This window comes from Actinophytocola sp. NPDC049390 (assembly GCF_044466355.1).
GTDB lineage: Bacteria > Actinomycetota > Actinomycetes > Mycobacteriales > Pseudonocardiaceae > Actinophytocola.
Genome location: NZ_JBITMQ010000012.1, coordinates 1 through 57,671, shown reverse-complemented (window position 1 = coordinate 57,671; position 57,671 = coordinate 1). Strand labels below are relative to the sequence as shown.

The 57,671-nt window shown below is 71.3% G+C and carries 44 protein-coding genes (1 of these 44 running past the window's edge); 22 read left to right on the top strand and 22 right to left on the bottom strand.

What is annotated here, in order from left to right; genetic code table 11:
- The 3 genes in view from ACIBVP_RS30005 to ACIBVP_RS29995 are tightly spaced (at most 6 nt apart) and all read right to left on the bottom strand, a layout consistent with a single transcriptional unit that may run on beyond the window.
- On the bottom strand, positions 1 to 1,095 hold the 5' portion of the coding sequence (locus tag ACIBVP_RS30005; protein WP_396109726.1) for a DUF58 domain-containing protein. 48 nt of this gene lie to the left of the window's left edge; only the first 1,095 of its 1,143 coding nucleotides appear in the window; its start codon is at positions 1,093 to 1,095; its stop codon lies off the left edge, out of view.
- 6 nt (positions 1,096 to 1,101) lie between these two features.
- On the bottom strand, positions 1,102 to 2,055 hold the full coding sequence (locus ACIBVP_RS30000) for an AAA family ATPase (RefSeq protein ID WP_396109725.1): 954 nt from the start codon (positions 2,053 to 2,055) through the stop codon (positions 1,102 to 1,104).
- Positions 2,052 to 4,253 carry a fibronectin type III domain-containing protein gene (locus tag ACIBVP_RS29995; protein ID WP_396109724.1) on the bottom strand — a complete coding sequence of 734 codons (2,202 nt, stop codon included), beginning with the start codon at positions 4,251 to 4,253 and terminating at the stop codon, positions 2,052 to 2,054. The genes ACIBVP_RS30000 and ACIBVP_RS29995 overlap by 4 nt, the downstream gene beginning before the upstream one ends.
- Before the next feature lie 283 nt (positions 4,254 to 4,536).
- On the opposite strand from ACIBVP_RS29995, the gene ACIBVP_RS29990 reads away from it, so the two are divergent.
- Positions 4,537 to 5,823, top strand: a complete 1,287-nt coding sequence (locus ACIBVP_RS29990) for a hypothetical protein (protein WP_396109723.1) — start codon at positions 4,537 to 4,539, stop codon at positions 5,821 to 5,823.
- A 493-nt stretch (positions 5,824 to 6,316) separates the two neighbouring features.
- Here ACIBVP_RS29990 and ACIBVP_RS29985 read toward each other — a convergent pair whose 3' ends face one another.
- Genes ACIBVP_RS29985 through ACIBVP_RS29975 form a run of 3 tightly spaced genes read right to left on the bottom strand, consistent with a single transcriptional unit; the run spans position 6,317 to position 10,035 of the window.
- Positions 6,317 to 6,982: a response regulator gene (locus tag ACIBVP_RS29985; RefSeq protein ID WP_396109722.1), complete on the bottom strand. Its 666-nt coding sequence runs from the start codon at positions 6,980 to 6,982 to the stop codon at positions 6,317 to 6,319.
- A 21-nt stretch (positions 6,983 to 7,003) separates the two neighbouring features.
- Positions 7,004 to 8,638: a right-handed parallel beta-helix repeat-containing protein gene (locus tag ACIBVP_RS29980; protein ID WP_396109721.1), complete on the bottom strand. Its 1,635-nt coding sequence runs from the start codon at positions 8,636 to 8,638 to the stop codon at positions 7,004 to 7,006.
- Positions 8,638 to 10,035, bottom strand: coding sequence for a BTAD domain-containing putative transcriptional regulator (locus ACIBVP_RS29975; RefSeq protein WP_396109720.1), 1,398 nt, complete (start codon positions 10,033 to 10,035; stop codon positions 8,638 to 8,640). The genes ACIBVP_RS29980 and ACIBVP_RS29975 overlap by 1 nt, the downstream gene beginning before the upstream one ends.
- Before the next feature lie 33 nt (positions 10,036 to 10,068).
- Between ACIBVP_RS29975 and ACIBVP_RS29970 the strand changes: the two genes are divergently transcribed.
- Complete coding sequence (locus ACIBVP_RS29970; protein WP_396109719.1) at positions 10,069 to 10,731, top strand: response regulator transcription factor; 663 nt, start codon at positions 10,069 to 10,071, stop codon at positions 10,729 to 10,731.
- The gene (locus ACIBVP_RS29965; RefSeq protein WP_396109718.1) at positions 10,728 to 11,978 is read left to right on the top strand and encodes a sensor histidine kinase; all 1,251 of its coding nucleotides are present in this window, start codon (positions 10,728 to 10,730) and stop codon (positions 11,976 to 11,978) included. The genes ACIBVP_RS29970 and ACIBVP_RS29965 overlap by 4 nt, the downstream gene beginning before the upstream one ends.
- Here the strand turns inward: ACIBVP_RS29965 and ACIBVP_RS29960 are convergent.
- From ACIBVP_RS29960 to ACIBVP_RS29945, 4 genes are read right to left on the bottom strand one after another with little or no spacing between them, the layout of a single operon-like run.
- Positions 11,965 to 12,381, bottom strand: a complete 417-nt coding sequence (locus ACIBVP_RS29960; protein ID WP_396109717.1) for a hypothetical protein — start codon at positions 12,379 to 12,381, stop codon at positions 11,965 to 11,967. The genes ACIBVP_RS29965 and ACIBVP_RS29960 overlap by 14 nt on opposite strands.
- Complete coding sequence (locus ACIBVP_RS29955) at positions 12,308 to 20,896, bottom strand: toxin glutamine deamidase domain-containing protein (protein ID WP_396109716.1); 8,589 nt, start codon at positions 20,894 to 20,896, stop codon at positions 12,308 to 12,310. The genes ACIBVP_RS29960 and ACIBVP_RS29955 overlap by 74 nt, the downstream gene beginning before the upstream one ends.
- A 4-nt stretch (positions 20,897 to 20,900) precedes the next feature.
- Positions 20,901 to 21,251, bottom strand: a complete 351-nt coding sequence (locus ACIBVP_RS29950) for a hypothetical protein (RefSeq protein WP_396109715.1) — start codon at positions 21,249 to 21,251, stop codon at positions 20,901 to 20,903.
- A 2-nt stretch (positions 21,252 to 21,253) separates the two neighbouring features.
- A complete protein-coding gene (locus tag ACIBVP_RS29945) occupies positions 21,254 to 21,604 on the bottom strand; it encodes a YbaB/EbfC family nucleoid-associated protein (protein ID WP_396109714.1) in 351 nt (116 codons plus the stop codon).
- A 95-nt stretch (positions 21,605 to 21,699) separates the two neighbouring features.
- Here ACIBVP_RS29945 and mycP point away from each other — a divergent pair, with 95 nt between their 5' ends.
- The gene (gene mycP, locus ACIBVP_RS29940) at positions 21,700 to 22,971 is read left to right on the top strand and encodes a type VII secretion-associated serine protease mycosin (protein ID WP_396109713.1); all 1,272 of its coding nucleotides are present in this window, start codon (positions 21,700 to 21,702) and stop codon (positions 22,969 to 22,971) included.
- 55 nt (positions 22,972 to 23,026) lie between these two features.
- On the opposite strand, the gene ACIBVP_RS29935 is transcribed toward mycP, so the two are convergent.
- Both ACIBVP_RS29935 and ACIBVP_RS29930 read right to left on the bottom strand, forming a co-directional pair.
- Positions 23,027 to 23,320 carry a hypothetical protein gene (locus ACIBVP_RS29935; RefSeq protein WP_396109712.1) on the bottom strand — a complete coding sequence of 98 codons (294 nt, stop codon included), beginning with the start codon at positions 23,318 to 23,320 and terminating at the stop codon, positions 23,027 to 23,029.
- An 11-nt stretch (positions 23,321 to 23,331) separates the two neighbouring features.
- Positions 23,332 to 23,646: a hypothetical protein gene (locus tag ACIBVP_RS29930; protein ID WP_396109711.1), complete on the bottom strand. Its 315-nt coding sequence runs from the start codon at positions 23,644 to 23,646 to the stop codon at positions 23,332 to 23,334.
- A gap of 136 nt (positions 23,647 to 23,782) precedes the next feature.
- Between ACIBVP_RS29930 and eccCa the strand changes: the two genes are divergently transcribed.
- The 6 genes from eccCa to ACIBVP_RS29900 all read left to right on the top strand — a co-directional run bounded on the left by eccCa (position 23,783) and on the right by ACIBVP_RS29900 (position 31,847).
- Positions 23,783 to 27,748 carry a type VII secretion protein EccCa gene (gene eccCa, locus ACIBVP_RS29925; protein WP_396109710.1) on the top strand — a complete coding sequence of 1,322 codons (3,966 nt, stop codon included), beginning with the start codon at positions 23,783 to 23,785 and terminating at the stop codon, positions 27,746 to 27,748.
- Between the two features lie 60 nt (positions 27,749 to 27,808).
- Entirely contained in the window at positions 27,809 to 28,150 is a 342-nt protein-coding gene (locus ACIBVP_RS29920; protein ID WP_396109709.1) for a hypothetical protein, read from the top strand.
- A 3-nt stretch (positions 28,151 to 28,153) separates the two neighbouring features.
- On the top strand, positions 28,154 to 29,533 hold the full coding sequence (locus ACIBVP_RS29915) for a hypothetical protein (RefSeq protein WP_396109708.1): 1,380 nt from the start codon (positions 28,154 to 28,156) through the stop codon (positions 29,531 to 29,533).
- Between the two features lie 10 nt (positions 29,534 to 29,543).
- Complete coding sequence (locus ACIBVP_RS29910; protein ID WP_396109707.1) at positions 29,544 to 29,795, top strand: hypothetical protein; 252 nt, start codon at positions 29,544 to 29,546, stop codon at positions 29,793 to 29,795.
- A gap of 4 nt (positions 29,796 to 29,799) precedes the next feature.
- Positions 29,800 to 30,861: a hypothetical protein gene (locus ACIBVP_RS29905; protein WP_396109706.1), complete on the top strand. Its 1,062-nt coding sequence runs from the start codon at positions 29,800 to 29,802 to the stop codon at positions 30,859 to 30,861.
- Positions 30,862 to 30,944: 83 nt separating this feature from the next.
- On the top strand, positions 30,945 to 31,847 hold the full coding sequence (locus ACIBVP_RS29900) for a tetratricopeptide repeat protein (RefSeq protein ID WP_396109705.1): 903 nt from the start codon (positions 30,945 to 30,947) through the stop codon (positions 31,845 to 31,847).
- A gap of 3 nt (positions 31,848 to 31,850) precedes the next feature.
- On the opposite strand, the gene ACIBVP_RS29895 is transcribed toward ACIBVP_RS29900, so the two are convergent.
- Positions 31,851 to 32,468: a TetR/AcrR family transcriptional regulator gene (locus ACIBVP_RS29895; protein WP_396109704.1), complete on the bottom strand. Its 618-nt coding sequence runs from the start codon at positions 32,466 to 32,468 to the stop codon at positions 31,851 to 31,853.
- A 44-nt stretch (positions 32,469 to 32,512) separates the two neighbouring features.
- Between ACIBVP_RS29895 and ACIBVP_RS29890 the strand changes: the two genes are divergently transcribed.
- The 6 genes from ACIBVP_RS29890 (at position 32,513) to ACIBVP_RS29865 (ending at position 36,893) form a co-directional block, all read left to right on the top strand.
- Positions 32,513 to 32,932, top strand: coding sequence for a nuclear transport factor 2 family protein (locus ACIBVP_RS29890; RefSeq protein ID WP_396109703.1), 420 nt, complete (start codon positions 32,513 to 32,515; stop codon positions 32,930 to 32,932).
- A gap of 8 nt (positions 32,933 to 32,940) precedes the next feature.
- Positions 32,941 to 33,750, top strand: a complete 810-nt coding sequence (locus tag ACIBVP_RS29885; RefSeq protein ID WP_396109702.1) for an alpha/beta fold hydrolase — start codon at positions 32,941 to 32,943, stop codon at positions 33,748 to 33,750.
- Between the two features lie 109 nt (positions 33,751 to 33,859).
- Entirely contained in the window at positions 33,860 to 34,735 is an 876-nt protein-coding gene (locus ACIBVP_RS29880) for a helix-turn-helix domain-containing protein (protein WP_396109701.1), read from the top strand.
- Positions 34,732 to 35,889, top strand: a complete 1,158-nt coding sequence (locus ACIBVP_RS29875; RefSeq protein WP_396109700.1) for an FAD-binding oxidoreductase — start codon at positions 34,732 to 34,734, stop codon at positions 35,887 to 35,889. Before ACIBVP_RS29880 ends, ACIBVP_RS29875 begins: the two co-directional genes overlap by 4 nt.
- Before the next feature lie 9 nt (positions 35,890 to 35,898).
- Positions 35,899 to 36,513 carry a dihydrofolate reductase family protein gene (locus ACIBVP_RS29870; protein WP_396109699.1) on the top strand — a complete coding sequence of 205 codons (615 nt, stop codon included), beginning with the start codon at positions 35,899 to 35,901 and terminating at the stop codon, positions 36,511 to 36,513.
- Positions 36,510 to 36,893, top strand: coding sequence for a PPOX class F420-dependent oxidoreductase (locus ACIBVP_RS29865; protein ID WP_396109698.1), 384 nt, complete (start codon positions 36,510 to 36,512; stop codon positions 36,891 to 36,893). Before ACIBVP_RS29870 ends, ACIBVP_RS29865 begins: the two co-directional genes overlap by 4 nt.
- Before the next feature lie 11 nt (positions 36,894 to 36,904).
- On the opposite strand, the gene ACIBVP_RS29860 is transcribed toward ACIBVP_RS29865, so the two are convergent.
- Positions 36,905 to 38,128 carry a cytochrome P450 gene (locus ACIBVP_RS29860; RefSeq protein ID WP_396109697.1) on the bottom strand — a complete coding sequence of 408 codons (1,224 nt, stop codon included), beginning with the start codon at positions 38,126 to 38,128 and terminating at the stop codon, positions 36,905 to 36,907.
- A gap of 92 nt (positions 38,129 to 38,220) precedes the next feature.
- Between ACIBVP_RS29860 and ACIBVP_RS29855 the strand changes: the two genes are divergently transcribed.
- Positions 38,221 to 41,340, top strand: a complete 3,120-nt coding sequence (locus tag ACIBVP_RS29855; protein ID WP_396109696.1) for a BTAD domain-containing putative transcriptional regulator — start codon at positions 38,221 to 38,223, stop codon at positions 41,338 to 41,340.
- Here the strand turns inward: ACIBVP_RS29855 and ACIBVP_RS29850 are convergent.
- Together ACIBVP_RS29850 and ACIBVP_RS29845 are read right to left on the bottom strand one after the other, a co-directional pair.
- Positions 41,324 to 42,079 carry an ABC transporter permease gene (locus tag ACIBVP_RS29850; protein ID WP_396109695.1) on the bottom strand — a complete coding sequence of 252 codons (756 nt, stop codon included), beginning with the start codon at positions 42,077 to 42,079 and terminating at the stop codon, positions 41,324 to 41,326. The genes ACIBVP_RS29855 and ACIBVP_RS29850 overlap by 17 nt on opposite strands.
- A complete protein-coding gene (locus ACIBVP_RS29845) occupies positions 42,076 to 43,020 on the bottom strand; it encodes an ATP-binding cassette domain-containing protein (RefSeq protein WP_396109694.1) in 945 nt (314 codons plus the stop codon). Before ACIBVP_RS29845 ends, ACIBVP_RS29850 begins: the two co-directional genes overlap by 4 nt.
- Positions 43,021 to 43,142: 122 nt before the next feature.
- Here ACIBVP_RS29845 and ACIBVP_RS29840 point away from each other — a divergent pair, with 122 nt between their 5' ends.
- Complete coding sequence (locus ACIBVP_RS29840; RefSeq protein ID WP_396109693.1) at positions 43,143 to 44,801, top strand: family 43 glycosylhydrolase; 1,659 nt, start codon at positions 43,143 to 43,145, stop codon at positions 44,799 to 44,801.
- A 73-nt stretch (positions 44,802 to 44,874) separates the two neighbouring features.
- Here the strand turns inward: ACIBVP_RS29840 and ACIBVP_RS29835 are convergent, their stop codons facing one another.
- The gene (locus ACIBVP_RS29835) at positions 44,875 to 45,000 is read right to left on the bottom strand and encodes a hypothetical protein (RefSeq protein ID WP_396109692.1); all 126 of its coding nucleotides are present in this window, start codon (positions 44,998 to 45,000) and stop codon (positions 44,875 to 44,877) included.
- A 310-nt stretch (positions 45,001 to 45,310) separates the two neighbouring features.
- Here ACIBVP_RS29835 and ACIBVP_RS29830 point away from each other — a divergent pair, with 310 nt between their 5' ends.
- The gene (locus ACIBVP_RS29830; protein ID WP_396109691.1) at positions 45,311 to 46,594 is read left to right on the top strand and encodes a class I SAM-dependent methyltransferase; all 1,284 of its coding nucleotides are present in this window, start codon (positions 45,311 to 45,313) and stop codon (positions 46,592 to 46,594) included.
- Positions 46,595 to 46,805: 211 nt separating this feature from the next.
- Here ACIBVP_RS29830 and ACIBVP_RS29825 read toward each other — a convergent pair whose 3' ends face one another.
- Positions 46,806 to 48,236: a PKD domain-containing protein gene (locus ACIBVP_RS29825; RefSeq protein ID WP_396109690.1), complete on the bottom strand. Its 1,431-nt coding sequence runs from the start codon at positions 48,234 to 48,236 to the stop codon at positions 46,806 to 46,808.
- Positions 48,237 to 48,502: 266 nt separating this feature from the next.
- Here ACIBVP_RS29825 and ACIBVP_RS29820 point away from each other — a divergent pair, with 266 nt between their 5' ends.
- A complete protein-coding gene (locus ACIBVP_RS29820) occupies positions 48,503 to 49,519 on the top strand; it encodes a 2-hydroxyacid dehydrogenase (RefSeq protein WP_396109689.1) in 1,017 nt (338 codons plus the stop codon).
- On the opposite strand, the gene ACIBVP_RS29815 is transcribed toward ACIBVP_RS29820, so the two are convergent.
- Positions 49,491 to 50,642 (bottom strand): metallophosphoesterase, encoded by a 1,152-nt coding sequence (locus tag ACIBVP_RS29815; RefSeq protein ID WP_396109688.1) that lies wholly within the window; start codon positions 50,640 to 50,642, stop codon positions 49,491 to 49,493. The genes ACIBVP_RS29820 and ACIBVP_RS29815 overlap by 29 nt on opposite strands.
- A gap of 124 nt (positions 50,643 to 50,766) precedes the next feature.
- On the opposite strand from ACIBVP_RS29815, the gene ACIBVP_RS29810 reads away from it, so the two are divergent.
- A complete protein-coding gene (locus ACIBVP_RS29810; RefSeq protein ID WP_396109687.1) occupies positions 50,767 to 51,528 on the top strand; it encodes a pentapeptide repeat-containing protein in 762 nt (253 codons plus the stop codon).
- A 159-nt stretch (positions 51,529 to 51,687) separates the two neighbouring features.
- A complete protein-coding gene (locus ACIBVP_RS29805; protein ID WP_396109686.1) occupies positions 51,688 to 52,476 on the top strand; it encodes a methyltransferase domain-containing protein in 789 nt (262 codons plus the stop codon).
- 177 nt (positions 52,477 to 52,653) lie between these two features.
- Here the strand turns inward: ACIBVP_RS29805 and ACIBVP_RS29800 are convergent, their stop codons facing one another.
- From ACIBVP_RS29800 to ACIBVP_RS29790, 3 genes are all read right to left on the bottom strand, one after another.
- Positions 52,654 to 53,088, bottom strand: a complete 435-nt coding sequence (locus tag ACIBVP_RS29800) for a barstar family protein (protein WP_396109685.1) — start codon at positions 53,086 to 53,088, stop codon at positions 52,654 to 52,656.
- Positions 53,089 to 53,438: 350 nt separating this feature from the next.
- Entirely contained in the window at positions 53,439 to 54,218 is a 780-nt protein-coding gene (locus ACIBVP_RS29795; RefSeq protein WP_396109684.1) for a transposase family protein, read from the bottom strand.
- A 724-nt stretch (positions 54,219 to 54,942) separates the two neighbouring features.
- Positions 54,943 to 57,671, bottom strand: a 2,729-nt coding sequence (locus ACIBVP_RS29790; protein ID WP_396109683.1) for an RHS repeat-associated core domain-containing protein, incomplete at its 5' end; no start/stop codon positions are given.

Below are 57,671 nucleotides of genomic sequence, written 5' to 3'. Positions count from 1 at the left end.
GTTCGGCGCGGTGACCACGCCGCCGCCTGATCGGCCCGCGGCGCCGAGCCGGAACACCGTGTCCGGCCGCCACACCGCGGCCCGGCCGAGGTCGGCGCCCGGCCCGGTGACCACGACCAGCGAACCGGCGGGCCGGCGAGCCGCCAGCTCGGCGGGCACCAGCGGCCCGCCCGAGATCCCGGCGTCCTGGGTGACCAGGCACAGCTCGTCCAGCAGCGCCTGTGCCCCCGCGAGACCGTTGTCGGTCGCGACGTTCGTGCCGGAGGACGTGATCAGCCTGCACCGCTGTCCCGCCTGCGCACCCGCGTACAGGAGCGACGTGGCGACCTCGACGGCGTCCTCGAACGCGGCGGCGGCGAGCACGTCGGCGCGGGTGTCCAGCACGATCGTCACACCGGCCATCGCCGGGTCGGTGTACTCGCGCACCATGAGCACCCCGGTCTTGGCGGTGGACCGCCAGTGCAGCAGGCGGACCTCGTCGCCGCGGACGTACTCGCGCACCGCGACGAGGTCGTTCGAGCCGCGCAGCGGCGGTTCGGTGGTCGCCCCGTCGTAGTGGTGGCGCGGGAACGCGATCTCCGCGGGGCGGACCGCGTGCCTGCGTGGGTGGATCAGCACGGTGGTGGTGGCACCGACGGTCCTGGTGGTACGCACCAGGCCGAACGGGTCGGACCGGTCGAGCACCAGCGGGCCAACCCGCAGGCGGCCGCGCCGCCCGGTCGGCAGCTCGTAGTGGTAGGTGGCCTCCGCGCCCGGTGCGAGCGGCCGGACCCGCAGCCGGTGCTCGGTGTCCCCGGCCCGGTCGACGGCAGAGAACCCGCCGTGCCCGCGCCCGGTTCCGTTGCGCACCACCAGGGTCGCGAGCGCGGGCGTGCCGCGCTCGACGCGGTCCGGGTGGACGGTCCTCGTGACGTCGGCGCGCGGCCGGGACATCGCCACGACCACGGCCGCGACCACGGCGCCGAACGCGAACCCGGCCAGCGCGCGGAACAGGGCGTAGTCGGCCAGCTCGCCGAGCACGTAGCAGCCGGCGGCGCCGAGCAGCACGACGACGCCGCGGCGGGTCAGCCCGCGCCCGCCACGGAACCCAGGCATGTCCCGCTACCTCCCCGCGACAGCCGTCGGCGCGGGCACCTCGCGGAGCAGTTCCGCCACGACCTGGCTGACCTGCCGACGGGCGAGTTCCGCCTCCGGGGTGAGCACGAGCCGGTGGCCGAGCACCGGCTGCGCCACGTCCTTGACGTCGTCGGGGATCACGTAGTTCCGGCCGTGGGTGGCCGCGAGTCCTTGTGCCGCACGGACGAGCGCGATGCTGCCGCGGGGGCTCGCGCCGTACCGGACGGCCTGGTGCGCGCGGGTCGCCGCGGCCAGCCGCACCGCGTAGGAGCCGATCTCCGACGCCACGCGGAACTGGCGCACCTCCTTGATCACCTGCTGGAGGTCCACGACGGACAGCACGGCGGGCAGGTCGTCCGGGCTGACCTCGGCGCAGTCGGACATCACGACCATCAGCTCCGCGTCGTGGTCGGGGTAGCCGACCCGCAGCCGCATCAGGAACCGGTCCAGCTGCGCCTCCGGCAGGCGGTAGGTGCCCTCCAGCTCGATCGGGTTCTGGGTCGCCACCACCAGGAACGGCCGCGGGACCGGGTGGGAGGTGGCGTCGACGGTCACCCGCCGCTCGGCCATCACCTCCAGCAGCGCCGCCTGCGTCTTCGGGGTGCCGCGGTTGATCTCGTCCGCCAGCACCACGTTCGCGAAGATCCCGCCGGGGTGGAACCGGAACTCGCCGGTGTTCTGGTGGTACACCATCACGCCGGTGACGTCGCCGGGCAGCAGGTCCGGGGTGAACTGGATCCGGTTCCACTTGCCGCCGATGCTCGCCGCGACGCACCTCGCGAGCGTGGTCTTGCCGACGCCGGGCACGTCCTCGATCAGCAGGTGCCCCTCGGCGAACAGCGCGGCCACCGCGAGCCGCACGAGCTCCGGCTTGCCCCGCATCACCGTCTGCACGTTGTCCGCGATCCGCTGGTACGCGGCACCGGGTGTCGGGGTCATCGCGTGCGCTCCTCTCGTCGGCGCCGGTTGGTCCACCAGTGGCTCGCGGCCAGGACACCCGGCCCGAGCCACAGGACGACGCCACCGCCACCCCCTGCGGGTTCTGGCGTGCCGAGCCACGACACGGGCACGCTCGCGAAGCCGGACGTGGTCGACGCGGTGACCGACACCTGGACCGCGCCGGTCGCCGGGTTCGCCGTCACCCCGGGCACGGTCAACGTGGTGGTGCCCGAGCACGGTCCGCTGGCGTTCCCGCCGCCGACGACGCTCACCTCGCACGTCGGGGTCGACTCGGCGGTCACGTCGACGGTGACGGCCAGCCGGTCGCCCCCGGCCACCACCCACGCCACCCGCGTGATCTTCACGCTGGGGAAGTCGACCGGGTTCGGGACGGTGGCCGACCCGGGCTCGCCGGTGACCGTCCGCGAACCGAACCTGGTCACCGCGCGCACCGTGACGGTGGCCCCGGAGTTGGCGAAGCTGGTCAGCGTGAGGCTGGGTTCCGCCGTGGTCTGGTCGGCCTGACCGGTCACGCTGACCACGTAGTGCACGAGCGTGCCGCCGTACAGCTCCGGCCGGTTCCATGTCACGGGCTGGAGGCCGAACTGGGCGGGGATGTTCACCGCAGGTGCCGCGGCCGCGCGCAACGGGATCACCGCCGCCGCGCTGACCGCCGGTCCCCGGCCCGCCGAGTTCTCCGCCGCCACGGCGATCGCGTACGCGGTGCCGTTGGCCAGCCCGGTCACGGTCGCCTGCCCGGCCGAACCGGCCACCCGCGTCGACCCGCCCGGCCACGACAGGTGGTACGCGGTGACCGGGGCGCCGTTGTCGGCGGCCGCGCGCCACCGCACGGTGGCCGACCGGTGTCCCGCCACGGCCGACACCGCACCCGGCGCACCGGGTGGGGTGGCCGAGGCGACCACCGGCGGTGGCGTGTCGGCGGGCGGCTCGTCGGCCGGGGTGCGTTCGCGGCGCGGCTCCTCCCGCTGCTTTCGCGGTTCGTCGGCGGGCCGTTCCGTGCTGGGCGGGCCCTGCGGCAGCGCCTGGGAGTCCGGCTCCTCCTCGCTCGCCCCGGGCTCCTCGCCGGACTCGGGATCGTCGACGACCACCGGCACGTCCAGCACCGAGCCGTCGGAGCCGTCCACCACGAGCACGTGCGACCCGTCGGGGCTGTCCACGTAGATCCGGTCGTCCTCACCGGACACCAGGCGCGGCTCACCCTCCTTGTCCGGCAGCCGCGTGGTCTCCCGGTGCTCGCCGGTGCTGTCGTAGGTCAGCAGCTCGTTGCCGGCCGTGTTCACCACCGCGACCACGTCGGCCGCCGCGACCGGGCCGACGAACTCGCCGTCGGCGGGCAGCTCCACCTCGACCGGCGCGGACTCCGGGCGGCCGTCGAGACCGGCCGTGTCCACCAGGTGCATGGTGCCGTGCTCGGTGTCCAGCAGCGCCAGCCGACCCCCTGCGTCGGATGCCGCGACCCGCGCCGAAGCCGGCGCGTCGAACCCGAGCGGCCGGGTGGTGCCCAGACCGTCGTCGTGGACGAGGCTCACGGTGTCTGCGGTCGTGTCGACCAGTGCCGCCCGGTCGCCGACGACGGTGAGCCTGCCCTGGTGCCGCTGTTCCACCCGTGCCGGGCAGGACAGCCGGGTGGCGCCGCGCGGCAGCGTGCACAGCGCGCCGGTGTCGATGCGGTGCAGCCACACGGTCCCGTCGCGGGTGGCGACCGGGTCGGTCACCGGCCCGCCCGCGGCGACCGTGGCCATCGGGTCACCGAGACGCACGACCTGGCCCGCGTTGCGGTACACCAGGTACGGGCCGCCCGCGACCTCCAGCACCACGGGCCGTTCGGCGGCCGGCGCGTCGACGGCGTCCTCGACGTGCAGCGTCGAGGAGTCGAAGATCGTGATGCGCTTCCGCTCCACCACGAAACCCGACCCGTCGCCCTGCGCCACCTGGCTGTCCTGCTCCGCCCCCGGGACGCTCACCCGCGCGTCGACCTGACCGGTCGAACCGTCCACGTGGTACGCCGACTCGTCGGCCACGTGGTACACCCAGTGGCCGACCGGGATGAACTCGACCGCCTGTGACGCGGGCGCCTCCCGGAACACGGCGACGCCGAGCAGTCCGAGACAGCCCACGATCACGGCCGTGATCGTCAACCGGCGGTGCCGCGCACCACCGCGCCGCTCCTCACCCATGACACCATCCCTGGCTCACCCTCGTGCACGCCCCGAGCCCCCTGTGCGACTCCACGCCACCAACCCACACCGGCACGAGGACACGGACAAGGTCACGGGGAGCGGCCATTTATGGCCGCCGGTCGTGACCTGGGGAAACGGGTACGGGCACACGGGGCCTGCCTGATGGGGACCACGCTAGCCACGGCGGGTACATCGCGGATACACGAGCCGCGCGCGGCGCCGCCGGGACGTGCGAACCTCGCACCGACCGGCCAGCAGCACGCGCTCGAGGAGGTGCCCGGTGACAGGACAGGCAGCCGTGCCACCACCGCGGCGGCAGGCATCGCGGGAACAGGCCGAGCCCGGGCCGGTGGCACCGCCACGCACCGCGATCGCGCCGCCCGCCGCCGCACCCTCGGTGCTGCGAGCCGTGTCAGTGGTACCGGTCGCGGCGGCGGTGGCCGGCCCGCCCCCGCCCGCCGCCGCGACCGCCCCGCCGTCCCCCGCCCCGCCGCCGCTCCGCGTCCCGGCCGCCGTGCGGCCGTCCGCGCCACCCCGGCCCGCGGCGCGGCGGCCGAGACGGGTGGTGCTCCCGATCGTCGTCGGCGAACTGGTGCTCGTGCTGGTGCTGCTCACGCTCGACCGGTCATGGCCCGCGATCGCGGGCGTGGCCTGCGCCGGTGGCGTGCTCGGCGCGTTCGCGGCGGTCCGGGTGCGGGGGCGGTTGCTGTGCCAGTGGGTGGTGGTGGCGGGCCGGTTCCTGTTCCGGGAACGGGTCGCCGACCTGCCCGGCGAACACGTGGGCGCGGCGCTGCTGCGGTTGCTGCGGCCCGGTGCGCGGTGCGCGCACACCATGATCGGGGACGCGCGGGCGTTCGTCGTCAGCGACGCGGCCGGGGTCGCGACCGTGCTGCGGCCCGAGTCGGGTCCGCCCGTGCCGGCCCCGCGTGACCTGCTGCCGGACGCCGACAAGGCGCTCGCCTACGCGGTGCAGGTGGTGCACCACGCGAGTGTCGACCGGTCACAGCCGCCGAGGGTGTGGCTCACGTTGCAGGCGCTGCGCACGGCCGAGGTGTGGACCGACGACGACGTGCGGGCGGCGCTCGCCAACGTGGTGCGGCGGGTGCGGCGGCGGGCCGGGTTGCCGTTGCGGATGTTGACCGAGGAGGAGACGCTTCGCTCGTACGCGGCGCTCGCGCACGTCAACCTTGGTCGTGGGCGGGTGCGGGAGGAGTGGTGGTCGTGGCACAGCGGTCCCATTCGGCAGGCGACGTTCGCTGTCGACGGCTGGGGGGATCTGGATCCGTCGGCTGCCGCTCGGCTCGTGCGGTGGTTGCTGGCCGCGGCGCCGGACACGGCGGTGACGTTGAGTTGTTCCGCGCATCATGATCCGGTTTCGCCGGTGGGGGTGCCGGTGGTGGCTGCCGTGTTGCGGGTCGCCACCAGTAAGCCGGAGGCGTTGGAGGCGGCTGTCGTCGACATGGCTCGGCTTGCCGACGAGGTCGGGGTGGTGCTTCGGCGGCTGGACGGGGTGCACGTTCGTGGGGTCGCCGCGACGCTTCCCGGTGGGGTGACTTCGTTGGCTTGACTCGTTGGGGGGTCGGCTCGTACGGGGGCTTTTGCCTCCGGCGGCGCTTGTCCGGGGCTCTTACCTCCGGCGGCGGCGCTTGTCCGGGGCTCTTGCCTCCGGCGGCGCTTGTCCGGGGCTTTTACCTCCGGCGGCGGCGCTTGTCCGGGGCTCTTGCCTCCGGCGGCTCCTCGCCGGAGGGGCAGGTCTCCAGGATGGCCTGGGGGTTTCGAGGTTTTCTTGCGTTGGGTGCGGGTCTGCCTGCCATCCCGTCGACCTCACTTCGTGCTATCACGCCGCGCCGAGGGACCCCAGCTTGGCAACGTGGTGCCTTTGGCTTTTTGGGGTCCCTCGGCGCGGCGTGATCGGGCGTTGCCAGGTCGACGGGATGGCAGGGAGCCCCTTGTGGTCGGCTTTCGCCTTGGTGGGGCTTGTCTTTTGGGCATGATCGACGTTTTGGGAGTGTTGTGCTCGTATGTGAGCGTGGATCTCCCATTGTGGTGATCTTGGGGCGTTAGCGGGGTGGTGTAATCGCGTAGCCGATGCCTCTTACTGTGTGGATCAGGGGTGGGTCGCGTAGTTTGCGGCGTAGGCCTCTTACTGTTTGGGCCAGTACGTTCAGTTCCGGGTCCGCCATCTCGTCCCAGCCGTACGCGAACAGTTCGCGGTGGCTCACCGGTCTGCCCACGGTTGTCATCAGGCGTTCCAGGACCAGGAGTTCCTTGCGGGTCAACGTGAGCACCACGCCCGCGCGGGTGACGTGGTGGCGGGCCGCGTCCAGTTCCAGGTCCGCGCAGCGCAACACCGATGGGCGGTCCTGTCGCACGCGGCGGCACAGGCTTCGTACCCGTGCTACGAGTTCTGCCGCGGCGAACGGTTTCACCAGGTAGTCGTCGCCGCCCTGGCGCAGGCCTGCCAGCCTGTCCGCTTCGCTGTCCCGGGCGGTCAGGAACAGGACCGGCACCTGCCAGCCCTGGGCGCGGCGGTGTCCCACGTAGCGCAGTGAGTCGCCGGACGGGAGCATGCGGTCGAAGACCACGCAGTCGTAGCTGTTGACCCACAGCGCCTCGTCCGCGGCGGGCAGGTCGGGGGCGGTGTCCACCGCGAACCCGGCGGCCCGCAGCACGGCGACCACCCCGTCCCGCACCCCAGCGTCGTCCTCGACCACCATCACCCGCACACGGACAACGTTAAGCGATCATCACCGGCCGATCACCGCCAGCACGTCGGCCAGCTCCAGTGCGCGCATCTCGTCCACCGTCGGCATGCGGCCGATGCCGCGCAACCGCCCCGACTGGGCCGTGCGCATCCCCTCGAACAGCCTGCGCGCGTCCCGGGCGTTGCCGAAGTGCGGGTCGGTCGCGATGCGTGCGAAGTGGGTGCTCAGCACCTCGTGTGACGACGTGCGGTCCAGGTCGTAGCCGCCGCCCTTCGCCATCAGCGCGAGGATGTCGACCATCTGGTCCGGGTCGTAGTTCTCGAACTCGACGGTCTTGCCGAACCGGGACGCGAGGCCGGGGTTGGCCGTCATGAACTCGGCGATCTCGTCGGTGTACCCGGCGACGATCACCGCCACCGCGTCGCGGTGGTCCTCCATCAGCTTCACGAGCATGTCGACGGCCTCCTGGCCGAAGTCGCCGCCCGCGGCGCCCTGCCTGGTCAGCGTGTACGCCTCGTCGATGAACAGCACCCCGCCCATGGCCTGCTCGAACACCTGCGCCGTCTTCTCCGCGGTGTGCCCGATGTACTGGCCGACCAGGTCCCGGCGGGACACCTCGCGGAACTCACCGTTCGGCAGCACACCGAGCGCCTTGAGGAGCCTGCCGTACACGCGGGCCACGGTCGTCTTGCCGGTGCCCGGCGCGCCCGTGAACACCAGGTGGTGGCTGGCGCCGCCGACCGGCAGCCCCGCCTTGCGCCGCCAGTCGTTGACGGCCAGCTCGTCCACCAGCGCACGCACCTCCGCCTTCACGGTCGGCAGGCCGATCATGGCGTCCAGGTCGGACAGCAGGTCGTCCAGTCCCTGCCCGAGCTGGGTGGCCGCCTTGTGGTCCTCGACGACCTCGGTGGTCGCGCCGTCCGCGATCGCGAGGGCCGGTTCGGCGGTGTTCTCGAGCCGGTGCCCCGACACCGTGCCGCCGCAGCCGGGGCCGAACGCGATCCCGGCGCCCCGCACGTCGTGCACCGAGCAGCGCCGCACCTCCGGGGAGCTGTGGTGGGCCACCGCGATCCCCTCCGCGCCGGTGTTCGACACCTCGCAGCCCTCGATCACCGGCCGGGAGTACTGGTAGACGTAGACGCCCCGCAGCCCGCACGCGTCCACCACGCAGTCACGGATCTCGGGCGTCGCGCCGACACCGACCAGCACGCCGTCGCCGGTCACCTCGCTGATCGTGGTGTCGGCCAGCAACCCCGGCGCGCTCTCGATGATCACGCCCTGCTCCGCGTCGGTGATGGTGCAGCCGGTCACCGCGAACCCGGCCGTGCCGCGCACGCTGATCGCCGGGCCGCGCCCGCCGGTGACGACGCAGCGGTCGATGGTCAGCTCGACGTCCGTCGCGTCGACCGCGCCGGCGGCCGCGACCAGTTCGATGCCGCGCAGGGTGAGCGCGCCGTGTCGGGCCACCACCAGCGGACCCGCGGCGCCGCTGCCGTCGAGCACCACCTCCGCGCCCTCGGCGGCGACCAGCGACACCCGCCTGCCGGTCAGCTCGATCGTCTCCGGGTAGACGCCCGCGGCGATGGCGATCACCGCGTCGTCGCCCGCGTCCGCGAGCGCGTGCGCGATGGTCGGGTACGCGCCGGGCCGCGCCGCGACCGGCAGGGTGCGGCTCATCAGCTCGCCACCAGCAGCCAGCCGCGGTCGACCGCCTTGGCACCGGCCTGGAAGCGGCTGCGCGCGCCGAGCCGGTTCATGATGTCGGCGACCGTGCGGCGCACCGTCCGCACCGAGATGCCCAGCTTCGCGCCCGCCGAGCCGTCGGTGTACCCGGCCCACAGCAGGGCGAGCAGGTCGCGTTCCCGTGTGGTCAGGCCGCCGTACTCGGGTTCCTCGTCGAGGTCGACCGGGTTGAGCACCACCGCGGCCGACCACATCCGCTCGAACAGCTCGACCGTCGCGCCGACCGCGCTGGGCAGCCGCAGCACGGCCACCCCGTCACCGTCCACACCGGACGCGTCGACCGGCAGCAGCGCGACCGACCCGTCGATCACCACGACCTCCATGGGCACGGTGTTGTCGGTACGCACCAGCGCACCGGCCAGCGCGAGCCCCGTCACCTTGCCGGACAGCCGCTCGGCGTCCGGGAACACCGCGCGGTAGCGCACGCCGCGTTCGGCGTTGTCCTGGTGCAGCCTGCGGAACGCGCCGACCGGGCCGGTGTTCGCGCCGGAGCTGATGATCAGCACCTCGCGTTCCGCCGACGCGATCACCTGCTCGATGCTCTGCCTGCCCTCGGTGCCGCCGCGGTTCGCCCGCGGCGCGGGAGCCGGTCCGGCGTCGCGGCCCGCCGGGCCGAGCACCTCGCGCTGCGCGGCGACGAGCGCGGGCCCCGGTTCGACCCCGAGCTCGGCCACGATGATCCGCCTGGCCTGCTGGAACGCGGCCAGCGCCTGCGCGGGACGGCCCGCGGCGTGCAGCACGCGGACCAGCGTCGCCCACGTCCGCTCGCAGAACGGGTCGTCGTCGAGCAGCTCCCGCAGCACGGCGGTCGCGTCCGCGTACCGGTCCAGCGCCCGCCAGCAACCCGCGAGCAACGTGCGCAGCTCCCGCCGCTGCTCCGCGCGCAGGTCGGCCTCGGCCGCCGCCGCTGGCACCGTGAGCCGGTCGAACGGCACACCCCGCCAGTGCGTGAGCGCCTCGCTCAGGTACGCGGCGGCGTCGGTGTGGGCACCGGCGTCGAGCGCGTGCCGCGCGGCGGCGGCCAGTTCGTCGACGCGGTCGGTGTCCAGCTCGCCAGGCGCGACCACGACGCGGTACGCGCCTGCCCGGCTCTCGACCCGGTCGCCGAGCAGCTGCCGCAACCGCCACACGTAGCTGCGCAGGTTGCGCAGCGCCGACGCGGGCGCGGCCTTTCCATGCCAGATCGCGTCGATGAGATCGTCGATGTTGACCCAGCTGTTAGCGTGCAGCAGCAGCACCGCCAGCAGCGTGGTGGGCTTGCCGGCGTTCAGCTCGACCGGCTCGCCCTTCGCCGTGGTGACCTCGAGGGGTCCGAGTACGTGGAACCGCATGCCGCCACTCTGGACTGACGACATGAGGTATTTATGACACGCGTGATGGTGGTCGACGACGACGAGAACCTGCTGGTCGGGGTGGCCGCGACCCTGCACGCGGCAGGCATGGCGGTGGACACCGCGGCGAGCATCGCCGACGCGCACGAGGCACTGCGCGCAGGCGGGCACGACTGCGTGGTGTTCGACCGGATGCTGCCGGACGGGGACGCGATCGCCTACGTCCACATGCGACGCAGAGAGGGATGGGGGGTGCCGGTGCTGTTCCTCACCGCCCGGGACGCGCCAGCCGACCGGGTGGCCGGGTTCGAGCACGGCGGCGACGACTACCTCGTCAAGCCGTTCTCGTCGGCGGAGCTGACCGCGCGGGTGCAGAACCTGTGCCGCCGGGCGGGCGGGCGACCGTCGGTGCTGCGGCTCGCCGACCTCGAGATGGACTGCGCCCGCCGCGAGGTGCGCCGTGCCGGGATCCTGTTGTCGTTGACCGGCAAGGAGTTCGCGGTGCTCGAGTACCTGCTGACGCTGGTGGAGCAGGTGGTGTCCCGCAGCGACCTGCTCGACCACTGCTGGGAGAGCGACACCGAGCTGACGCCCAACGCGGTCGACGCGGTGGTGAAACGCCTGCGCCGCAAGCTGGGCACGCCCGAGCTGATCCACACGGTCCACGGCCGCGGCTTCCTGCTGGGCGCCCGGTGACGGGGTCGGCCGCCGCCCGGTTGCGGCGACTGCGGTGGATGCTGACGGCGGTCGTCACCGCGGCGAACATGCTGGGGCTCATCGGGTTCGCGTGGTACCTGATCAGCGACGACGCCGACCAGGGCGTGGCCGCGGTCGACGCGGAGCTGCACCGGGTGACCACCGGCGTGAGCAGGCTCGTCTCGTTCGACGGCACCATCGACTTCAGCTACGTCAACGGCGACGAGCTGGACAAGGGCTGTCCCCAGTTCGCGATCATGCCGGGCGGCGCGCCCGCGTTCCGGTCGCACCTGTCGCAGCGGGCGTGCGTGGCCGTGGAGACCCGTGTGCTCAGCGGTCTCGCGACCACCGCGGTCCGCTCGGGCGCCACGACCACCGGCTACCAGCGCGGCGCGAACGGTGAGCTGGTCCGGGTTCGGGTGGAGCCGCTGTACGCACCGGACCGCACCGCGATCGGCGCGATCGTGGCGGTCGCCGACATGGGCCCGCAGCAGGAGGAACACGACCGTCTCGTGTGGTGGGTCGTCGGCGCGCTGGTGGTGCTCGTCGGGGTGCTGGGCGCGGGCGCGCACGTGCTGTCCGGCCGGGTGATCCGGCCGTCCGCCGACGCGTTGCAGCAGCAGGAGGTGCTGCTCGCCGAGACCGCGCACGACCTGCGCACGCCGGTGGCGGCGTTGCGGTCGCTGGCGGAGGGCGCGCAGGCGAACCCGGCACGCGCCCCCGAGCTGGTGCCGCGTGTGGTCGGGCTGTCCGCGCGGATGGGCGGGATCATCGACGGCCTGCTGGTGCGGGCGCGGCTCGCCGCCGGGGTGGAACGGCTCGCGATCCAGCCGGTGTGGCTGGACCAGCTGGTGACCACCGTCGTCGAGGAGACCCCGGACCACGGCGCGCACGTCACGGTCGTCGCCGCGCCGACGATGGTGCACGCCGACCCCGGGCTGTTGCAGCGCGCGATCAGCAACCTGCTCGACAACGCGATCAAGTACGGCCACCAGCCGGGCGTGTCGGCGGTCGTGCACATCACGGTCGCGGGCGGCACGGTCACGGTCGCCGACCACGGCCCCGGCATCGACGCGGCGGCCGCGGCGGAGACCTTCGACCGGTTCACCAGCACGGGCGGCTCGTCGGGTCTCGGCCTGTCGATCGTGCGCTGGGTGGCCCAGGCACACGGCGGCAGGCTGTCGGTCTACAACGCCGACGAGGGCGGCGCGATCTTCGAGCTGACCCTGCCGGTCAGCGGATCGTGACGCGCTGCCAGGGCGGCAGGTCCACCCACGCACCACCGGTGGAGTAGGCGAGGCTGTAGGTGTAGGTCCCGGGCTCGGCGAGGTCCCGCCGGAACGTGATCTCCGTCGGCGTGGTCCCGAGCGCGACGTCCTCCCGTCGCGGGAAGTCGTGGTCGCGGCCCGCCTCGTCCCGCACCCGGACGACCAGCGCGGGCAGCACGACCGCCCGGTCCGCGCTGATCGTCGCGTGCGCGGTCACCATGTCCGGCACGGGACCGGCCTGGTCCATGGTCAGCTCGCCGACGATGGTGACCTCCCCGGTGGCCCAGCCGACCGGCACCAGGTCCGGCTCACCGACCTCGACGACCACCACCACCGCCGTCAGCACCAGCACCGCGGCCAGGGCCATCCACAGTGGACGCAACGTTCTCCCTCCCCTGTTCGTCCGCCTGGCCGACGGTAGCGCGGGGCTTCTCGTCCGGCGACGGGATCGACACACCGTTGTCGCGCGGTACCACACCATCGGCGAGCATCACGACCACCGCCAACGCCGCCATGGCGTCGCGCACCTCGGTGGGCGGGGCGTCCGGCCGGCCGAGCAGGTCGGCCAGTCTCCGGAACTCGGGCGTGCCGGTGACGTCGTGCCCGGCGGACTCCCGCAGCAGGACCACGGCCAACTCGGCCATGTCCCTCGCGATCGCGAGGTCGGTGTGGTCCGGCTCCGGCAGCTCCTCCTCGTCCCACTGGTCGGAGAAGGCACGGATGGCAGGCAACGGGTCGGGGGCCGCCGCGTTGGCCGGTGGGGGAAGGTGCCTGCCGGGGTTGATCACGGCCGCGATCCTGCCGAGCCCTTCGGGCACGCTGTGCGGGTTCGCGGGCGCCGTCAGCCCGGGTGCGGCCCGGTCGGTCAGCAGGCTGCCCGCGACGCCGTCGCGGGCGACCGCGCCCACCCGCTGCCCGACCGCACGGGCGGCCGCGCTCGCCCTGCCCCTGGTGTGGCTCACCGCGCCCATGGGCAGCCGTTCCGCGCCGTGCTCGCCGTTGTCCTCGGTGATCAGCACCGCCAGGCTGTCGAACAGCGCGCGGCCGGGCGTCCGCGCCCCCGGCCCGGTCGTCGAGACGTCACCGCCGAGCGCCGCGAGGTCGGCGGGTGCGCCGGTCCGCGCGTCGAGGAAGTGCACCGTGCCACCGACGTTGACCGCGTTGATCAGGTGCCCGGGCACGGCGACACCGTTGTCGTCCTTCTGCCGCACGTGCACGATCGCCCGGCTGCCCGCGCCGAGTCCGGTCAGCCGCTCGACGACGTCGTTGACCGTGCCGACCGTCTGGAACCGTTGGCCCGGCACCCCGGCCGCCGCGGCGACCCGGTCGTCCCAGGCCGTGTTGCCCGCGTGCGTCGTGAGGTCCGCTGGGGCCTGGTAGGGCACGCCCGGGTGCCGGAAGTGCCGGTCCAGGGTCACGGCGGCGGCCTGCCCGTTCGTGCCCGCGGGCAGCACGGGCAGGCCGGTGAACGGAACCCCGTCGGTGCCGCCGCCTTCGAACAGCGCCGCCGTCGGGATCGGGGCCGTGATCCCGTCGATCTCGTTGTACTTCCGGATCGCGGCGATCAGTTCGTCGCGGACGACCCGCTCCGCCCGTTCCTGGCCGCGGTGCGCGACACCGCTGACCCGGATCCACTTCTCCACCTTGCCGTCGATGCCGTGCAACGCGACCACACGGTCCTCGAGGGTCCTGGCCAGCTCGACCGGTGGCGTGTGCCTGGTGGCCGGGTCGTCCGCCAGCGCACGCACCTGGTCGACGAGCGCCCAGTAGGCCCGGTCCCGTGCGGCGCGGATCTCGCCGGCCGCCGGGTCGTCGTACCTCGGGTCGCCGACGACACCGCGGTCCCACCGCGTGTCGCTCCGCACGTCCTGCCAGAACGCGGCGAACGCTTCCTGTCTCGTCGTGCGCATGCCGACCGCCGCGGCCCTGGCGAGGTCGGTCTTGGTGCCGCCGGCGGCCAGTTCCTTCCCGGTGGTGATCCGGTCGGCGACGGCGTCGAGGGCCGGGCCGAGCGCTCCCGCGGCGTAGAACCAGGGGAGGTTGTGGAGCCCGAACGCGCCGTCCATGACGATGGCGACGCTCAGCGACAGCAGGCCGACAGCCGCGAGCAGCGTCGGCCACCTCGCGGACGGCAGCCCCGACGGATGGCTGGGGTCGGTCTGGAGTGGCGTGCTCTCGGGCATGGGAGGCGCCGGTTCCCCGCGGATGTTGGCGAGGATGGCGTCCAGGTTCGCCTTGTCGAGTTCCGCCTCCGTCGCGAGCTCGTTGGCCTTGCGCCTGGCCCGCTCGTCCTGACCCGCGCCGAACACGGCGTGCGCGACGGTCGGGTTCCACACGAGGAGTGCGGCGACCAGCGCCGAGCGAAATCCGCCGTTCTCCCACTGCCTGCTCAGCTCGTCGGCGATGACGTTGCGGTCCACGTCGTGTTCCGGCGCTCGCGGCTGGAGGATCCTGCCGAGCTGCGCGGCGGCGCTGTCGGAGTACAGCCACCCGAGCCAGGTCGGCGCGCCGACCGTGGCGGCGGCCTTCTCCAGGTCCCTCCTGACCGCGGCGACGTAGTCCGTCTCCTCGTCGACGCTCGCGGGCGCACGACCGGACCGGATGTCGTTCAGCCTCGCCAGCTGAGCGTTCTGCCTCGCCCCCTTCCACGCGATGATGACCTGCCGCTTGTAGGCGTCGAGGAACGGCCCGAGCAGGTTCTGGACCGTCAGGCTCAGGAGCATCCCGGCGACCGCGTAGAACAGGTTCGGCAGGTCGACGACCTGACTGGCGATCAGCACCAGTCCGATCGCCGACGTCGCGGCGAGCGTGCCGACCCCCCGGCGCAGCCCGTAGACGCGGCGGAGCTGGTGCCCGCCGAGGTCCACGGGCGTGGTGCCGTCGCGGGCGACGACGTGCTCGTCGAACGCGTTGGCCGGGTTCCGCGCCAGCACGAACTCCCGCAGGATCCTGAGCGAGTCGTTCGTGGTGGCGTCGGCCGTGAGCTGCTCATGACGCTCGCCGAAGTAGTCGTCGGTCGCCAGGTCCTCACGCATGGCCACCCACCGGTCGAACAACGCGTGCGCCAGGGCGCGCGCCACCGACGCCGACACCACGGTCAGCGCCACCGCGCCGGGCACCAACGCCGTGGTGAACGCGAGTCCGATCATGAGCGCGGCGACGGGCACTTCGGACAGGAGGGCCTTGAACAGGTAGCTCCTGACGCGCAGCTGCCCGTCGATCGCGACGGTGTGCCGTTCCACCACCGTCCGCACCCGCGTGGGCAACACGTCCACGTCGGCGGACTTGCCCTTCTGGTCCGGGTCGAGCCCCATCTCCGTGACGAGGGCCCTGAGCTGTGCCCGGACCGGGCGCAGCAACGGGTCCTGCCGCAGCAGGTGGTCGCAGGCCAGCAGCTGGGCGGCGTTCATCCTGTCGCGCACGCTCAACAGCGGATCGCCGCTCGTCTTGCCCCGGACGAGGACGTCGTCGGTCGCGAGGCCGTCGCCGGCCCGGTCCGCCTCGGCTTCCGCGAGCGCCGCGGCGACCAGCAGCGGCACCGCGGTGGGCCTGGCCCGGCTGGACACGACGATCCGGACGTCACCCCGGAAGTCCGTGGTGTGCCGCGCCGCCACCGTGTCGCCGAGGTCGGCGACCTCGACGGTCGCAACGAAGTTGTCGTGCTGCCCCTCGCCGTAGTGGATCCGGTATGCCCCGCTGTCGCCGGGCAGCGGGGTGACGGCCCGCATCCCGGCGATCCGGTCGGCGCCCCGCAACACGGCCTGCCCGATCCCGCGGAGCCGCGCCGAGTGCCGCTCGGGGAGGAAGACCCTGGACAGCAGCGGCATCGCCTCGGGCGCGGCGATCTCACCGGCGGGACGGTCGTCCGCGTTCCCATCCGCGTTCCCATCCGCGGGATCGGGTCCGGCATCACCCGGAGGCGGGCCCTCCTCGGGCGGACCGGTCGGCGGTGGCGGGTCATTCGGCGGGTCGCCGTCGTCGTTCTTGTTCGGTGCGGGCGGGATCTCCCCGGACAGCGCGCTGAACGTGTCGAAGCCGTCGTAGCGCAGCACCATGTCCGCGCCGTCGGCGACGAGTGCGTCCGCGACCACGTGGCGGTCGCCGGGGCGGGGGAACACGGTCTGGCGGCGCACCCGTTCCCGCTCCGCGACCGTCATCTCGTCGTTCGTCAGCAGGACGATGAGCACGCCGTCGGCCGGCATGGCCGCGCGGTGGTCGCCGAACTGGCCGGAGATGCCCTGGTACTGGTCGTCCCCCACCGAGAACGCGTGGTAGTCCTTGACCTCGATCCGGACCTCGCGGCCGTCCGGGAGGGTCGCCGCGATGTCGGCGTCCGGGTCCTTGCCCACGCGCACACCGGTGACGTCGAGATCCGTGAGGCCCAGCTCGTCGCGCAGGTGCTGCGGCATCTCGATGAGCGCGAGCGCCGCGTCGGCCTCGGAGAACAGGCCCAGCAACGTCTTCGCGCTTCTGCTCAGGGCGTGCTCCGACATCACGCCGTCGTTCCCCCACAGGTGGAGGTCGACGTTGCTCATGACCCCGTCGAGCGTCTTCCTGGCCTCGGAGACGTCGACGTCGTGCCCGGCAAGCTGTTCCAGCTTGCGGTGCACGACGCCGGCCTCCTGGACGAGGGTCCGGCCTGCGGGGGTCGCGCCCGCCCGCGCCGGAGTGATCGGGTCGGCCGGGTTGCCCTTGGCCGCGGTCGTCAATGTGGGTCGGGCGGCGACCCTGGCGACCTGGACGCAGAACGTGTCCAGCTGCGTCGTGGTCATCGCCGCGAGCCGCTCGGCGAGGTCCGCCGCGGCGATCTCGGTACCGGTCACCGACGCGGCGATGTTCGCCAGGTATCCCGCGATCAGGTCGCGGCTCAGCTTCCGGGGCAGTGTCCCGATCGTGCCGGCGGTGTCGGCCCGCCCCCGGGCGACGAGCACCGCGGCGACGTCGTCCACCGGCGGCAGCCCGACGACGGTCTCGGCAGGCGACAACCCGTGCTCGTCGAGGTACTCCCGCAGTTCCTTGGCGGGCCCGGGAAGGAGCGCCTTGATCTGTCCGATGTGGCCGTGGGAGTCGGCCGGGTCGGTCCGCGCGACCTCGATGGCGGTTTCGCTCGCGACGGAACCGGGGGCGTCCTCGGCGATCTCGCGGACGGTGTTCATGACGTCGGCGGGCAGGTCACGTGCCCGCGCGAGGATGTCCGCCTTCACGTCGGCGGTCAGGTCCCTCGACTTGACGACCTGGTAGATCGCCCCGCGGACCTGCCCGGTCGGTGTTCCGGCGAACACGTCGCTGACCGCGTCACGGGCGTCCTGCGACAGCGCGGACCAGTTCGCCGCGGAGATCCCCCTGGGTGGCGTGCCCGCCGGTTCGGGCCGCGCGGTGGCGCGGAACGACCGCACCCCGACCTCGGCGAGGCGGGCGTCGAGCGCCGCGGGGTCGTCCGCCGCCAGTGCGGCGAACTCGACCACCAGACCGGTCGTGTTCACGTGCCTGGCGAGTTCGAGCGCCACCCTGAACGCCGTGCTGCCCGGCACTCGCACGGCGAGTTCGGCCAGCACGCGGAGGGCGTCGGGCCCCAGGCGCGTCCGCACGTCGCCGATCTCGGCGCGGACCGGGCCGGGCAGGCCGTACCAGATGTCCGAGCCGATCCCGATGGGCCGCACCTCCGCCGGGAACGTGTGGACCAGGTGCCACGCGCCGTCGGGTGACCGGTGTTCCAGCACGACACCGGTGCCGGACGCGCGCAGCCGGTGGTCCGTCGCGAGGTCCCCGAGCAGCGTGTCGTGCGCACGGTTGAGAGCCCCGTGGAACAGCGCGTTCACCACCCGGTCCGCCGCGTTGTCCCGGATGGTGCGGTAGTCGTCCCACGCGGCCCGCTCGGCGGTCCGCAGCTTCTCGACGATGGCGTCGATGGCACCGTCCCGCTGCGCCTCCCGGCGGGCCCGGCTCGCCTGGCGCGCGGCCACGAGCGCCGTGTAGACGGGTTTCGCCGCCTCGTCGGCGACAGGGCCGTCCTGGAACGGCCTGACGTGGAAGGTGTGTGCCGCCTGGTCCGCCGCGCTCGCGAGCCCGTTCGCGATGCCGTCGAGCGTGGTCCGGTCCGGCGCCGGGACGTCGGCGCGTGCGGAAGGCGTGGTCGCGCCGCCCGCGTCCTGCTCCGCCGTCGTTTCCGGGCCGCCGGCCCCTGCCGACGCCTCCGTCTCGTCGGGAGCGGACCCGTCCGGTCCCGAGCCGGAAGCGGTGGTTTCGGTCTCCTCGCGGGCGTCGTCCGGCGTCTCGTCGCCTTCCGGGGGTGCCGGCGACGGCCGCCCGAGTTTCGCGAGAAGGCTGTTCAGCGCCGTGGCTCCTGGCCGGTCGAACGCCTCCCAGATCCGGCGGGCCAGCGAGTTGGCGCGCCTGGGGTGCCTTCTGGCGAGTTCGATGGCGGTCGCGTAGGCGAGTGAGCCGTGCCCCTTCTCGGCCAGGTTGATCAGCGACCGCAGTCCGTCGGCGGGCTGGAACCGGTCCGCGTACCGCACCACCTCCAGCTTGACCTCGTTCGGCACGTTCAGCCCCGCGAGCCTGGCCACCTGCTCCTTCAACACCCCCATCTGCTCGTGGGTCAGAGCGGGTGGGTTGGCGAGGAGCGTGTGGATCGCGTCCCGCACGTCCTGCGACAGGCTCCGCCACACGTCCGGCGCGATGCCGTCGGGAGCGGCGCCGAACCCCGGGGTGCCCGGCCGCCCAGCGGTGGCGACTGGCGCGGCCTCGGTCGGCGCCGACGACTCCTCGTCGGCCTGGGTCGCCGGTGCGGTCCCGTTCCCGCGCAGGACGGCGTTCCGGAGCCGCCGGATGCCGTCGTTGGCGGAGGCGCGGTTCCTCCTGGCCATCTCCATGGCCCCGTCGACGGCGCCGGGGGCCCGCTCGGCGATGTCGGTCAGCGCGTTCAGCACGGCGTCCGGACGGCTGTTCGCCATCGCCATGATCTCCAGCTTGGTGGTGTCCGCCACCGGCGTGCCCACCAGCCGGGCCACGGTGTTCCGCACCACCTGCGAGGTCTCCTGGCGCGCGAACAGTTCCGTGACCGCGTCCCGGACCTGTGGTGGCATCCCCTGCCACGCCGACGCCGTGATCTCGACGGGCCCGCCGTCTCGCGGACGTGTCCCGGGTTCCGGCGTGACGTCCTCGGCAGCCTCGGTCGTCGCCGGGGGTTCCCCGGCGGCCGAGGTGTCCGTCCCACCCTTCCGCCCGCGGGCATGGTGCGTCGCATGACCTGTCTGGGTCGTCGCGGGCGGAGGTGACGCCACACCGGCGGCGGCATCGGTCTGACCGCCGGTGTCGGACGACTGTGCGGGGCCCGTCGACTCGGCGTCGGCTGCGAGAGTCGTGTGCCGCTGGCCCTGTTGCTCGCCCTGTCGCTGTTGTTCGGAGTCCTGGTGCTGGGTGGTCTGCTGGCCGGTGGTGTCCCCGGTGTGCTCGGCAGACCGCTCACCGGTCCCCGGTTGACCGTTCGTGCCGTCCGCCTGTTCACCGGCACTGTCGTTCCCGGCGGTTCCGGCCGGGTCGGTGGTCTCCGTGTCCACTTCGGAGGCCGGTGCGTCCAGTGTGGACGAACTCCTGGCCGGACCGGCGTCGTGGCCCCCACCGGGCGCCGTGGCCCTGCCGGGGGCACTCGCACGCGCCGACCCGTCGCCGCCCGAGGTGGTCCCGGTCGTCCCGGGGTTTCCCGCACCGACCGCACCCAGGCTGCCCGATGTGCCCTGCAGTCCCGACGTCCCGCTCGCACCGTCGCCGGTCAGACCGCTGTCGGCCGCTCCCGAGGAACCGGCCGACACGGTCGCGTCCGGCGCCGCCGCGGACGGCGGGTTGGGCGGCGGGTTCGGCGGCGGGCCGTCCGGGCCGAACCGGTCCAGCAGCCCCATCTGCACGTCGGCGTTCGCGGGCATGTGCGGGAGGCTGCCCACCTGCCCGGCCAGCACGTTCCCGTTGGCCCGCAACACACCGCTCCGGAAGGCGTCGTCGCCGTTCTCCAGGATCGACCTGCCGTACACGCCCAGGTCGGTGCTGATGCCGTTGCCTTCGACGATGTCGTGGGCCATGACGCCCGCCACCGGTGACGTGCCCGCGTTCAGCACGCCACCCCCGACCGCCGCACGGACGTGCTTGCTGACGTCGCCCGTCAACGTCGGCGCGACCCTGTTGACCACCTTTCCCGGCACGTGCGCGAGCCCGCCGCCGATGACCCCGGCGAGCACGTCGGTCTTCAGTTGCGTGGAGTCGACCTCACCGGTCGCCAGCTTCTGGGAACCGTAGGAGATGACGCCCTCTTCGACGCCCTCCTCCACGACGTCCTTGCCGAAGTTCACGACCGGCTTGGCGACGGCGGCGCCCTTCAGCGCGACGGTCTTCACGGCGGACCGGGTCCCCGCGCTGATCCCGAGGGAGGCCGCTCTCTTCGCCAGCATCCCCATCACCTGCGCGCCGACCTTGCGGGCGAACGCCCCCGCCAGCGCACCGGCCATCGAACCGGCGCCGGTGAAGATGAGCGCGTACGACGCCGCGTTGATGATCATCTCCAGGCGGACGGCCCATCGCTGCTGTTCGATCTGCTCGGCGTAGCGGTAACAGAAGTCCTTCAGTTCCCGGCAGTTGCCTGCCAGGCCACCGATGCCGTTGCCGAAGGCGAGCAGGCTCACGTGGAACTGGTAGCCCACACTGTCCGACCACGCCAGGAAGATGTCCTTCGCCGACTGGACGATGCCGTCGGCCACGGTCTGCAGCGCGTCCCCGGCCCTGCCCCACGCGTCACCACAGGCGCGGGCGTCCGCCGGTTCGTCCGGTGGCCACATGTCGTCGCTGCTGAAGAAGTCACAGACGTCGTCGAACAGCCGTCCGGCCCAGCCACCGACGTCGAAGCCCATCGGCTCAGGACCGGAACCCGGCGGCGGACTCCTGTTCGGCGGCCCGGTAGGCGGCCACCTGCAGGTCGCCGTTGCCCGCCGCCTCGTCGATCATGCCCTTGAGGTCCGCGATGGCGACGTCCAGCCCGGGCTGTCCCGCCGCGCCCGCGCGCCACGGTCGGTAGGAGGCCATGAAGGTGTCGCTCAGATCGCCGCCCTTGCCCAGCTTGGCGGAGCAGTCGTCGATGTCCTTGACCGCGTTGAGGCGCGCCGCCTCGAAGGTGTCGCCGTGCGCGCGCAGCCCGCCGAGCGCCTGCGCCGTCGCGTCGATGTGCATGTCGACGACACCGTCGCCGTTGCTGTCGAAGCCTCCCACGACTACCTCCGGTCGAGTTGGTGCAGGAACGGGTCGAGCGTCAGGTCGGCGGTCTCCGCGGTCGCGTTCTCCGGCAGGAACTTCCTCGCGGCGGCGAACACCCGCTCGTCCGCCTGCCGGACCGCCGCGCGCACGGTGTCGGCGATCGTGGTCGCGAGGGACACCGAGTCCGGTGTCCGGTAGACCCGCGGATCCAGCCACAGCTCGACGAGCCGGCCGTGTCCGTCGACGGTCGCGGCCACCAGCCCGTCCGCGGAGTCGGCCGTCTCCCTGGTCTCGGCGATCACGCGTTGCAGTACCCGGACGTCCTCGGCGAGCTGTTCGTACCCGGCGATGATGCCCCGCTCGTCCATGTCGCCAGTATTGGTGGTACAGAAGGGCCGCCGAGGCCCTGGCCGCATGCGGCCACGACGCCACCGCGCGGATGTGCCGCCGCAGGATCTCCTGTGTGAAGCGATACGCGGCTCTGCTGACCACACTGGCGTCGCTCACGCTCGGCGCCGCACCGGCACACGCGGCACCACCGGCGGACGCCTGCCAGGACCCCGATCCCGCCCGGCCCGCGGTGACCGCACAGCCGTGGGCGCAGCAACTGCTTGCGCCACGCGAGGTGTGGCCGCACAGCCGCGGCGCGGGTGTGACGGTCGCGGTCGTCGACTCCGGTGTGGACGCCGACCACCCGCAGCTGCGGCGACGGGGAAAGGTGCTGGCGGGCAGGAACTTCGTCGACGCGAAGGCCATGCGGGGCAACTTCGACTGCGTGTCGCACGGCACCGGGGCGGCGGGCATCATCGCCGCGGACCCGGTGGCGGGCATCGGTTTCCACGGCATCGCGCCGGACGTGACGATCCTGCCGGTGCGGATCACCGCGCAGGACGTCGCCGAGAACGGCCAGTCGCTGCGCATCGACCTCGTCGCGCTGGCCGACGGGATCCGGTACGCGGTGGACGCAGGCGCCCGGGTGATCAACCTGTCGGTCGCGGGTTACGCGGACTTCCCCGGGATCCGCGCCGCGGTCGGGTACGCGGTGGCCAGGGACGTGGTCGTGGTGGCGGCGGTCGGCAACGGCCAGCAGCAGGACGCGGGCGAGCTGCCGTCGTTCCCGGCCGCGTACGACGGCGTGCTCGGTGTCGGCGGGATCGACATCGACGGGGCGCGCACGTCCACCTCGCAGATCGGCCCGTACGTCGACCTGGTCGCGCCGGGCGCCGGCGTGCTGACGGCCACGAGGGTCGCGGGCCACGCCTATCTCAACGGCACCAGCTACGCCGCGCCGTTCGTGTCCGCCACGGCCGCGCTCGTGCGGTCCGCCTGGCCGGACCTGACCGCGCCAGAGGTGATACGGCGGCTGGTCGCGACGGCGAGCCCGGCTCGGGGGGACGGCCGCGCCTACGGCGCGGGGGTCGTCAACCCGTACCGCGCGGTGACCGACGGGCTCGACCTGTCGGCACCGGCCGCGTTGCCCGCGTACGTCCCGGTGCCGCCGGACGAGGAGGCACTGGCCGACGCCGCCTGGCACGACCGTGCGGGCACCGTCGCGACGTGGGCGGCGGTCGCGATCCTGGGCGGGATCGCGCTGGCCGTGCTCACGGGAGCGACCGTCCCACGTGGCCGGCGGCGGCGCTGGCGGCCCGCGGTGGCCGCACCGCTGCCGGACCGGCCCGCCGTCGTCGAACCACCGGAGCAGATGTTCCTGGTGGACGAGAACCGGGCGCGGTAGGAACAAAAGCGGGCGCCGGCACTGTTCCCAGTGCCGGCGCCCGCGGTCGGACCCGTCAGAACAGACGCTTGCAGTAGGACACGACATCGACCGCGATGTGCCCGGCGTCGTTGTGGGCGAGCTTGTGCATGTCATGGCCGTCAGCCTGGCTGTTGCCCAGCTTCTTGTTGTGCTCGGCACCCATCAGTGCCTCGTCGTAACCGTCGCCGAAGTACTCGCGCATGTACATCACGTCCTGGAACCCGGCATCGGTGGCGTCCCGGAGTTGGTTCGCGTACTCCCCCTGCCTCCTGCCCTGTTCGAAGGCCTCGTTCACCCTGACCGAGTAGCGGCTGTCTCCGCCGATCATCAGCTACCTCCTCAGGAGCCCTGGTTGAAGTTCTGGAAGAACCTGCTGACCGACTCGTCCTGCGCCCCGGCCATCCGGTGCGACACGGTCTGCATGTCGTCGTCCCACCTCGTCTGCGCCGGAGCGAGGTGCGACACGTGGGTCGTGTTCAGCCCGTCGCGGGCGTCCTGGCTCGCGTACTTCACGCCACCGGCGTAGGCGCTCTCCGCCGCCGCGACGTCCTGCGCGAACTGGGATGCCCGCAGGGCGGACATGTCCTCGTGCCCGCTCCGAACGCGGCTCATGAGGTTGCCCATGTTGTCGAAGTCGAAATTGGCGAACGTCATAGTGGTGACTCCCTCCTGTTTCTGACTGCCGGAGTTGTCCACCTCGCACGCTAGGTCGGCACGACCCGGTGCTACCGGGACGGCACCTTGCTGCCACCGCGGAAGTACGGCCCGTCCGTCCCGCACGATCGGTGACGTGGCGACACTCGTGGTGAAACGACCGGTCCGGCGACCCGCGCCGGACATGCCCGGTGGGGAGCTGATCCTGCAGGCCCCGCCGGAGATCCCGGCACCGCCCGCACGGCAGTGGGCGCAGCTGCTCACGGTGCTGCCGATGGTGGCCATGATGGCGGCGATGCTGGTCATGTACTCCGGCTCCATGACCGGGTCCATCCGCTTCGTCATCTACGGGCTGATGGGTGTCGGCATGCTGGGCATGGTCGCGATGGGGCTGTTGCAGGGCGGTGGCCCGAGCAAACGGGAGATGGGCCACGCCCGCCGCAAGTACCTGCGCGACCTCGCGCAGCACCGGTTGCGCGTGCGGCGTGCCGTACGCCGCCAGCGCACCGTGATGGCCTACCTGCACCCGGCTCCGGCGCAGCTGTGGTGGCTCGCGGCCAGTTACCGGCTGTGGGAACGGCGGCGCGACGACCCGGACTTCGGCGTCGCACGGATCGGCACCGGCGCGCTCGCCCCGGCGATGACGCTCATCGCACCGGACACCAAGCCGCTGGAGGACCTCGAACCGTTGTCGGCGCTCGCGCTGCGCCGGTTCCTCGTCACCCACGCCACCGTCGACCGGCTCCCGATCGCCGTGGCGGTCACCGGGTTCAACCGGATGTACCTGCGCGGCGACCGGGTCGCCGCGCTCGGCCTCGCCCGCGCCCTGCTCGGTCAGCTCGCCACGCTGCACGCGCCGGACGACCTGCGGATCGCCGTGTGCGTGGGCGCCGACCAGCGCGCCGACTGGGAGTGGGTCAAGTGGCTGCCGCACGCGTTGCACCCGGAACGCGCCGACGCGCTCGGCCCGCTGCGCCTCGTCACGCCGACGATCCCGGCGCTGGAGTCGGTGGTGGAGGAGGAACTGGCCAAGCGGCCGCGGTTCGACCCCGAGACCGACGTCCGGGTCGCCGGACCGCACCTGGTGGTCGTGGTCGACGGCGGCTCGGTCGCCGGGTCCGGCCTGCTGATGTCCGGCGGCGGTGTCGAGGGCGTGACGGTGGTCGACATGACCACGGCACCCCCGAAGACGCTGGACCGGACGTCGGTCGTGCTGGCCGTCGACGCGGCCGGTGCGCTGACCAGCGAGACGACCGACGGCGAGACCGAACTGGGGCTGGCGGACGAGTTCGACAAGCCGTCCGCGGCGGGACTCGCCCGCCAGCTCGCCCCGCTGCGGCTGACCGCGGGCATGCGTGGCGACGCCCCGATGACCACCGAGCTCGGTCTCGCGGAACTGCTCGAACTCGGCGACCCGTACTCGTTCGACCCGGACGACACGTGGGTGCCCCGGCCCAACCGGGAGCGCCTGCGCGTGCGGATCGGCATCCGGCCGGACGGCACGCCGATCGAGCTGGACCTCAAGGAGTCCGCGCAGGACGGCATGGGTCCGCACGGTCTGCTCATCGGGGCAACGGGTTCCGGCAAGTCCGAGCTGCTGCGCACGCTGGTGCTGGCGCTCGCGGTCACGCACCCGCCGAGCTCGCTCAACTTCGCGCTCGTGGACTTCAAGGGCGGCGCCACGTTCACCAGGCTGGACCGGCTGCCGCACACCAGTGCCGTGATCACCAACCTCGCCGACGAGCTGCACCTGGTGGACCGGATGACCGACGCCATCAACGGTGAGCTGATCCGCCGCCAGGAACTCCTGCGCGCGGCGGGCAACTTCGCGTCGTTGCGCGACTACGAGAAGGCCCGCGCGGCTGGCGCGCCGCTGCCCGAGGTGCCGACGCTGCTGGTGATCTGCGACGAGTTCTCCGAGCTGCTCAGCGCCAAGCCGGACTTCATCGACCTGTTCGTCCAAATAGGACGTGTCGGCCGGTCGCTCGGCGTGCACCTGCTGCTCGCCTCGCAGCGGCTCGACGAGGGCCGGTTGCGCGGCCTGGAAAGCCACCTGTCGTACCGGATCGGCCTGCGCACGTTCTCCGAGCTGGAGAGCCGCGCCGTGCTCGGCGTCAGCGACGCGTTCTCCCTGCCCCGCGCGCCGGGCCACGGGTTCCTCAAGACCGACAACACCCAGCTCGACCGGTTCCGCGCGGCGTACGTGTCCGGTGTGTACGAACAGCACACGGGCGACGGCACCGACGTGGCCGCACCGGACCAGCTGGTGCTGCACGACTACACCACCGCGTACGTCGCCGCCGACCCGGCGGCGGACTCCGACGAGAGCGAGGCGGCGGACGACCCGGACGACCGCGTCGGCGAGACGCTGCTGGACATCCTGGTCGACAGGCTGACCGGCAGGGGCACGGCCGCGCACCAGGTGTGGCTGCCGCCGCTGGACGACGCGGTCACCCTGGACGCGTTGCTCGGCACCCCGCACGAGGACGCCGAACGCGGGCTCACCGCCGGCCAGGCGGGCACGCTGCGGCCGGTGCTCGGGCTGGTGGACCGGCCGTACGAGCAGCGCCGCGACCCGCTGGTGCTCGACCTGTCCGGCGCCGCCGGGCACGTGCTGGTCCTCGGCGGTCCGCAGTCGGGCAAGAGCACCGCGATCCGCGCGCTCATCACGAGCCTCGCGCTCACCCACACGCCACGCGAGGTGCAGTTCCACTGTCTCGACTTCGGCGGCGGCACACTCGCCGCGCTCGACGACCTGCCACACGTGAGCGGGGTGGCCGGGCGGCTCGCCACCGGCGCGGTGCGGCGGACCGTCGCCGAGGTGGCGACCATCCTGACGGAACGGGAACGCCTCTTCGCCGCGCACGGCATCGACAGCATCGGCACCTACCGCCGCATGCGGGCAGCGGGCCAGTTCGCCGACCAGCCGCACGGGGACGTGTTCCTGGTGGTCGACGGCTGGCTGACCCTGCGCAACGAGTTCGAGGGTCTCGAGGAGACGGTCGGCGACATCGCCGCGCGCGGCCTGTCCTACGGCGTGCACGTGGTCGCCGGCGTCTCCCGCACGTTCGACCTGCGGATGAACGTGCGCGACCTGTTCACCAGCAAGGTGGAGTTGCGCATCGCCGACCCCATCGACTCGCTGATCGACCGCAAGGCGGCGATGAGCGTGCCCACCGGGAAACCGGGCCGGGGACTCGGCATGTCCGGGCACCAGGTGCTGGTGGCGCTGCCCAGGATCGACGGGGCCACGACCACCGAGGACCTCGCGGACGGTGTCGCGGCACTCGTCGGCGCGGTGGCCACGGCGTGGCGGGGTGAACGCGCGCCGCGGGTGCGCCTGCTGCCGGGCACGGTCCCGGTCGGCGACCTGCCCGCGACCGACGAGCTGACCGGCGCCGACGCCGGGCTCGCGATCGGCATCCGTGAGCAGGACCTGGCCCCGGTCCGGCTCAACTTCGCCGAGGACCCGCACTTCTTCGTGCTGGCCGACACGCAGTGCGGCAAGACGGCGTTCCTCCGGCAGCTGGCCGGGCGGATATGCCAGGCGTATACCCCGGACGAGGCCCGCATCGTGCTGGTCGACCACCGGCGCGGGCTGCTCGGCGAGATCAGCGAGGACTACCTGCTGGGCTACGGCACCAACGACACGCACAGCCGCGACCTGCTCGCGCAGGTGGCCGACGCGATGACCCAGCGGCTGCCCGGCCCGGACGTCACCCCCGAGCAGCTACGGGCCCGCAACTGGTGGCAGGGACCGAGGATCTTCGTGCTGGCCGACGACTACGACATGATCGCCACGCACAAGGAGCACCCGTTCATGTCGTTGCTGCCGCTGGCCGCCCAGGGCGCGGACATCGGCCTGCACGTCGTGCTGGCCCGCCGTTCGGGTGGCGCGGGCCGCGGGTTGTTCGAGCCGTTCCTCGCCCGGCTCCGCGAGGTCGGCACGGCGGGGCTGATGATGTCCGGCGACCGCGACGAAGGCCCCCTGCTCGGCGGCATGCGTCCCCAGGTGCTGCCGCCCGGCCGGGGCTGGCTGGTGGACCGCCGCGGCGGCAAGGACCTCGTCCAGCTCGCGTGGCAACCCCCGATGGCCGTTTGAGGTCAGCTCCGAAAACGGCTCTGTTGACGTGTTTCTCTCTATCCGACAGGAGGTGCGCGCATGAGCGACGACCCGGACATGAAAACGGACCTGATGAGCGGGATCCAGAACCTGTCCGTTCCGGATCTCGCGGGTTTGGGGCGAGCCGCCCCGCGGGCTTCCTGCGACCCCGGTGTGCACTCGTGTGGCGCACTGGTCACCGAGGACCTGGTGGCCACCACCGTGTTGCACGAGTACCTCACCTGGATGCGGCAGGACTTCACCGCGTACCGGGACTTCGCGAGAAGCTCCGTGCAGGTCTACCTGAACGGCCAGTCACTCACCGAGCAGGAGTTCAGGTCCCACTTCGCCGGGCTCCCCTCCGTCGACCCCGCTCTCCACGATCCGGCGCCGGAAGGGTGACGCATGCCGACGACGTACGAGCGGATACATCCGGACGACCAGCTGGCGATGCTGGACGCGGAAGCCGGTCACCTGCGGAGCCTGCACGAGGGTGCCGACATGTGGGTCAACGCCATGAGCCTTCTCGCCAGGCACACCCAGGAGCTGGCGCTGCGGAAGGAGGCCGTGGCGGTCGCGTGGACCGACGTGGCGGGCTCGTTGTTCGTCGCCGAGCTGCACAAGTGCGTGACACAGCTGGAAGCCTGCAAGGACGCCATCTTCGAGTCGGGTGTCAGCTGGAAGATGACGTGGCTGTCCGTCACACACGGCCTTGTGCGTGAAGAGGTGCGCAAGGTGTGCGAGCGGTACAAGGCCATCCGCGACGCGGGCGAGGACAGCACGGCGGAGTTCCTCGCGCACTGCTCGGAAGCCGGGATGCACACGGCGAGGTTCGATCACGAGTACCACTCGGTCATCCAGGCCATGCGCACGGCCCGAGACGCCCTGCGCTGGTACGGACCAAGGATCGCGGTGGACGGCACCGGTGGTCCCGGTGGTCCGGGAGGCCCCGCCACGAGCGGCTCCCCCACGAGCGCGGGCACCGGTGACCCGGTGTCGGCGCAGCCGCGGTCCCCGGCGGAAACACCCGCGCCCGAAACAGCGGGCGAACAACCGGATCTGTCCGAGGCGCTCAGCGCCGCGAGCGACGCGCTGGGTGCGGCGGAAGGCTTGCTGGGCGGTGGCATGCAGGTGCCGGAACCGATCTCCCCCGGGGACCTCGGCTTCGGCGACGTCCCGTCCGCGAACTACGCGAACCACGCGCCGACCGGCGGGTTGCCGACGCTCGCCGGGCTCGACGCGGGCGCGTCCTTCGCCGGTGGCATCGGTGGCGCCGGGCCGACGGCCGTGGCAGGTCCCGACACGGGTGGCGCCGTCGGCGCGGGCAACGCGCCCGTACCGGGTGGCTTCGCGGCGACGGCCGCGGGCAGGCCGGTGAGCGGCGCGCCGATGATGCCGCCGATGCACCCGCCGAACGCGGGCGCGGGCGCCGCACGGTCCGCGAGCGCGATCAGGTCGGGCGACAGCGATCGTCGGGTGGCCGCGGCCCGGCCGCGCCCACGCGCGGCGGGCCAGGCCGTGACCCCGGGCATCGCGCTGACCGGCCGGGCGGGTGCCGCCGCACCCAAACCCGCCGCACGGCGTGAGTGGGACAGCGCCAACGACTCATTGCAGGTGCTCGACGAGAACCTGTGGCTGGTGAATCCGCAGGAGGAGGAGACCCATGGACAAGATCGACGGGGATCCGGCCGCGATGGCCGCGACCGCGCGACAGCTCACCCCGCCGCCGATGCCGGGCTCGTTGGGCCGGGTAGGCGCGCCGATCAACCCCCCGGGGCTCGTTGAGGGCCTGGCGATGTCCATCGTGGACAAACTGGCGTCGGTGGCCTCCGTGAACAAGATGAACAAGGTCACCACTGACATCGTCACCCACGCGTCGGACATCCACCGGGTCTCGCTGGAGTACAGCTGGGCCGACCTCACCTCGGCCGCCGGGTTCGTCGGCGCGTCGGCCAAGGTCGCCAACCAGGGGCTGAGCCTGGTCAGGACCGTGACCGGCGCCGGTGCCGCGGCGACGCCGGAGGCCACCGAAACCGGAAAGGACTGACGGCATGCCCATCCCCTACAACATGCTGCCGATGGAGATGCTCGTCGCGATGAGCAGCGCCGAGGCCGCGAACGCGCCGGGCTACGTCGACGCGGCTCGCATGTGGACGGACGTGCGCACGTGGATCGACAGCGCGCGCACCGAGCTGCGCAACCGGTCGGAGTCCCTGCTGCCGCACTGGCAGGACGCGGCCGCGCAGGAGTGGGCGACGAAGGTCCAGGCCGAAGACGCCGACCTCGCGGGCTGGGCGGCACGGATCGACGCCGCGCAGCCGTCGGCGACGCTCACCACGCTCGCGGGCGCGATCACCCGCACCAACCAGGAGGTCCTCGCGCTGCACGGGCAGTACATGGCCGCCCTGTCCAACCCGCTGACCGCGTGGGCGGCGCTCGGTTTCCAGCAGGCGGCGGGGGCGGTGATGACGGCGCTGGGGGCGCAGTTCGAGGTGGCCATCGCGAAGACCGCGTCGGCGGCCGGGGTCGAGGCGCCCGACATCCCGCGGGTGGAGATCAAGCCGTCGGCCGAGGGGAACACGCCCGAGGACGCGATCAAGGCGCTGACCGCCACCTCCGACGCGATGTCCGAACTGCAGACCCTGGCCACCACGCTGGGGTTCGGCCAGAGCTCCGCGGGCGGGGGCGGTGACCTCGCGGACTACGCGGGTGGGCTGCCGTCGCTCGCCGGTCTGAACCCCACCGTGCCGTCCGGCGCCACGCTCACGTCCGGCGCCGCGCCCGGCGCGGGCACCGCGCCGACGCTGTCCGGGATGTCCCTGCCGTACGGCACCCTCGGCGGCGCCGGTTTCCCGGCGACGGCGAAACCCCTGGCCGCGAAGCGCGCCCCGGTGGCGGCCGCCGACATCGCGCCGGGGGTGAGCACACCCGCCGCCGCGACGGCCAGGGCGGGCGCGGTGCCGCCGATGATGCCGCCGATGGCGGGCCAGGCCGCGGGCGCCGCCGTGCGACCGGGACCGGCGAGCACCGTCCCGACGGGACGGTCCCGCACGGCGAAGAAGCAGGCGGACGCGTCGCACGCCGTGCCCGCGGACCTGCGCGGGCGCGGGTGAAAGCTCCGCCGGACGTGATGCCGCCCCGTCACGTCCGGCGGTTTCCACCCGCGGTGATCATCCGGCATGAGAAGGTGGGGCCCGTGAACGCACCGAGCTACGAGGCCATGGCGCGGCTGCGCAACGATCCCGGCGCGAGCGGTGGCGACCTGTTCACCGCGGCGAAGGAGCTGCGCGACAGCTTCGTCCGCGGCGAACACCTCATGGGGTTGCTGCCGCAGGACGCGCCCGACGTGCTCGTCGACGGCCTCGAACGCGCCGGGCGGGCCGGGATCGTGGACGCGTGGCTCGAACTCGGCAAGCTCCTCGCGTACGGCTGCGCGCCGTGGGCGCCCTACCCGGAACAGGACGTCTCCGCGTCGGTCGCCGCGTACCAGGAGGCCGACCGGGCCGGCTCGCTCGCCGGTGCGCTCGCGTGGATCAGGATCGCCTACTACGCGCGCAGCGACGCGCACGAGCAGGCCGCGGCGCGGCGGCTCGACGACCTGCTGGCCGCCGCCCCGGACGACGCCGAGGTGCTGCTGCTGTACGGCTACCTGCGCCACCAGGGCTACGGCCACCCCGCCGACCCGGCCACCGCCGTGCCCTACCACCGGGCGGCCGCCGAGCGCGGCAACGCCGACGCGGCGTTCGAGATGAGCGTCATCTACGGCACCGGCAGCGGCGTGCCCGCGGACCAGGACGAGTCGCGGCGGTGGACGTTCCGTGCCGCCGAGCTGGGCAGCGTGCGGGCCATGGGCAACCTCGGTGGCATGTTCGCCACGGGCCGCGGCGTCGAGCAGAACCCGGTCACCGCGCTCGAGTGGTACGCGAAGGCCGCCGACGCCGGGCACCCGAGGAGCGCGTTCACGGCGGGCGTGATGTGCCTGACCGGTGACAGCGGCCTGCCCGTCGACGAGGACCGGGCTGCGACGTTCTTCGCCACGGCCGAGGAGCTCGGCGTCGACGTGGACGACGAGCTCGACCTGATGGGCCTGTCCCGGTAGCGCTCAGGCGCGGCGCAGGCCCCAGCTCACCAGGTCCGCGGCCAGTGACAGCAGCTCGGCGAGGCCCTGTTCGTCCTCGCGCAGGTCGTCGGGCCGCCACGCGAGGCTGATCACCCCGTTCCAGCTCGCCCACAGCACGGTCGCCGCGCGGCGGGCGTCGACCGGGCGGATCGTGCCGTCGGCGACACCGCGTTCGATCGCGGCGGTCATGCGTGCGTTCTGCTCGTCGACACGGCGGGCGAGGCGTGCCGCGGTCTCGGCGGCCGCCGCGTAGTTGCCGAGCGGGGCCGGGAAGGCGAGCATCCGGAAGAACTGCGGCTGTTCCATGGCGAACCGCAGGTACTGCTCCGCCGCGGCCCGCAGCTGGTCGACCGGCGAGCGCTCCGGCGTGTAGGCGCGGTCCATGTACTCGCGGTCGACGTCCAGCGCCCGGTCGATCACCGCGGCGTGCAGCCCGGCCTTCGAGCCGAAGCTGTTGTAGATCGAGCCGACCGCGACACCGGCGCGCTCGGCGATCTCCTCGACCGTCACCTCCTCGACAGGCCGGGCCGCGAACACCTCCTCGGCCGCCGCGAGCAGCGCGTCGATCGTCCGTTGTCTGCGTGGGTCGCGTGCCTTCACGTGGTACATTCTTGCAATCGTTGCAAGAACCGTGGGAGGTGACCATGGACGACGCCGCTGACCTGGTCGAACGGTTCACGAAGGCCTGGCAGGCGATGGACCCCGACGCGTTCACGCCGCTGTTCCGCCCGGACGTGCACCTGGTCCACCCGCTCGAACCGAACACGCGCGGCGTCGACGAGGCCCGCGCGTTCATGACGCGGACCATGACCCTGATCCCCGACCTGCGCTACGACGTCCAGGGGTGGGCGAGCGGCTCCGGGCAGGTGCTGATCTGGGGTCGTCTGTACGGCACGCTCGCCGGGCGGCCCGTCGAGTGGCCGCTGGTCGACCGCATCACCCTCGCCGACGGGCTGATCGCGCGGCGGGTCGCCTACTTCGACCCGCTGGTGGTGATCGGCGCCGTGCTCCGGCGGCCGAGGGCGTGGCTGCCCTACCTCCGCGGCCTGCTGCGCAGGCGGTGACGCGCTCGGTGCGGGTCGACGGCGCCCGCCTCGCCTACGTGGAACTCGGTGACCCGGCCGCGGAGCCGGTCGTGCTGCTCCACGGCTACCCCGCCAACCACCGCTCGTGGCGCCACCAGCTGCCCGCGCTCGCCGAGCACCGACGCGTACTCGCGCTCGACTGGCTCGGCTGGGGCGCGTCGGAACGCCGTACCGACCTGCGTTTCGACTACGACACCGAGGTGGCCCGGCTCGGCCGCGCGCTCGACGCGCTGGGGCTCGACGCGTGCGACCTGTTCGCCCACGACTACGGCGGTTTCCTCGCACTCGGCCTCGCACAACGACATCCGGCCCGCGTGCGGCGGCTCGCGATCCTGAACAGCCGCGCACACCGGACGTTCGTCCCCGCCTGGTACGCGGCCTTCTCGCTGGTCAGCCTGCTGGGCCGCACACCGCTGGGCAGGCTGCTCCCGTTCGCGAGGATCAACCGGCTCGGCCTGCGCAAGCAGGTGCGCGACGGCGTCGTCGACGAGGAGACACTGGCGTCCTGTCTGGACTGGATGTCCACAGCGGACGGTGCGCGGTGGCTGGCGCACTACTTCGGCGACTACCGGGTCCCGGCCCGCGCCGACCTCGCCGCCGGTCTCGGCACGATCCGGTGCCCCACCGCGATCATCTGGGGCGCCGCCGATCCGTACCTGCGCACGAGCATCGCCGAGGAGCTCGCCGAGGGCATCCCCGCCGCCGACCTCACGCTGCTCGGCGGCGTCGGTCACTTCGTCATGGAGGAGGCCCCGGACGCCGTCCTGACCGCGCTGCGGGAACTCCTCGCGCGGTAGGCGGCTCAGGTGTCCGGCAGGGGTCGCGGGGCAGGCGCCCGAACCGGGCGAGCACGTCGGCGCGGGTGCGTGGCTTGACGTCGTCGCGCTGACGCGCTTCGGTGCGGTGGTGGCCGAGTCCTACGTCGAGCGCCCACCGCTGCCCGCGCTGGCGGGTGTGGTGCGGACGGTGTGGGTCCAGCGCACCGGCGCGGCGCCCTACGTGCAACGGCACCTGCCGACGGGCGGGGTCGAGGTCCACTTCCCGATCGGCGGCCGCCCCCAGCTGGTCGGGCCGCTGACCCGGCCGGAGATCGAGGTCATCCCGCCGCACACGACGATCGTGGGCGCGCGGTTCCAGCCGGGAACCGCGCCGCCGCTGCCGACGGTGCTCGACGACCTGGTCGACCAGCGCCTCGGCCTGACCGACCTGTGGGGCCGCAGGGTGGACCGGCTCGTCGAGGCGATGGCGGTCGTGCCGCCGGAGCGGGCGCTGTCGGTGCTGCAGACCCACCTCGTGGCGGAGTTCCGCCGCACGGCACGGCTGGACCCGCTGGTGGGCGAGGCCGTGCGGGCGCTGATGCCGTGGCACCCGGTCAACATCGACGCCCTGGCCGGTCACCTCGCGCTGTCGCCGAGCCAGCTGCGGCGCCGCTGCCTGCACGCGGTGGGGGTGAGTCCGAAGGTCCTGCAGCGCACGCTGCGGTTCCAGGGTTTCCTGGCGCTGGCGCAGGCGGGCGCGACCGCGTCGGGCAGGCGGGGTGAGGACGGCGTGGCGGGCCTCGCGATCGACGTCGGGTACGCCGACCAGGCGCACCTGAGCCGCGAATGCCTCCGCCTGACCGGGGTCACCCCGCGCGCGCTCCTCGGCGGCGACATCGACCGGTGTGCCTGCGGGCACGAGCACTCCGCGTCGTACCGGCCGTTCCTCGCCACCCGCGGTCTGGCCCCTGCGCGATTCGTTCAAGACCGGGCCGGTCCGCCGCTCCTAGTGTCGAGGGTGTGAACGTCCTCCTGTGCCGCTCCGTCCCGGACGTGGTCCGCGCGATCACGCACGCGGCGGCGACCGGCGAGCACCTGGTCCCCCGCGGCGGCGGGCACTGCTTCGCGAACCGGTCCACCACGGACGGCACCGCGCTCGACATGTCCGGACTGGACACGATCTCCGTCGCGGACGACGGGGTCGCCACGATCGGCGCAGGCGCCCTGCTGGCGCAGGTCTACGAGGCGCTGCACACCCACGGCCGGACGCTGCCCGCCGGGTGCGGCCCGACCGTCGGCGTCGCGGGCCTCACCCTCGGCGGCGGCATCGGTCTGCTGGGGCGCGAGCACGGGCTGACGTGCGACCGCCTCGTGGGCGCGGAGGTCGTGCTCGCCGACGGCAGCGTCGTGACGTGCGACGACGAACGCGAACCCGACCTGTTCTGGGCTCTGCGTGGCGCGGGCGGCGGCCAGTTCGGCGTGGTCACCTCGCTGCGGTTCGACACGGTTCCCGAGCCGCTGACCACTCGGGTCGAGGCGGTGCTGACGGACGTGGACGTGGCCGAGCTGGTCACCGCCTGGCAGTCGTGGGCGCCGGACGCCCCGGACGAGGTCACCGTCAACCTGACACTGGAGTCCGGGAACGCCCGTCTCTTCGGCGCCACCACGCTGGGCGAGCACCCGACCCGCGAGCTGCTGCGCGAGCTGACGCCCGCCGCGGTCGACCTGCGCCCCGGCCTGCCGTACCACCGGCTCAAGCACACCTTCGCCGACCCGCGCGAGGCCGACCCCACCCGGATGCGGTCGGAGTTCTTCTCCCGCCCACTGTCCGACCGCACGCTCGCCGAACTCCTGGCGCCCCTGGCACATCCCGGCAGGCAGCTGACGTTCACCGCGATGGGCGGCGCCTACAACCGGGTCGCCGAGGACGCGACGGCGTTCGCCCACCGCGGCGAACGCTTCCTGCTGGAACACATCGCCGCACCGGCCGACGACTGGCTCGACCGGTCCTGGGCGACCGCGCACAGCGAGGGGTCCGGCCGCGTCTACCCGAACTTCCCGGACCCCGCGCTGGACGACTGGGCCACGGCGTACCACGCCGGCAACCACGCGCGGCTGACGACGGTCAAGAAGTCCTACGACCCCGACCGGTTCTTCGACTTCCCCCAAGCCATCTGAAGGAGACCCATGAGCAAGGTTCTCGGCTCCCACGCCGTGTCCGTGGACGGCTACATCAGCGGCCGCACCCCCGCGGGCGTCGACGAGTTCGGTCGCGGCCTTGGCGACGCCCCGATGCTGTTCGACTGGTACTTCGACGGCGACACCCCGAGCCAGGTGTTCGACGGCTTCACGCTGAGCGAGCAGAGCGCCCGCGTCTTCGACCGGCTCGCCGCCCGCGTCGGCGCGATGGTGGCGGGCCGCACCACCTACGAACACTCCAGCCACTTCGGCGGCGGCAGCCCGCACCCGACCGCGCCGCTCGTCGTGCTCAGCCACCGCCCGGCCCCGGAGAACAGCGAGAAGCAGATCTTCGCCACGACCATCGAGGACGCGATCGCCGCGGCCCGCGACGCCGCCGGCGGCAGGGACGTCGGCGTGATGGGCGGCGCCCTCACGGCCGCGCTGGCCGCGGACCTGGTCGACGAGCTGGTCCTGCACCAGGTCCCCGTGCTGCTGGGCGCGGGCCACAGCTTCTTCCAGACCCTGCCGGAACACGTCCGCCTGCGCCTGGTCGAGGCCGTCCCCGCACCCGGCGTCACCCACCTGCACTACGAGGTGCTCCACCGAGGAGGAACACGATGATCGAGCCAGCCGTACGCCGTGTACTGGACGGCACCCCGATCGCCCACGTGGCGACCGTCCTGCCGGACGGCTCGCCCCACACGGTTCCGCTGTGGATCGGCACAGAAGGCGACCGGATCGTCTTCTTGACCGGCCCCACCACCCGCAAGGCACGCAACCTGCGTCGCGACCCCCGCGTGGCCCTGTCCATCGCGCCACCGGACAACCCGTTCGAGCCGGTGGTCATCCGCGGCCGGGCCGTCGATTGGCTGGACGGCGAGGAGGCGTGGCGGATCATCGACCGCCTGTCCGAGAAGTACATCGGCGCCCCGTACTCCCGCGAGCTCGACCGGATCGTGGTCGTGATCGAACCCGAACACCAGACCATCGGCGTCGGCTGATTCCAGTCCTTTCAGGACGACACCGTCCACGTGACCGGCAGCTCGTGCACGCCGTAGATGTTCATGTCCGACTTGACCCGCACCTCGTCCGCCGGGACCGCGAGCGCGAGATCCGGAAACCGTCGCAAGAGCCCCGCGAACCCGGCACGCATCTCGATCCGCGCCAGCTGCTGCCCGAGGCACTGGTGGACGCCGTGCCCGAACGACAGGTGCCCGCGCGCCTGGCGGTGGATGTCCAGTTCGTCCGCGTTCTCGAAGCGCCGCGGGTCGCGGTTGGCGGCCAGCAACGACACGACGACCGTCGACCCCGTGCCGATCGTCTCGCCGCCCAGCTCGACGTCCTCGGTGGCGTAGCGGTAGAAGATGTCCGCGATCGACAGGTAGCGCATGAGTTCCTCGACCGCGCCCGGCATCAGGTCCGGGTCGTCGCGCAGCTCGGCCAGCTGCTCGGGGTGCTCCAGCAGCGCGAAGGTGCCGAGCGCCAGCATGTTGGCCGTGGTCTCGTGGCCGGCGAGCAGCAGCAGGAACGCGGCACCGGTCAGCTCCTCGATCGTGAGGTCGTCGTGGCGGGCCAGGTCGGACAGGATGTCCTCGCCGGGTTCGGCGCGCTTGCTCGTGACCAGTTCGGTGAGGTAGCCCGTCAACGCGCCCAGCGCGCCCATCTTCTCCTCGATCGTCTGGTCCTTCACCAGGAACTGCGCGGAGTTGGCCTGGAAGTTCTCCCGGTCGGCGTACGGGACACCGAGCAGCGCGCAGATCACCAGCGACGGCACCGGCAGCGCGAACTCCGTCACCAGGTCCACCGGCGGGGTGAGGCTCGCCAGGTGATCCACCTGCCGCTCCGCGATCTCGACGATCTGCTCCTCGAGCGCCTTCATCCGCTTGACGGTGAACGCGCCCGTGAGCCGCTTGCGCAGCCGGGTGTGGTCCGGCGGGTCCATCGAGATGAACACGCCCGGCATCTGCGGCGACGGTTCGGTGGCCGCGGGCATGCCGGGGGTCTCGTACGGCACGTGGACGACGTCGAGGTCCAGGCGCGAGCTGAACCGGGTGTCCGCCATGAGCGCGCGGACCTCGTCGTAGCCGGTGACGAACCAGCCCTCGTGCCCGTCGGGGAAGAGCAACGGGCTGACCGGGCGGGCGGCGCGCAGCCGCGTGATCTCACTGGGCGGGTCGAAGGGGCCCGCGTCGCGGTCCATGGGCAGGCCGTTCGGGACGGGCACGGTCTGAGTCACCGGAGTTCCTTCCGTGGTGGTTGCGAAACTCACGCTCGCGGAGCGGACTGACACGCACCTGACACGGCGCGGACACGTGGCACACTCGCCGCGTGCAGATCGGGCTGCTGGGGCCGTTCGAGGTTCGCGGGGACGACGGCGCCATCGCCGACGTGCCGGGCGCCCGGCTGCGTGCCCTGGTGGTCGCACTCGCGCTGGCTCCCGGCCGCGTGGTCCCGAAGTCCTCCCTCGTCGACTGGATCTGGGGCGAGCAGCCGCCCGCGGACGCGACGAACGCGTTGCAGCGCCTGGTGTCCCGGCTGCGGAAGGTGCTGCCGGACGGGTCGGTCGACGGGCAGCCGAACGGCTACCGGCTGACCGTGGCACCCGACGACGTGGACGCGGTCCGGTTCGAACGCCTCGTCACGCAGGCCCGCGACGTCGAGGACCCGCGCCTGCTGCGGGAGGCCCTGTCGTTGTGGCGGGGCGCGGCCATGCAGGACGTCGGCCTGCAGGACAGCGAGGCCTTCGACGCCGCGGTGACCCGTCTGGAGGGGCTGCGCCTGAACGCGCTCGAGGACCGGTTCGACGCGGAGGTCCGCCTCGGTCACGGTGCCGCGCTCGTCACCGAGCTGACCGACCTGGTCGCCGCGCACCCGGTGCGGGAACGCCTGGTCGCCGCGCTGATGCGGGCCCTGGTGGCATCCGGCCGCGACGCCGAGGCGCTGCTGGCGTACGAGCGCACGCGCGAGACCCTCGCCGACACGCTGGGCGTCGACCCGTCGGCCGAACTGTCCGACCTGCACGTCGCCCTGCTGCGCGGCGAACTGGGCCGCCGCGACGAACCCCCGAAGACCAACCTGCGTGCCGAACTGACCAGCTTCGTCGGCAAGGACGCCGACGTCACGGCGGTCGGCGACCTCGTGTCCGGGCACCGGCTCACCACGCTGATCGGGCCCGGCGGGTCCGGGAAGACCCGGCTGGCCACGGAAACCGCATGCACCCTGCTCGGCGACCTGGCCGACGGCGTCCGCCTGGTCGAACTCGCCGCGATCGGCGCCGACGGTGACGTGGCGCAGGCGACGCTCGCCGCGCTCGGCCACCGCGACGCGCTCCTCGGCGGCCCACCGGACGCGGAACCGACCGACCGGGTCATCGCCGCGCTGCGCGACCGGGAGATGCTGCTGGTCCTGGACAACTGCGAGCACGTGGTCGAGTCGGCGGCGGCATTCGCCCACCGGGTGCTCGGCGAATGCCGGCGCCTGCGGATCCTGGCCACGAGCAGGGAACCGCTCGGCATCACCGGTGAGGCGCTGTGGCAGGTCGTGCCGCTCGCCGTGCCCGAGGAGGGCGCGGACCCGGCCACGATCGAGTCCTCCCCCGCCGTCCGGCTGCTGCGCGACCGCGCCGGCGCCGTGCGCAAGGACCTCGGCACGGACGTCGCCACCATGGCGCGGGTCTGCCGGGCCCTGGACGGGATGCCGCTCGCCATCGAGTTGGCCGCGGCCCGGTTGCGCACGATGACGCTCGACCAGCTCGCCAACCGCCTCGACGACGTGTTCCGGCTGCTCACCGGCGGCAGCCGCACGGCGCTACCCCGCCACCGGACCCTGCGTGCGGTGATCGACTGGAGCTGGGCGCTGCTCACCGACGCCGAACGCACCGTCCTTCGCAGGCTCTCGGTGTTCGCGGGCGGCGCGAGCCTGGCGGCCGCGGAACACGTCTGCGCGGGCGAGGAGGTCGGGCGGGACGAGGTGCTCGACCTGCTCACCGCGCTCACCGAGAAATCGCTGGTCGTGGCCGAGGGCGACGACGCGCTCCGCTACCGGATGCTCGGCACGATCAAGGAGTACGCCGCCCAACAGCTCGCCGACGCGGACGAAACGGACCTGACCCGCCGCGCCCACCTGGCGTACTTCACCGAACTCGCCGACACCGCCGAACCGCACCTGCGCCGCGCGGAACAACTGTCCTGGCTCGCCACGGTGGCGGCGGAGCACGACAACATCAGCGCCGCGATGCGTGGCGCGCTCGCGGCGGGCGACGCGCGGGGCGCGATGCGGCTCGCCGCCGCCGCGGGCTGGTACTGGTGGCTCGGCGGGCACAAGGCCGAGGGCAACGAGCTGATCATGGCCGCGATCGCCGTGCCCGGCGAGGTGCCCGACGCGGTCCGGGCCACGGTGTACGCGTTCGTCGCGCAGTTCGGGGTGTCCGGGCGCAGCAGCGAGCTCGACGCGCGGGACTGGATCACCAGGGCACACGAGTACGGCCGGGACGTGCGGGACGGTCACCCGGCGCTGCGGCTCGTCGCCGCGCTGGCCCGGATGCTGGCGGCGCCGGAGACGTTGGTGTCCGCGTGGGAACCGCTGCTGGCCGACGACGACCCGTGGGTGCGTGCGCTGGCCCGGCTGCACCTCGGCAAGATCCGGATCACCCTCGGCCACGACAGCCGGGAGGCGGAGACCTACCTCGGGACCGCGCTCACCGAGTTCCGCGCCATCGGCGACCGGTGGGGGATCTCGTTCGCGCTGACCGAGCTGGCGCAGCAGCTGTCCGTGCGCGGCGAGTTCACCCGCGCGTGCGAGCACTACGAGCAGGCGATCTCGGTGGTTCTCGAGGTCGGCGCCGTCGAGGACGTCGTGCCGCTGCGGGCGCGGCAGGCCCAGCTGCACTGGCTGATGGGCGACGAGGACGCGAGCGCCGCGGCGATGGCGGAGGCGCAGCGGTACGCGGAACGCGCCGCGTGGCCCGAGGCGGGTGCCGAGCTGGCGCTGGTGAAGGCGGACCTGGCGCGCTGGCGCGGCGACGCGGGCCAGGCACGACGGCAGCTGGACGTCGCGACGGCCATCCTGGGCAGCCACGCCGAACGGGCGCAGGTCCGGGCGGTGACCGAGGACCTGCTGGGCTACCTCGCCGACGATCTCGACGAGGCCCGCGCGCACCGGACCGCGGCGTTCACGGCGGCGTCCGAGATGGGGCACGCACCGCTGATCGCGCAGACGCTCGTCGGGCTCGCCGACCTGGCGCTGCGGCGGGACCAGTACGAGCAGGCGGCGCGGCTGCTGGCGGCGAGCACAGCGGTACGCGGCCTGCCGGACCGTGCCCACCCGGACGTGGGCAGGATCGAGCAGGCCGCGCGGCGTCGCCTCGGTGAGCCGGGGTTCACCGAGGCGACGCGGGAGGGGACGGAAGCGAGCCGGGACGAGCTGGTCGCGGTCACACTCGCTTGGTGAACTTGGCGAGCGCCCACACGTAGCCGACGATGCCGATCCCGGCGCACCAGGCGATCGCGGCGATGGTGGCGCCCGCCGACAGCGTGCCGTCGAACAGGCCGCGGACGGTCTCGATGATCGGCGTGAACGGCTGGTACTCGGCGAACTGCCGGATGCCGGGCCCCATCTTCTCGGCCGGGATGATCGCGCTGGAGAAGAACGGCAGCATGATCAGCGGCACGGCGAAGAACCCCGCCGACTCGGGCGTCTTGGCGGCCAGCCCGAACGCGATGGTCAGCCAGGTGACGGCGAACACCGTCAGCACGAGGATCCCGGCGGCGGCGAGCCAGTGCGCGAAGGTCGCGTCGGGGCTGAACCCCATCAGGAAGGCCACGCCGATGATCGCGGCCATGCCGATCAGCGTGCGGAGCACAGTGGACACGACGTGGCCGGTCAGCACCGCGCCGCGGGAGATGTTCATGACGCGGAACCGGTTGATGATCCCCTTGGTCATGTCGGTGTTCACGGCGGTCGCCGTGGCGCCCATGCCGTAGCAGAGGGCCAGCATGACCATGCCGGGCGCGGCGTAGTCGACGTAGTCGCCGCCGCCGACGTCGAACCCGTCGCCGAGCACGTAGACGAACATGAACATCATGACGATCGGGAACAGGATCGCGTTGAACAGGACGACCGGGTCGCGCATCGTGTGCCTGAAGTTGCGGCGCAGCATGGTCGCGGAGTCGATCAGTGCGGTGCTCATCGGGTCTGGGCCTCCGTGCTCGGGTTTCCGGTGAGGGCGAGGAAGACGTCGTCGAGGTCCGGCGTGTGCACGGAGAACTCCTCGACGTCGACGGCGTATTCGTCGAGCCGGTCCAGCAGGAACCGCAGCGACTTCACGTCGCCGTCGCTGGGCACCCGCAGGGTCAGGCTCTCGGGTTCGGGCGTGGACCCGGCCAGCACCCGGGCGGCCGCGTCGAGGTGCGCCGGGGCGGCGAACCGGAGCCGCACGTGGCTGCCGGGCACCTGCCGCTTCAGCTCGCCGGGCGTGCCCTCGGCGACGAGTCTGCCCCGGTCGAGCACGGCGACACGGTCGGCGAGCTGGTCGGCCTCCTCCAGGTACTGCGTGGTGAGGAAGATCGTCATCCCGTCGGCGACCAGCTCCCGGACGATGTCCCACATGGTCCGGCGGCTGCGCGGGTCGAGCCCGGTGGTCGGCTCGTCGAGGAAGATGATCGACGGCCGCCCGACCAGCGTCATCGCGAGGTCGAGCTTGCGCCGCATGCCGCCGGAGTACGTCGACGCCATCTTCCGCGCCGACTCGGTGAGGTCGAACCGCGCCAGCAGCCCGTCGACGACCCGCTTGCCCTCGCGGGCCCCGAGGTGCTGCAGGTCGGCCATCAACCGCAGGTTCTCCTCGCCGGTGAGCAGGTCGTCCACCGAGGCGAACTGCCCGGTGACCCCGATGGCGGCCCGCACCGCCCTGGTGTCGGCGGCCGCGTCGAACCCGGCCACCCGCACGGTCCCGGCGTCGGGCCGCACCAGGGTGGTCAGGATGTTGACCGTCGTCGTCTTGCCTGCCCCGTTGGGTCCGAGCAGGGAGAACACAGCCCCTGCCCGGACCGCCAGGTCGATGCCGTCGAGCACCACTTTGTCCTGGTAGGCCTTCCGCAACCCGGAGGCCTCGATCGCCGTTTCCGTCATGCCCACACTGTCGAAGGCGGCGCTGTCACGGCCCTGCTCCCGGCCTGACACGCCTCCTGACACGGCGAACAGCGTCCCGTTCACGTGGCGCGGACACACCGCCGAGACGGCAGGATGGGACCATGCGAAGGAACGCCCTGCTCGTCCTCGTCGCCGCCCTGCTGCCCGTGCTCGCACCTGCCGGAGCCGTGGCCCAGCCCCGGTGGACGACCGACGCGACCTACCACAACAACGCCGCGACCCCCGGCGCCGATCCGCACGTGCTGTTCGACGCCGCGAGCGGCTACTACTACGCGTACTCCACCGAGGGCGCCGATCCCGGCCACCACTTCGGGATCTACCGCTCGCCCGACCTCGCGACCTGGGAGCACGTGCCCGGCGGCGCGTTGAAAGCCGGGCAGGACGGCGACTGGGCGCACGACTGGTTCTGGGCGCCGGAGGTCTACCACAACCCGGACACGGGCCTGTACTTCCTGTTCTACGCGGGACGGATGAACCGGAACGTGGCGGAACACTTCCGGTACCCGGACTTCGAGGAGGCGAGCAAGGTCGGCGTGGCCGTGTCACGCTCGCCCGCCGGACCGTTCCGCGACATCGTCGAGGCGCCGCTGGACTACCACCCGTACGACCCGGCTTACCATGACGTCAACCTGATCATGGACGCCACGCAGAAGAAGCCGCCCGCCACCCTGGAGGAGGGACAGACGGCGCCGCTCGGCACCTACATCCCGTTCATCGACCCGAACGTCTTCTTCGACGCGGACGGCCGGATCTACCTGTACTACTCGCGCAACGCCTACCGGAACTGGGTGTGGGACGCCGAGTTGGGCAAGTACATCGAGGAGTCCAACATCTACGCCGTCGAGCTCACCGGCGACTGGTGGCGTGACCCGGCCGGGCGGACCATGCCCGCCATCGCTCCCGCGTACCGCGACGCGAACCTCGCCCCGGACGACCCGGCCGGCACCCGCAAGGACGGCTTCGTACCGATCCTGAACTACGGCGCCGACCCGCAGGACTGGGAGAACGCGCACGTCGACGACTACGCGAACAGCGGTGGCCGGAAGAAGGACCGGCGCTGGGCCGAGGGCTCGACGACGCTGCGAACCGTTGACGCACAAGGGAAACCGCTGTACTACCTGACGTACTCGGCGAACAACTTCGAGAACGAGTTCTACGGCGTCGGCTACGCCACGTCCCGCAGCCCACTCGGCCCGTGGCGAAAGAGCGCGGCCAATCCGGTGCTGTCCCAGGACCCGGCGCAGTCGCTGTACTCGACCGGGCACGGCAGCGTCATCGCGTCCCCCGACGGCACACAGCTCCACTACGTCCACCACGGCAGGCCGTCCACGACGTCGCCCCGCGCGCTCTACACGTCGGCCATGGCCATCGGTCCGGACCTGACCATGCACGCGTCAACGTCGGACGAACCGCTGCCGGGCGGCGTCGGCCCGCTCGCCATCAGCACCGCCGACCACCTGCTGCGAACGAAACCCGGCCTACCGGCATCGACGACAGCACACGTGCGGAGCGCACCCGGCGCGGAGTTCGACCTGACGAACCCGCTGAACCGGGTACGGGCCACGCTGCGCCCCGCGAACGCGGGCACCGTGACGGTCGAGGGGAACCGGGTCACCGTGACCATGACCGGTCGCGGCCAGGCGACGCTGACCGTGGTGTACCAACGGCACCTGGCCGCCGGCGGCTACCGGGACGTCGCGAACACCCGGCCCCACCTGAGCGTGCCCGTCGCGGTCACGATCCCGGTGATCAGCCGGTAGCCGCGGGGCGGTCGGCCAGGCGGGCGTTGAGTCGCTGTCGCAGCCAGACCGACAGCTCGTGGTTCCGGTGTCGTCAGGGCGTCGTCAGGTCGGGCTCGGGGTACTGCACCTCGAGCGGCGTGAGCATGCCGTCCAGCAGACCACCGTCGATCAACAACCGGCGCGGGGTGGCACCGATCTCGTCGGTGCCGCCCGTCAACGAGACCTCCCAGCGGGTCTCGGTGACGGCCGTACCGCACGAACCAGCGTCCCCAGGCGGAACCTCGACCCGATCACACAGAATCCCCCACGTGACAAACGGCGCTTACCCGCCTTGCGAAAACCCGCGGCCGTGAGAACCGGCGTCACGCACTGCTCGGCGACCTCGTCGAGCAGTGCGGTTCTGGCATCCCACGCTCGTCATCGTATCGACACCCACACCGAAATCCCTCACCCGAAAGCCAATCCGACAGCCGCCGCGCGGCGAACACCTCACATCGGACTCGACCTGAGGCGAAGGAGAGGCACGGATGAGCGGTGCGGCGGGACGGGTGGCCGATGTGGTCGAGCGCCTGATCGGCGCTCCTCTCCCGGTGGGCGTGCGCGCGTGGGACGGCAGCGTGGCCGGTGCCACCGACGGACCGTGTGTGGTCCTGCGCAACCGTCGTGCGCTGAGGCACGTGCTGTGGCAACCAGGCGAACTCGGTCTCGCACGGGCGTTCGTGACCGGGGACCTGGACATCGAGGGTGACCTGGCCGAGGGGCTGAGCCGGTTCTGGCGGCTGGGACTGGACCGCGTCCGCATGGGCGTTCGGGAGTGGCCCGCCGTGCTCCGGCTCGCGGGCTCGCTCGGCGTGCTCGGTCCCCGGCCACGACCGCCGGCGGCGGAGGCCCGGCTCGTCGGCAGGCTGCACAGCAGGCGTCGCGACCGGCGCGCGATCGCCCATCACTACGACCTCTCCAACGACTTCTACACGCTGCTGCTCGACCCGCACATGGCCTACTCGTGCGCGTACTGGACCACCGACGACGACGCCTACACGCTGCACGACGCGCAGACCGACAAGCTCGACGTGATCTGCCGCAAACTCGACCTCCGGCCGGGGCAGCGACTGCTCGACGTCGGCTGCGGCTGGGGATCGCTGCTGCTGCACGCCGCCGAACACCACGGCGTGCACGCGACCGGCATCACCCTCGCCGCGCGCCAACGCGACCACGTCGCCGCGCGCGTCGCCGCGGCCGGACTGGACGGTCGTGTCGAGGTCCGCCTGCAGGACTTCCGCGACATCGACCACGCCGGGTACGACGCGGTCGCGTCCGTCGAGATGGGCGAGCACGTCGGCGAAGCCAACTACCCGGGCTACGCGGCCACCCTTCACCGGGCACTGCGGCCAGGCGGGCGGCTCCTGCTGCAGCAGATGTCGCGAGGTGTGACCGCGCCTGGCGGCGGCGCCTTCATCGAACGCTTCATCGCACCGGACATGACGATGCGCCCGGTCGGCACGACACTGTCCCATCTGGAGCGTGCCGGGTTCGAGATCCGTGACGTCGACGCGTTCCGGGAACACTACGTGCGGACCTGCCGCGCCTGGCTCGCCACGTTGAACGAACGGGAGGCGGAAGCCACCGCCCTGATCGGACCGCAGCACGTCCGGGTGTGGCGCCTGTACCTCGCGGGCGGCGCGCTGGCGTTCGAGGAGAACCGGATGGGTGTGGACCAGATCCTCGCCGTGCGCACCGCCGCCGACGGCAGCAGCGGAATGCCCGCGGTGCGCCCGTCGTTCGTCCACGGGGCGCGGACTGCCACTCGGTGATCTGGCGGACGGCCCGGTCGTGGCGTCGTCGGCGGCGTACAGGTCGCTGTCGGTGACGCCCGGCAGACCGGCGACGTGATCCCGGTGCCGACAGCGGGCGTACATCCGTTCAGTGCACGTCGGGTCGTGACCACAGGGAGCACGCGATGTCACCGGCGCGAGGCTGGGGCGTGCCCGCGAGCAGGGAAGCGCGCACACGCCCCAGCGGCGATCACTGGCTGAAGCAGAATGCTTGACTACCGAAGCTCCAGCACTGGATCTGTTTGCTGACCGTGTTGGTGTTCCCGCCACGATCGGTCACGGTGAGCGTGGCCGTGTAGTTGGCCTGCCGGTTGGGATACGTGTGCGACGCGGTCACACCGGTCCCGGTCTGTCCGTCACCGAAAACCCAGGCGTACGAAGCGATGTCGTTGTCCGCATCCGTGGAACCACCACCGTCGAAATCACACGCCGCCCACTGACAGAACACCGTGAACGACGCCCGCGGCGGCTCACCCGTCTGCGGCGGCTCACCAGCCGTCACCCGCCTGGACACGGTGTCGGTCTTCCCGTCGTCGTCGGTCACCGTCAACACGACCGAATAGTCACCGACCTCCGCATACGTGTGCGACGGCCCCACACCACTACCCGACTGACCATCACCGAAATCCCAGCCATACGACACAACCGAACCGTCCGGGTCGGAGGACGCCGACGCATCGAACGCACACGACGCCTCCGTGGCCGAACAGTCCGCCGTGAACGACGCCACCGGCGTGCCCGGGTCGGCGTACTCGTCGATCACCTCGTTGGCCCAGTCCCCCATGACGCCGGTGAGCCTGCCCCAGGCGCCGTAGCTGCCGCAGCCGGTCCGCACCCACGACGCGACGCCCACGATCACGCCGTCGACGACCATGGGGCCGCCGCTGTCGCCCTGGCAGATCCCGTCGTGACCGTCCTGGTAGCCGCCGCAGACCATGTACTGGCCGTTGAACGAGCCGAACGAGCCACACGTGTCACCGCCGTCGACGATCGGGAAGTCCTCGACCTTCTTCAGGTGGCCGAACTCGTTCTCCCCGTCGCGGACGCGGCCGTAGCCGAGCAGCAACGCCCTCTTTCCTGGCTGGGTGAGCGCGGCGTCGTTCGAGTCCGCGACCCGCGGGTACTGGTAGCCCGCCGGGACCGGAATGGTCTCCTCGGTGACGACGACGCCCACGTCCCAGCCGGTCTGCCAGCCGTTCGGCGGGCTGTAGTTCGGGTGCTGGAGGTACTCCTTGACCGCGAGTTCCGTGCCGCCGGGCTGGGTCAGGTCGTCCGACCCGTACAGCATCGTCTTCGTGCCGTCGCCGTCCTTGCAGTGTGCCGCGGTGACGATCACCTTCGGTGCCACCACGGCCGCGGTACAGGTCTGGCCCTGTGGCCGGGGACCGCCCTCCCGCAGCATCGCGATGACGAACGGGTGATCCTTCACGAACGCCTGCTCACCGCCGATGATCTGGCCGTGCGCGTCGTCGTCCGGGGCAGGAGCGGTGTCGGTCGGGTTGACCGCCTGGTAGGCCGGATCGTCCGGCGGAACGGCGGCGGTGGCGGCCCCGGGCGCGAACGCCGACAGCGCGACCGCGAACCCGAGAACCCCACCCAACCATGATCGTTTACTGCGCATTCCGACTCCCTCGCGTCGACGACCCACCGTGGCCGAGAGGTCACGGCGTGGTCGGTCAACCGAGCATCGGCAGGAGCCGCGCGCGAAACAATCCGCGAATCGATACGTATTCCCGGGCTTTGCGTCCAATAGGTATACGCACCGCACACCACTACGTAGGCAGTACCGCCTGATTACGTGTTCGTACGGATTGTTCTCAGGTTGCCGGGGCGGACACAGTGGGCCGACCACATGACGGATGACCCGACTCGGGACGGAACCGGCCCGTGACTGAACCTCCGCCCGCGGTGCTGCTGACGAGAGAACTCGTCCCCGAAGCCATGCGCGCGCTCGAAGGCCGCTGCGCTCCGGACGTGTACACCGGGCCGCCGGATGCGATCCCGAGAGCCGAGTTCCTGCGGCGGGCTGAGGGCAGGCACGGCCTGCTCGTCATGCTCACCGAAAGAGTGGACCGCGAACTGCTCGACGCCGCCGGCCCGGACCTGCGGGTCGTCGCGAACCACGCGGTCGGCCACGACAACATCGACGTCGCCGAATGCACCCGGCGCGGGGTGCTGGTCACCAACACCCCGGACGTGCTCACCGAGTCCACCGCGGACCTCACGTGGGCGCTGATCCTCGCGTCCGTTCGGCGGATCGCCGGAGGTGACCGGTTTCCGCGGCCCCGCGCGCCGTGGGTCCGGGGCCCGCGGATGGTGCTCGGACAGGACCTCCACGGCAAGGTGCTCGGCATCGTCGGCTGCGGCCGGGTCGGGCAGGCGGTCGCACGCAGGGCACGCGGGTTCGGCATGCACGTCGTCTACACCGCGCCGCGGCGGTTGCCTGCCCAGCGGGAAGCCGAACTCGGCGTGCGCCGGCGCGATCTGGGGCAACTGCTCACCGAAGCGGACGTGGTGTCGGTGCACGCCCCGCTGACCCCGATGACCCGGCACCTGTTCAACGACGAGACGTTCGCCATGATGAAGCCCACCGCGGTGCTGGTGAACACCGCACGCGGCCCCATCGTCGACGAGAAGGCTCTGGCCCGCGCCGTCGAGAACGCCGTGATCTTCGCGGCCGGGCTCGACGTGTTCGAACGGGAACCCGAGGTCGAGGAGAGCTTGCTGGCACTCGACTCCGTCACCGTGGTCCCGCACCCGGGCAGCACCACGACCCGCACCAGAGCGGCGATGGGACTGTTGGCGGTGGAGAACCTGCTCGCGGGCGTCTCAGGACGACGACCACGAACACCGGTGAACCACCACCGACTTCCCGTCAGCCGGAGTGGATCTCCACGATCGTGATGTCCGATGGCGCGCCGACCCGCATCGGTGGGCCGTAGAAGCCCGCCCCCTTGGTGACGTAGAGCTGTGTGTCGCCGCGGGTGGTCAGGCCGCCGGTCGTGGGCTGGGTGGCGTTCACCAGCAGGGTGAACGGCGCGATCTGTCCGCCGTGGGTGTGGCCGGACAGTTGGAGGTCGACCCCGGCCGCGGCGGCCTCGTCGACGACGCGTGGCTGGTGCGCGAGCAACACCACGGCCCGCTTGCGGTCCCAGCCGCGCAGTGCGCGTTCGAGGTCCGGCCCCTGCTCGCCTTCCACCTCCGCGCCCGGGTCGAGCACCCCTGCGAGTTCGAACTCTCCTCCGTTGTGCGTGATCGTCAACCGCTCGTTGAGCAGCGGCCGGGCGCCGAGGGTGCGGACGTGGTCGACCCATTCGGTGTAGCGGTAGTGGTATTCGTGGTTCCCGGTCACGAAGAACGTGCCGTGGGTACTGCGCAGGCCGCGTATCGGTTCGACGGCGTCAGCCAGGTGGTCGACCGTGCCCTCGACCAGATCGCCCGCGATGGCGACCAGGTCGGGCCGGGCCGCGTTGATCAGTTCGACGACCCGCCGGGTGAACGCGCGCCCGCGCAGCGACCCGAGGTGCAGGTCACTGACCAACGCGATCCGGCAACCACTCGCCCTCGGATCCAGGCGCGGCAGGCGAACGCGGGTCGTGACCACCGCCGGGTCGGCGAACGCGGCGGGAACCCCGAACCCCGCCGCGGCGACCGCGGTCGTCCCGGCGATCACCGCGGTCCCCCTGGCGAGGAACTGCCTGCGGGAGATCCCGGTGCCGTCCGGGTCGCGCCGCACCCATGGCCGCAGGGCGAGCCGGGGAACCTCCAGCACCAGCACGACGAGCACGACGTAGAAGAACATGCCGAACCAGAGCCACCCCGGCCAGGCGAACCAGCCCGCGGCCGACGGCGCGGTCCGGGTGCTGAACAGCAACGCCGCGACCATGAACAGGTCGAGCACGACCAGCAGACCGGTGCCGATCCACCTGCCCCGGCCAGGCGCCGTGCCCTGCTTGACCAGCCGCCACCACACGTACAGGTGCAGCAGGCTCAGCCCGATGGACAGCGGCGCGTGGTAGAACGGCATGGTCGATCATCCTGGCGGCGGGCGCAGGCTCGCACATCCACTGCCGAGAGACACCACGCCTACAACGACCGGCGTATGCGCCGGTTTCCGACCGGTACGCGGTGCCGGTGCCTATCCTTGGCCCGTGGTCGAACTGCGGTCGAACTGTGCCGACTGTGTCGGGTTGTGCTGCGTCGCGCTCTCGTTCAAGGAGTCGGGCTTCTTCGCGATCACCAAACCGGCCGGCCGGCCGTGCCCCAACCTGCTCGCCGACCACCGCTGCGGGATCCACGACTCCTTGCGGGAGAAGGGTTTCAAGGGCTGCACGGTCTACGACTGCTTCGGCGCCGGGCAGCGTGTCGTACACGAGAAGTTCGGCGGGCAGGACTGGCGGTCCGCCCCGGACATGCTCGGGACGTTCCAGGTGATGCGGAAGCTGCACGAGCTCCTCTGGCACCTCACCGAGGTCGTCGCCAGGGTCCCGGCCATGCGGGACGAGGCCGAGCGGGCGATCGAGACCACCGAGGACCTCGCCGACAACGTGACCGCCGACCTGGACGTCAGCGCGCACCAGGAGCTGGTGGGTGAGCTCCTGTTCCGCGCCTCCGCCACGATCCGCGGCGGCGCGGACCAGGAGTACCGGGGAGCCCTCCTCCTCGGCCGCGACCTGTCGGGCCGGGACTTCCGGCGGGCCGGCCTGCGCGGCGCGTTCCTGACCGGCGCGAACCTCACCGGCGCCGACCTCGGCCTCGCCGACCTGCTCGGCGCCGAAATGCTCAACACGAACCTCTCGGGCGCCGACCTGTCGACCTCCCTCTTCCTCACCCAGTACCAGGTCAACGGCGCGATCGGCGACGCGGTCACGCGCCTGCCGGACACCCTCACGCGGCCGGGGCACTACCGGTAGGGCGCCGAAGGACCGGAGGGCGGCCGCGAGCGGTCACGGTGGTGACGACCCGCGCTGTTCGACGACGTGCGCGGCCCGGATAGGACCCGAGCAACTCGAAAGCGTGACGTCGGTCAACGTCCGCACTCGCGCGCCGTTCACGGGGCCATGCTGTGTGCCGTGAACCGTTACCTGCTCGACAACCGCCGCCCGGAAGCGGGCGAAAGGTTCGCGGCACTAGCCGAACTGTTCGACCCGTGGACGTTCCGCCACCTCGACGACCTGGGGCTCGGCGAAGGATGGCGGTGCTGGGAGGTCGGCGCCGGCGGCGTGTCGGTACCCCACGGCCTGGCAGCGCGCGTGGGCCCCAGCGGCCGGGTGCTGGCCACCGACATCGACGTGTCGTGGACCGAACCGGCCGCGGGCGGCGCACTGGAAGTACGTCAACACGATGTCATCGCCGACCCACCACCCGCCGAGAAGTTCGACCTGGTCCACGCCCGGCTGGTGCTGGTCCACCTGAAGGATCGCGCGGCCGCGCTGCGAGTCATGATCGACGCACTCCGGCCCGGCGGCTGGCTGGTCATCGAGGACGCGGACCCGGCGCTGCAACCACTGGCCTGCCCCGACGAACGCGGCCCCGCCGAGAAGCTGGCGAACCGACTGCGCACGCAGATCCGCACACTACTGGCCGAACGCGGCGCCGACCTGGCCTACGGTCGCACGCTGCACAGACTGCTACGCGAGTCAGACCTGGAGGATGTCAACGCGGAGGCCTACTGCCCGATCGGATCACGCGCCTGCGTCGTCCTGGAAGCAGCCACGATCCAACACGTACGCGACCAACTACTGGCCGCGAACCTGGCAACCGAAAAGGAAATCGAGACACACCTGAAAAACCTCACCAGCGGCGCCCTACACCTCATGCTCGCACCGATGATCACCGCGTGGGCCCGCAAACCAACCTGACTCCCGGGGCTCCGAATGATGTCGATCGCGCCGACGCCGACAAGGGTGTCGAGTCCGACCATCGCGGTCGACGCCGAGCCGTGGTTACGATGAGCGGCAGTTCGGCGGATGACGTGACAACGGTTGTTGACGCCGGCGCAGCCCCGCCTCCGGGCGATAGGCGCCAGGCAGGAGCGATCAGGAAAACCAGACATCAGGATTCAAGGTGACTGTGACAAATTCTTCATCCTCGACCACAGTTAGATCAGGATGATCAATCTTGCCCGCAAAACCCAGAGCGTCAAAATCCGTCATCAGGAAGACAAAATGCTGGGAGATTGCGGGCCGATCGAGGGGATCCCCATCCAGATCTACATCAGAATTTGCGCGAGCCGCACCCTGACAAAGTACGGATACAAATAGCCTCAGCAGATCGGAATCCATGAGGGACTCAGCCTCATGGATCACGCCGACCACGCCGACTCCACCAGTGACCTCCACACAAAGGTCATCGAGACAGTCAACCATCGCATCCCAGTTGCGCCCAAAATAGTTCGGAAATCGAAACTCATCGGCAAACAATCGAAATATATCGTCTGCCCGACGGAGATCTCGAGCCTGGAAGTTGTACACGCGGCCACCCCTGGCTTCCAGGGCACTAAGCTGACGGTGGAGCACCTCGGCCTTTTCTGGCCCAAAAATCACCCAAGGCCCTCGAGGCTCGCTCACATCGAATGAAACCAAGATCGAATCGCCCCGTAAATTCGCCAACATAGTAGAAGGTTCCGTAATGGGCCGGAGTGTAATACGCCGACCCTGGGCCATCTTTCGGTGTCAGCAGACGCTCAGGCCCTCTGATCACCTTTCCGCAGCCCGAGACATCACAGACTGGGAGAGTTGATATAGCATTCACGTCCCACTCCTTGTATCCCCCGGGAGTTGGCCCAATTTGTTACCCCAGTTTGCATTTCCATTGAGCCTTTTCATCCTGCGGTGGCTTCGTAGTTCTGTAGCACGTGGATGGCTTTGGCGAGTCGGCCGACGCGGCGTGGGCTGACACGGACTTTGTGCAGGATGCGCCAGTATTTGAGCTGGGCGTTGGCTCGCTCACCGGGGCCGCGGAGCCGGGCGTGGGCCCGGTTGGCAGCTTTCTGGGACTCGGGTTTGTTCTTGCCTTTGTAGGGGGTGATCACGCGTTCCTGGGCTTGGTCGTAGCCGTGGTAGCCCTTGTCGCCCAACGCGATGAGCCCGGCTTCTTCGAGGGCGGCGAGGACGTTCCAGATCCGGGCGGCGGCGGTGTCGTGCGTGCCGCCCGGCAACTCGCCGGACCCCCACAGGATCGTCCCGTCCGGCGAGGCGATGACCTGCAGGTTCACCCCGTGGCGCTTGTGTTTGCCCGAGTAGAACGGCCGGTCGGCGGCGATCCGGTCGATCGGGATCAGCGTGCCGTCGATGATCACGTAGGCCATACCCTCACGCTTCGCCTCGCGCAGCGCGGCTCGCAGTTTCGGCGCCCGCGCAGCGAGCAGTTCGACGGTTTCGTTCACATACCGCCAGCACGTCGTCGTGGACACCCCGAACCCAGCCCCGACCTCGGCGAACGGCTCGCCTTTACGCAGGTAGACCAGCACCAGCAGGGCCTGCTGTCCGGGGTTGAGCGCCCGCCATACCGAACCGATCTCCCGACGATGGACGCGGACCAGACCGGACACGAACGTGAGGGTCTGATGTGACAACGGCAGCGCCGCACGGTAAAACAACACCTGAAGCCCCTGGGTACTAGCAGAACGATCTTGGTCGAAAGCTCTGCTACCAGGGGCTTCACCACGTCCAGGCGCCGACACGCCGATGATCACCAACCTGTGACCAGCCAGAAGCGTTACCTGCCAACACATCCAGACCAGGATGAAAACGGCTCATAGACAACTTGACAAGCTCGGAATCGGGGCTTTGTCTAGGCCCTGGGCGGCGCGGGGCCATATGCGCCGCCATCAAGGTAGAAGGAACATGATTGATGGATACAGTCAACAACGATGTCAAACCACGACTTATTTTTCACCTCCCCCTCGTAAGTGCGATACAACTTCTTCGTCGACGCAATAGGCCAATCCAACTTGTCGATAGTACCTCTATTCATTCCAGGCTGACTCCCCGGTCGCACATGGACGTCTTCCATGGGGTCCACGTGCAACTGTCGCAAGTACATATTCACGCATTTTTCGGAAGAATCGAACGTAAGACTCAGATCACCTATAAAGTCGTCGCTCGAATAGTATCTCAATCCAGAGTAGTCACACAAAGGGAGTTGTAAACCGAACCATTCCAGCATATTCTCCAGGGATCTGGATTGACTGCCAGGGTATGCCCGCGGGTCGGTCTGACCACACGCGACCACCGCCACCATCACTATCAGGACAGTAAGGGCCGCGGCGACAACCCGTCGGCTTCGCACCCAAAGAGCGATCACATGGCTCATAGTACAGCAGCTCAAAACTCCATCGTGGAGGTGCCATACATCGCGAACTCGCGTGCGATACCAAGGCCCGGCATCATCGCGAACTGCTCAAGTGAGACGAGGCCGCCAAAGACTGACTTATTTCGGTCGAAGTTCCAATCTTTGTACATGTCCAGACTGTATTTTCCTTTTGCTGTTGTGGTGCCATCCGAACCGATCGACACCTCTATCTGACCACGAATCCGAAACTTGAAGTTACCAATGCCGAATTTATGAGAGTCGTTATTCTCAAATTGCCCATCCCGCCATCTACTGTCGATAGCCACCGTGCACACAGACCGCCCCTGACCCCTGCACTCCGCCGTCGCCAATTCCACCAGCACATCCTTCTCCTCGGAAACCCTGTCGCCGAAGTCTGGATCTTTTACAAGTTCACTGGGATCGACTATGAAGTCCGCGCCTGAATGGTCAGCATAACGGTTCCACAAAGCGCAAGCCAATTCGTCATACATTGCACATACTGCACCAACACCCTCAGCTAGCAGCATTGACTGCGACGCAAGAAGATCGCTGTTGTGAATTTGGTCAGAGGTCGACAGCTCCTTATAAGGCGACGAGTCAGTCGGCGTGTACGGCATATCGGTGCCTCCCGAACGGTTAACGACCGCTGCACCTCTTGCCGCGTTTTCCGCCGCTGCGGCGATGGTGGTGTCGGAGGCGGCGGCTCTTGGGATGCTGGCGCTGCCGTCGCCGAGGTAAATGATGTGGCCGTCGATCTCAACGCCGGTGATGGGGTTGCCGCCAGCGAGGCTGTAGCGGTTGCCGGTCCAGGTGCTGGTGCCCAGTTTCATATCTGCGAGGGCGCCGTTGTAGGTGTCGCGGACGGTGAAGCGGTTGATGCCGGGTTGGTAGTCGCGGAAGCCCATGTCGTAGCCGCCGGACGCGGGGTCGAAGCGTTTGCCTGTGTAGCGGTAGAAGTTGAACGGCTCCTTGCCCGGGTTCTGGGTGTCCGGTTTGTCGATACCGGTGAACGACTCTGTGTCGTTGCTGCCGTAGGCGGTGTAGCCGTACGTGGCCTTCGTGTCTCCCGCAGCGGTGGTGAGGGTTTCGACGTCGGTGTGGGGGTTGTAGCCGTAGTAGGCGTCTTCGGCGACCTCCGGTCCCGAACCGTCGGTGTCCTTCTTCTGCTGGGTGAGGCGGCGGCCGTAGGCGTCGTACTGGTAAGTCCGGTCCAGCTGGCCTGCGATCTCTTCGGCGACGACCTTGTCGGTGAGGCCCAGGTAGGCGAAGTCCGTGGTCTTCGCCTCGGGCGTGCCCGCCTTGTCGGTCTTGGTGGTGGTGCGGTCGAGCGGGTCGTAGGTGTAGGTGGTGTCGACGATGGCGCCGGTGTCGTCGAGTGCGCGGTGTTTGGTGGTGCGGTCGAACCCGTCATAGACGTAGTGCTCGATGATCTGACCGGCGGAGAAGACGGTGTCGAGGCGTCCGAACGGGTCGTAGTTGTAACTACCGGTCACACCACCCGAGGTGGTGGTGACTAGGCGATTGCGGTCGTAGGTGTACTGGGTTTGGGTGCCGTCGACGGTTTGGTCGATGACGTTGTTGTTGGCGTCGTGCCGGTAGGTCTCGGACTCGATCACCGCGCCGCTGGTCGGGTTCTTCTTCTGGACCTGGGAGAGGCGTTCGCGGGGGTCGTAGGTGTAGTTGTAGATGTGGTCGAGGTAAGCGGTGTGGTTGTCGGCGTTCTGGATCTTGGTGTGGTCGGTGGCGCGGTTGCCGTTCGGGGTGTACTCGATCAGATGTTGCGCGACGAGGGTGCCGTCGGTCTTGTTCTCGATCTGGGTGGCGAGGGCGCCGTCGAGGTGGTAGCCGTGGTCGACGGTGTTGCCGTTGGCTTTGGTTTCGATGTCGAGTTGGCCGCGTGGGGTGTAGGTGAAGGCGGTGATCTTGGGGGTGCCGCCGGTTTCGGTGTTGGTGACCTTGTCGAGTAGGTCGCGGGTGTTGTAGTCGAACACCGAGTCTTGGCGGTCGTGGTCGCGGGTTTTGATGGCGCCGTTCTCGTTGTAGGTGAACAGCGTGGTGTTCTTGATGGTGGTGGCGAGTTTTTCTTCGACCTTGGTGAGCTGGTTGAGCCCGTTGTAGGTCATCGCATAGGTGTCGACCGGGGTGCCGGGGCTGGAGTCGGTCAGGGTGGTGAGGTTGGCGTTGGCGTCGTAGCCGTGGGAGAACGTTTTGGCTTCGGCGTCGGGCACACCGGTGTTGTCGCGGACAAGTTTCACGGCGTCAGCGAGCAGGTCACCGGCCGCGGCGCCGCCTGCGAGTTCGATCTTTGTGGTGGTGCCGGCGGTGAGCTGGTGGTTGCCGAGGCTGACCCAGGTGCCACCGCCCTGGGTTTGGTCGACGGTCTTGGCGGTGCGGGTGGTGCCGTTGTCGACGGTGTAGGTGGCGGCCTGGGTGGCGTTGGCGCCGGCTGGGTAGCGGGCGAACACCTCGTAGGTGCCGCCGACGGGTACCACCGGGTTCCAGGTGAACGTGCCGTCCGGGGCGCGGTGGTAGTCGAACCCCTGGTAGCCGGTCCCGCTGGTGTCGCGGGTCGCGCCGGAGCCGGTGTAGGTGACGCGTGGGCTGTCGGAGTTGTCGACCACGATTTCGTGTTTGCCGACCGGGGTGCCGCTGTCGCTGCGGGATTTGAGTTTCCCGTCGGGGTAGTAGTCCCAGACCATGGTGCGGTCGGTGGAGCCGCCGGCGCTGGTGAGGGTGCGCA

Excerpts from the sequence above, each read along its gene's own strand:
- ACIBVP_RS30000 (WP_396109725.1), bottom strand. The coding sequence starts at position 2,055 with ATGACCCCGACACCCGGTGCCGCGTACCAGCGGATCGCGGACAACGTG.
- ACIBVP_RS29995 (WP_396109724.1), bottom strand. The coding sequence starts at position 4,253 with ATGGGTGAGGAGCGGCGCGGTGGTGCGCGGCACCGCCGGTTGACGATC.
- ACIBVP_RS29980 (WP_396109721.1), bottom strand. The coding sequence starts at position 8,638 with ATGAGCCGCACCCTGCCGGTCGCGGCGCGGCCCGGCGCGTACCCGACC.
- ACIBVP_RS29975 (WP_396109720.1), bottom strand. The coding sequence starts at position 10,035 with ATGCGGTTCCACGTACTCGGACCCCTCGAGGTCACCACGGCGAAGGGC.
- ACIBVP_RS29970 (WP_396109719.1), top strand. The coding sequence starts at position 10,069 with ATGACACGCGTGATGGTGGTCGACGACGACGAGAACCTGCTGGTCGGG.
- ACIBVP_RS29955 (WP_396109716.1), bottom strand. The coding sequence starts at position 20,896 with ATGGGCTTCGACGTCGGTGGCTGGGCCGGACGGCTGTTCGACGACGTC.
- ACIBVP_RS29945 (WP_396109714.1), bottom strand. The coding sequence starts at position 21,604 with ATGGACGAGCGGGGCATCATCGCCGGGTACGAACAGCTCGCCGAGGAC.
- ACIBVP_RS29935 (WP_396109712.1), bottom strand. The coding sequence starts at position 23,320 with ATGATCGGCGGAGACAGCCGCTACTCGGTCAGGGTGAACGAGGCCTTC.
- ACIBVP_RS29930 (WP_396109711.1), bottom strand. The coding sequence starts at position 23,646 with ATGACGTTCGCCAATTTCGACTTCGACAACATGGGCAACCTCATGAGC.
- ACIBVP_RS29920 (WP_396109709.1), top strand. The coding sequence starts at position 27,809 with ATGAGCGACGACCCGGACATGAAAACGGACCTGATGAGCGGGATCCAG.
- ACIBVP_RS29915 (WP_396109708.1), top strand. The coding sequence starts at position 28,154 with ATGCCGACGACGTACGAGCGGATACATCCGGACGACCAGCTGGCGATG.
- ACIBVP_RS29910 (WP_396109707.1), top strand. The coding sequence starts at position 29,544 with ATGTCCATCGTGGACAAACTGGCGTCGGTGGCCTCCGTGAACAAGATG.
- ACIBVP_RS29905 (WP_396109706.1), top strand. The coding sequence starts at position 29,800 with ATGCCCATCCCCTACAACATGCTGCCGATGGAGATGCTCGTCGCGATG.
- ACIBVP_RS29890 (WP_396109703.1), top strand. The coding sequence starts at position 32,513 with ATGGACGACGCCGCTGACCTGGTCGAACGGTTCACGAAGGCCTGGCAG.
- ACIBVP_RS29870 (WP_396109699.1), top strand. The coding sequence starts at position 35,899 with ATGAGCAAGGTTCTCGGCTCCCACGCCGTGTCCGTGGACGGCTACATC.
- ACIBVP_RS29865 (WP_396109698.1), top strand. The coding sequence starts at position 36,510 with ATGATCGAGCCAGCCGTACGCCGTGTACTGGACGGCACCCCGATCGCC.
- ACIBVP_RS29850 (WP_396109695.1), bottom strand. The coding sequence starts at position 42,079 with ATGAGCACCGCACTGATCGACTCCGCGACCATGCTGCGCCGCAACTTC.
- ACIBVP_RS29845 (WP_396109694.1), bottom strand. The coding sequence starts at position 43,020 with ATGACGGAAACGGCGATCGAGGCCTCCGGGTTGCGGAAGGCCTACCAG.
- ACIBVP_RS29840 (WP_396109693.1), top strand. The coding sequence starts at position 43,143 with ATGCGAAGGAACGCCCTGCTCGTCCTCGTCGCCGCCCTGCTGCCCGTG.
- ACIBVP_RS29830 (WP_396109691.1), top strand. The coding sequence starts at position 45,311 with ATGAGCGGTGCGGCGGGACGGGTGGCCGATGTGGTCGAGCGCCTGATC.
- ACIBVP_RS29825 (WP_396109690.1), bottom strand. The coding sequence starts at position 48,236 with ATGCGCAGTAAACGATCATGGTTGGGTGGGGTTCTCGGGTTCGCGGTC.
- ACIBVP_RS29815 (WP_396109688.1), bottom strand. The coding sequence starts at position 50,642 with ATGCCGTTCTACCACGCGCCGCTGTCCATCGGGCTGAGCCTGCTGCAC.